Source organism: Anaeroglomus insulsum (genome assembly GCF_050689095.1).
GTDB lineage: Bacteria > Planctomycetota > Phycisphaerae > Sedimentisphaerales > Anaerohalosphaeraceae > Anaeroglomus > Anaeroglomus insulsum.
The window spans coordinates 57,672-115,342 of the sequence record NZ_JBOGCL010000010.1 but is presented as its reverse complement, the minus strand read 5'-3'; the positions used below and the strand labels follow the sequence as shown (position 1 = coordinate 115,342).

The window sequence follows — 57,671 nt, the reverse complement described above, 5'->3', positions numbered from 1 at the left end:
CTTGATGGGCTTAGTCTTATGAGGGGTCGTGGAGGTGTCCCGCCGGGCGTTGATGCCGTTGACCAGCATGACCAATTGATCCACCACCTGATTCATCGACTCGGCCTGAGCAGACAGTTCTTCGGAGGCACTGGCCGACTCTTCGGCATTGGCTGCATTCTGCTGAGTGACTTTGTCCATCTGCGACACGGCGGTATTAATCTGATCCACCCCCTGGGCCTGTTCCTTGCTGGCGGCGGCGATTTCACCGACCAAGTCGGTCGTTTTTGCAATCCCGGCGACGATTTCATCGAGGGCTGCCTTGACCTCGCCGCAAATCTGGACGCCATTGCGGCTGTTATTGACGGCCTGTTCAATCAGATTGGAGGTGTTTTTGGCGGCTTCTGCCGACCGCATGGCCAGATTCCGGACCTCTTCGGCTACGACGGCAAATCCCTTGCCGGCCTCGCCGGCCCGTGCGGCTTCGACGGCGGCATTGAGGGCCAGCAGGTTGGTCTGAAAGGCGATTTCATCAATGACCTTGATGATCTTGGCGGTTTCGTCGGAGGACTTCTGGATATCCTTAATGGCCTCATCCATCCGGGTCATGGCCTCTGAGCCGTTGGTAGCTGCTTTCTTGGCCTCCGATGCCAGGGTATTGGCCTGGACGGCATTGTCGGCGTTCTGTTTGGTCATGCTGGACATTTCTTCCAGGCTGGAGGAGGTCTCTTCCAGACCGGCGGCCTGCTCAGTGGCCCCCTGGGCCAGCGACTGCGAGGCCGCTGATACCTGTCCGGCCGCAGCGGCTACCTGTTCCGCTCCTGCGGTCAGGCCTTCAATAATCTGATTGATCGGCTTAACAATACTGCGTGTGATGACCAGGGCCAACACTACACCAAGAATGATGCCCCCCGCTACCAGCGATAATAAAAGCCCGGTCGTCCTTGCAGAAACTGTATTCAGATGATTTTGTATCGACTGGCTGAGTTCATTAATGTTTTTGACTATGCTGGAGGCATATCGGGCCATATTGGCATCTTCGGTTCGTTTGGCCTGAATCCCGGCATAAAATTGCTGGCCGGCTTTTTGATAGGACTCCAGATACCCTTTAATCTCCTCGGCAGCTTTTCGCAGCTCAGCTACTGAACCCGCCGTCTCTGTCCATTCAAGCAGGCCTTTATTGGTCACCTGAAGCTGTGCTTGGTATTTTTCCCAGTCGCTGTCGCTCAGTGTCCGAATCAAAACGTTTGCTACAACTCTTTGCAGCAGAAAGTTTTGGATGACTTTTTCATTCAGCTCCTTTTCATATGTTGCCCAGGCCGCAAGCTCATTGGTGTTATTATTTTTGATGGCGGCTTCTTTGGCGGGCGCAATGATGCTCGTGATGGCATCACCGATTTTGGTACCAATCTGAGTACCCAGTTTGGCCCATTCTGTCGAGGCTGCCTCGCGTGACCGAGCGGCCGCAATAATTCCATCAAAGGCGGTTTTGTAGGGCTGCATGTCTTTGATTACAGCTTGGACAAGGCTTCTTTCATTGGATTGCAAACCGTCTGCCTTCTCCAGCTCCTGGAGATGGGCAGTTAATTCACTGTGTGCGTCATACCATTTGTCGGCGTTGTTTTTCGTTTGGCCAGCTGCCACCTCAAAGCCGGAAATACCAAAATCACGCCGGATAAGGGCACATTGGTTTAAACCTTCCAGGCAGGCGTTGCCTTTTTCGTTCAAGTTGGTCAGCTCAGTGACGGTTTTCAGTCCCTGCCAGGCAAAGAGCCCCATGATCAGGGAAATCGCCAGCAGGGTAGAAAAGCCCAGCGTGATTTTCATGGACAGTTTCAGATTCTTGAACATCAGTTGTCTCCTTTCACAATAAGATTTACAGAATGGTTTGCGAAATTGTCTTTACATTTGTGTTTCCAGCCTAAAACGATTGTTTGCATATAGATTATTCTAATACGTGATTTAGCAGTAACACTCTGCTGTCATATCGACGGCAGGCCGACCCCCATAAAGGAAGGATACCTGATTTCTATGGGAAGGAAAACCTTCACATTCACTCAGGAAAAATTCATCTTTAGCCAGATGACAAAAAGACCGAAAAATATAAGACCCGATAATACTTTCGCTGCATTGAAGTTTCGAAAGGAATCGACACAAATACAAGATGTGATATGTCTTGATATGGGAGCTTTTGTGGTTGAAAATCCAGCAGAATAAGTTATGATTAGGCGAAGTGAATAAGAAGTGGCTGCGTAGTATGTGCATAAGGCTGTATCATTCTTTCCATGTGGGGTCGCAAGCGAACTGAGATGGTGCTGTATTGAACGGTGTTGTTTAAGGTGTCTATAAGGCTTCCGGATAACCAGAGAGTGATGTGCGATTAAAATGTTAAAAAGTGGTAATAGCAAGGTGCTGGACTGCAAACGAAACAGGGATGGTTCGAAATGTGGCTTATACCATCTTCTTTTTGAGAATGCGCCAATTTCATTGTGGTCTATGGATTTTTCCCGGCTAAAACAATATTTGAATGAATTGGAGCACAATGGGATTCAGGATATCCGTGCCAGTCTGGAAGGTAATTCTTCTCTGCTCAGGGAGTGTCTGTCAAAAATAGTTGTAAACGATGTCAATCTGCAGACGCTTATTTTGTTTGAAGCTGCGTCCAAGGACCAGATTGTCCGTTATTTTACGGATATTGTTGGACGCCAGGAGTCCATGTTGTCGAATTGCGATTCGATTGCGGCCATTGCTGAAAATAAAACAAACTATCAGGCTTATTCAGTCAACTGGACGTTGCATGGTAAAAAGCTCGATATTTTATACAACTGGTGGGTGCTGCCCGGAGCGGAACTGGAATACAATAAAGTGCTGCTGGCGGTAATCGATATTACCTCGATTCGAGAGCAGGAACTTGCGACGCGATTAAAGGATCACGCCGTGCAGTCCGCCATACATGGAATAGTATTTACCGATGTCAATGATCGAATTGCCTATGCCAATCCTGCCTTTCTCAAATTGTGGGGCTATGCCGAAGATGATAACCCGGTGGGGCAATCCATCCTCTCATATTGGATGGAACCGGAAAAAGCAGACCAGGCGTTGCGGCTGGTTCGGCAAACAGGGCGTGGTTTAGGCGAGTTTACTGCCAGACGCAAAGACGGCTCCAGTTTTGATGTTCAGTATTCCGCCTGTGCGATTGCAGACAAACAGGGACGTACCATCTCCATCCAAATGTCCTTTATGGATATCTCGGACCGCAAAAAAGCCGAGCGCCAGTTGATTCAGAATGAAAAACAATATCGTACCCTCGTGGAAAGCATGCTGGATGCGGTCCTGATTCTGGTGGATGATAAAATTGTGTATGCCAATCCCGCTGCATCAAAACTGCTGGATGCCGGGGATGGAAAGGGGCTTTTGGATTCTGTATATACGCAATTTCTGGAATCGGAATTTGTGGACTCCTCCAGAGAACGCTATCGGGCTGTCTGTCAATCCGGAAAGATGCAGCCGTTCAAGGAAGTCCGGGCAGTCCGATCGGATGGTACTCGGATCGACATCGAATCAGCCATGCTGCCGTTTGTCTATAATGATACCCCGGCTGTACTGGCTATTATCCGGGACATTAGCCGCGATAAAGCTATCCAAAAACAGCTCCTCCAGCAGCAGGAGCAGCTGCGCCGTCTGGTTACCCAGTTGATTCGAGCTGAGGAATTGCAGCGGCGACGCATCGCCTCGGAATTGCATGATCACATCGGACAGGATCTTATCCTGGCCAAGTTGAAAATCGACCAGATGTCGGCGAACGGTTCTCTCTCTTCCATGTCTCTGCAATCCGTCAGCGATCAGCTTGAATCCATTGTCGAACAGGTGCAAAGCCTGACATTTGATATGGCAAGCCCCTCGCTTCTGTCCAACGGCCTCAGGGACGCTCTGGAGGACTGGCTGGACAATGAAGTGCGTTTCAAGCATGCGATAGCTGTGGATTTTCATTATGACGACCAGGCTGACACCCTGAGCGAGGAACTCCAGACATTTCTCTACCGGGCCGTTAAGGAATTGGTGGTTAATGTAATCAAGCACGCCCAGGCATGCCGGGTTGAAATTACTGTTGTCCTGGGCAACGGTTTCATTTCCGTATCGGCCAAAGATGATGGCATAGGAATGGAAGCATCCGACAAAAACCGCTCAAAATCGAAAGGCGGAGGCTATGGATTGCTCAGTTTGCGGCAGCGGATTTCCGATATGGGAGGAACGATGGAGGTTGTCAGTGTTCCCGGACAGGGAACCCGTGTTTCATTCAACATTCCGATAGAATTCAACGCAGGACAGAAACAATGACGATTAAAGCACTAATTGTTGATGATCATGAAATTGTACGTTTTGGGATTCGTTCACTTTTTCAGACCTTTGGTGAATTGCAGGTTCAGGTCGTCGGCGAAGCGGATAATGGAAGAGCCGCTGTCGAAATGACGCGACAGGAAAATCCAGATGTGGTGATTATGGATATTTCGCTGCCGGATATGAATGGCATTGAAGCGACACGGCAGATTCGCAGATCCTGCCCCAAGACAAAAGTGGTGGTCCTGTCAATGCATAACGGCAGACGATATATCAGAGAAATGGTTCAAATGGGGATTTCAGGGTATGTGCTCAAATCCAGTATCTTTGATGATTTGCAGAACGCCATGCTCTCGGCGATGAACGACCAGGTTTATCTGAGTCCCAAAATTGCCCAGTTGATTACCGAAGATTATCTTGCTCTGCTGAACAATCCACAGAAACAAGCATCTCCTTTGTCCGGCAAACAAAGGGAAATTCTCCAGCTGATTGCCGAAGGGAAGTCTTCCAAGGAAATTGCAGCTATTATGCAGATTGGCGTCAAGGCTGTGGAATCCGCCAGGCATCGCATCATGGATAAGCTGCATATCGACAATGTGGCAGACTTGACTAAATATGCCATCCAGGAAGGCCTGACTTCGCTGGATTTTTGACAGCGGGTGTTTCAAATGCCTACAAAAAAGGCCCGGCATATCAGCCGAGCCTTTTTGTATCAGGAATATGCAAAGGAGCAATTATTTCAAGCCCGCGGCCTTGCGTAAGGCAGGGACCATATCCAGCTTCTCCCAGGTAAATGTTGCCTGATTGCGGCCGAAATGCCCGTTGCGGGCGGTTTCTTTAAAGATGGGCCGTTTCAGATTCAGGTGCTGAATCATCTTTTTGGGCGTCAGGGGGAACAGCTTCTTGACGATATCTTCAATCTTGTATTCATCAATCTTGGCCGTACCTTCGGTATCAACCATCACACTGACCGGCTCGGCCACACCGATGGCGTAGCTGAGCTGGACTTCGCAGGCATCTGCCAAGCCGGCGGCAACGATGTTCTTGGCAATATAACGGGCCATATAGCTGGCCGTACGGTCTACCTTGCTGGGGTCCTTGCCGCTGAAGGCACCGCCCCCATGACTGCCGCGACCGCCGTAGGTATCCACGATAATCTTGCGCCCGGTCAGGCCGCAGTCGCCCTTGGGGCCGCCGATGACAAAACGACCGGTTGGGTTGACGTGAATGATCATCTTCTTGTCAACCAGCTTCTTGGGCAATACCGGCAGGATGACCTGCTCAATAATCTGCTTGCGAAGCTTGGTGTAGCTGATGTCTTCGGTATGCTGGGTCGAAATGACGACCGTGTGAATCCGTTCGGGTTTGCCATTTTCACCGTACTGGACTGTAACCTGGCTTTTGCCATCCGGCCGGAGCCATTTGATTTTGCCGCTTTGACGCAGTTTGGCCAGACGGTCGGTCAATTCGTGGGCCAGATAAATCGGCAGCGGCATGTAGGTGGGAGTCTCTTTGCAGGCATAACCAAACATCAGCCCCTGGTCGCCGGCGCCCTGTTCTTTATGAAGGCCCTGGCCTTCCGTAACACCCTGTGAGATATCCGGGCTTTGTTTGCCCAGCGTTACCAGAACTGCACAGTTGTCCGCATCAAAACCAACAGCAGGGTCATTGTATCCAATTTCCCGAATGGTCTGTCTTACAACATCCGGAATATTCACTTGAGCCTTCGTGGTGACTTCGCCGGAGATCATCGCCATGCCGGTTGTCACAAGGGTCTCGCAGGCCACCCGGCTGTTGGGATCCTGGGCCAGCATCGCATCCAATACCGCATCCGAAATCTGGTCGGCCACTTTATCGGGGTGTCCCATCGTTACCGATTCGCTGGTAAACAGGTGCCCGCGGCCGTTAAATCTCGTCCTTGCAGGTTTTGTCATATAAAAGTCCTTTCATCTGATTGGGTATTTATTCAAATAAACATAGCACTATACAACGTTCTGCCGGCCAGGTCAACGGAAAATAGCGGCAAGTCTGGGAACCGATCGAACTGGTAGGGACAGCAATCGTATCGCGAAATAACTTGCTTAAATGCAGGGATTCGTATAGAAGACATCCACGTGGTGCCTTGCGTTTAAAGGCCCGGAACAGATTACGATTATTCTGTGCAAAAAGGATAAACAGGATGGATAATATCACATTTTTCGTGTTGCGAGTTTTGGTATGCGTAACTTTCGTTTTGATAATGATTGGCTGCAGCAAGAAAGAGCCTGCACCGGCTCAGTCTTCTTCATCATCCACACAGGCTGTGCCTGCGGTTCCCGTAAAACCCGTCGAAAAGGCCCCAACCCCGGATGCTGCCCCTGTTACGATTCAAGGCAAAGCTCAGGTGGGTCAGCCGGCCGTCAAGCTGGACGGTTTAACCTGGATCAAAGGGGAACCGGTGGTTTTTCAGACAGGTAAGGTTTATGTTGTCGAATTTTGGGCAACCTGGTGCGGTCCCTGCAAAGCGACAATCCCGCATCTGACCGAAGTCCAGAAAAAATTCAAGGACCAGGGGCTTACGGTGGTCGGTATCTCCAATGAAGCAAAAAGTCTCGACAAGGTCAAAGCATTTGTTGCCGAGCAGGGCGACAATATGGATTACACCGTGGCTGTAGATACCACTGGAACTGTTGAAGCTGGCTATATGAAAGCTTACGAGCAGCGCGGTATTCCAACGGCATTTATTGTGGATGGTCAGGGAAAGGTCGTCTGGTATGGGCATCCGCTGGCCGAGATGGAGGAGGTCCTCACACAGGTCTTCGCAGGAACATTTGATATAGCGGCCTATGCCAACACCAGGGCCCAACGCCAGGCCCAGCAGCGCCAGGTTCAGACGTTGATGAAGGAATATATTACCAGCCTCACAGGCGGCAAGCCGGTTGAACAGACCCGTCCCGTAGCCGATAAGCTCATCGAGGCTGCTTCTGCCGACATTCTCAACCAGATCGCATGGTTTATGCTGACAGAACTTGACGAAGCCAGCCGGGATTATCCAACAGCCTTGAAACTGGCCGAAAAGGCCAATAGTCTAACCGAAGGCAAAGAAGCCGTTGTGTTGGATACGTATGCACTGGCGCTTTTTAAAAACGGTAAGGTTGCAGAAGCGATTGACGCCCAGACCCAAGCGGTCCAGCTGGCAGACAACAACAAGCAGCTGCAGGCCGAGCTCCAGACTCGCCTCAACGAGTTTAATGCCGCACGGAGTCCATCATTCTGATCACGTGCGGACAAAAAGCGGATGCAGATAAAAAGCCAATAAACAACACCCCTGATCGGATGTTTTGTTCACAACAAACAAGCCGAATCAGGGGCTGTCCATAAAAAACCCCGTTCTCTTGAATCACAAAAAAACGGGGCAACTGAGTTATGGTCTGCGATCAATCAGACGAATATTCCGGTTGACTCAGATATACTCATTGAGAATATTTTCCAGATATTCCTGGCGGCCGGACTGCAGCTTCGGCTCACCGTTTTCCAGAATATACTTCTCCAGTTTGACGAAGTCCATCTTACCGGATTCAATCTGTTTGCCAAATGGAGTATCCCACCCGGCATATCGTTTCTGGATCGCCTTGTCCAGAACCTTATCTTTGATCAACCTGGCCGCAATCTTCAAGCCGCGAGCAAAGGCATCCATGGCTCCAATATGAGCATAAAACAGGTCCACATTATCGATCGACTGACGACGTACGTGGGCATCAAAATTCAATCCGCCTGTTGTGAAGCCGCCTGCCTTGAGAATAATATACATCGCCAACGCGGTATCATAGATATCGGTCGGGAATTGGTCGGTATCCCAGCCCAGCAGCAGGTCGCCGCGGTTGGCGTCCACCGAACCCAGAATCCCATTGGCTGCCGAGAATGCCAGTTCGTGGTGGAAGGTATGACCTGCCAGGGTGGCATGATTCGCCTCAATATTCATCTTGAAATGCGGCAGGAGATCGTATTTCTGTAAAAAGGCCAGACAGTTGCCTGCATCAAAGTCGTATTGATGCTTGGTGGGTTCTTTGGGCTTGGGTTCAATATACAATTGACCTTTGAATCCAATTTTCTTCTTATACTCCACCGCCAGATGCAGCAGCATGGCCATATGGTCCAGCTCCCGCCCCATATCCGTATTCAGCAGCGTGTCATAGCCTTCACGTCCGCCCCAGAACACATACCCTTCACCGCCAAGTTCCTTGGTGATTTCCATGGCCTTTTTAATCTGGCTGGCCGCATAGGCAAATACGTGCGGATTGGGATTGGTGCCCGCTCCGGCCATAAAACGGGGATGCGAAAACGCATTCGTCGTGCCCCAAAGGCATTTGATACCGGTATCCTTCTGAAGCTTCTTAGCCAGTTTAACAATCTGGTCAAGCCGTTTGTTGGTTTCGGCAAGATTGTCCGCTTCTGGAGCGATATCCCGGTCGTGGAAGCACCAGTAATTGACCCCAAGTTTGCCGAAAAATTCAAATGCCGCATACATCGTCTGCTCAGCCCTCTGCATGGGATCCGAGGCATTATTGTAGCTGCGAACAATGGTATTGGCACCGAACTGGTCTGCCCCCAGCCCTTTAAAGGAATGCCAGTAGCACACCGCAAATCGCAGATGGTCGGCCATGGTCTTGCCAAGCACTTTTTCTTTGGGGTTGTAGTGTTTGAAGGCTAGCGGATTTTTGGATTTGGGGCCTTCGTATTTGATCTTTTTGACCTCCGGGAAGAACTCTGTCATTGTAACCTCCAGAATTTAACTCTTTAATTGATATTTGTTGTTTCACTGAGTCGGCATTATATCCCATAATCCGGATACCGACACATTTAAAACCGTGTACTGGTAAATATTAAACACGATTGCCTGCCAGCACCATCGCCAGCGTTTGTTTCCATCGTCCATAAGCGTCTTTACAGGCCTTGGCTGTCCCTGCATCCGGCTCAATCGTCTCCAGTTTGTTCAGGCTGGCAAAGGCCTCCGAGGGGGTTCGATAAATCCCGGCCCCCAGACCGGCCCCGCGCGCCGCCCCCTGCGAGCCATCCGTGTTATACAGCTCCACCGTTGCGCCCGTCAATGTGGCAAACGTCTTGGCGAAGATGTCCGACAGGAACATATTGGCCTTGCCTGCCCGTACCGTCTCAATCCGCAGGCCCATTGTGTTCATAATCTCCAGACCATAGTTCAGAGCAAACACGATCCCTTCCTGCGATGCCCGCAGCAGATGCCCGAGCTGATGCGTATTCAGTGCCAGATGATGCACCGAAGCCCCGATATTCTTGTTTTCCAGCGTCCGTTCGGCGCCGTTGCCAAACGGCAAAACCACCAGCCCCTCGGAACCGACGGGGATTTTGGCCGCCATCGCATTCATTTCCGGGTAATCCTTACCGCCCATCACCGTATGCTTCAGCCAGCTATTGAGACGTCCGACCCCGTTGACGCAAAGCAGAACGCCGTTGCGAGCCGCGGCAGGGGAGTCATTGACATGTAAAAACGCATTGACACGCGATTGGGGATCATACGCAGCTTTGTCTGAGATGCCATAAACCACGCCGCTGGTTCCTGCAGTCGCGGCAATTTCTCCCGGATTCAGCACATTCAGCGATAGGGCATTGTTCGGCTGGTCACCGGCCCGATAAGTTACGGGTGTTCCCTGCTGGAGTCCCAGTTCGGCCGCTGCCGCTGCAGTCAGTTGCCCCTGCATCCCGAACGTGGGTACCAGGTCCGGCAATAGCGACGGTTCAAATCCATAATACTGCATCAAAATATCCGCCGGCTTGCGATTGACAAAATCCCACAAAATCATTTCCGACAGGCCCGACGCGGTAGTTACCGCCTGCCCGGTCATTTTCATTGCGACCCAATCCCCCGGCAGCATGATTTTAAATATCCGCTTGAAATGTGCCGGCTCGTTATCCTTGACCCATTTGAGCTTCCCGGCCGTAAAATTGCCCGGCAGGTTCAGCATATATTTCAGGCACGTCTGACTGCCGATCCCCTCGGCGGCCTTTTGCCCGATGCCCACCGCACGGCTGTCGCACCAGATAATCGACGGACGAATCACCGCCATCGATCGATCCACACACACCAGTCCGTGCATCTGGTAGCTGATGCCAATCGCCTTGATGTCGGCAGGGCGGACTTTTGACTCACTCAGCACCCGGGCTGTTGCCCCTTTCAGTGCCTCCCACCACATCTGCGGGTCCTGCTCGGCAAACCCCGGCTGGGGACTGCTGATAGGCATTTCCGTCTGAGGCCAGGAACAGGCCGCCACGGGCTTGCCCGTCTGGGCGTCCAGAAGTGTCGCTTTCACCGATGAGGTGCCGCAATCATAACCGAGCAGATACATAATCAGACTCTCCGTTAAACAGGCTTAATCTACCATTACAGATTCCCACAGCCTAAGACCAAAGCCTTAAAAGTCAAGTCTGAAGTTGGCCGGTGGTAAATTTCAAACAATCATCAGCAAGGCCGAAATGCTGCCCGGTGAACACATCGTCTCAGGGGTGGATTTCGGGCTGAAAAACTGGCCATGGCATATTACTTTTTTTCGCGTGTCAATGGAACAAAACGAACCGGCATCATCGAACGCTTGCTTATCTTGCCTTGAGAGTCTTTGGTTGCCAGCATCAGTTGCTGGCCATCCCTCTGTTCGCCAACCGGAATGATCATCTTCCCGCCGGGCTTGAGCTGGGCCAGCAGCGGCTCAGGGATTTTGTCCGGGGCACAGGTAACGATAATCGCGTCAAACGGCGCATGTTCCGGCCACCCCTGATACCCATCGCCAATCTTGACTCGAATGGTGTTGTATTTGTATTTTTTGAAGACCTCAATCGCCCGTTCCCCCAGAGGCTTGATAATTTCAATGCTGAATACATGCGGAGTGAATTCATTCAGTACCGCTGCCTGATATCCCGAACCAGTCCCAATCTCCAGCACCCGGCTGTTGGGATCCAGGGCCAGTACGCTGGTCATAAACGCCACGATAAATGGCTGTGAAATGGTCTGGTCATACCCAATCGGCAGGGGAGAATCGACATAGGCGTTGACCTGCTGCTCGGCTGGCACAAACCAATGCCGCGGCACATGCTGCATCGCCTCCAGAACCTTGGGAGCATTGAGCTTGTAATAGTGGCGAATTTCGCTGACCATTTGTTTTCGTTCCTGCTGACGTTCCTGAGACCGGGGGCGGTTCCAGGCCGGCAATTGATTCGGCTCGGCCTGCTGGACTGACTTCTGGAGTTCAAGGCTCGACTTATCTGAATTGGTTGTGGTGTGATCACCCGCATCCCCCCGGCAGGACAAGAACAGGCATCCTGCAAAACAGATCATCACTCGAAAGGAAATGGTTTTCATAGCTTCACCTGACTTTATTGTAGCGGGTTTATCACCGCCGGTGCAAGCAAAAATAGCGTACCTGCCCATTGCTTATGATGTCGCAAAGCGATACAATAGGAATGTTTCGCATACCAGAGCCGCTTTGTCGAAATATAGGTCGATGTTAAACACCGGAAAGGAAACCGTATGAAGACATCTCTCAAATCAGCAGCCCTCATTCTTGGTACCACCGTAGTGTGTCTGCTTTACGCAGCCCAAACCCAACCCGGCCCCGCGCAAACCAATCAGGGATTCACCTCCTGGCTGGCCGACCTGGAACAGGCCTATCAGAGCAATAATCAGGATAAAATCGGTCAACTGATTCAGCAGGCCAAACAGCGTCCGGAAGCCTTCCAGCCGTCTGCCGGCGGACCACCCCCGCAAAGACAGCGAGGCTCAGGGCGTCAGTTTAGTTCCGCTCAGTCGGATTCAGGATATGAAAAGGCCCCCATCCCCAAAGATGAAAATGAAAAAAACATCCTCACGGTTCTGGATGATATTATCACCAACCAGCGCTATCTGAATGTACCCCAAAACGATGGCCGCCTGCTGCGTTTGCTGGCCGAGTCCACAAATGCCAAACAGGTTGTCGAGCTGGGCACTTCGACGGGCTATTCCGCCATCTGGCTGGGTATGGCCCTCCAGAAGACCGGCGGCAAACTGACCACCTATGAAATCGATGCGGGTCGTGCCGCTGCCGCTCGTGCTAATTTCAAAAAGGCCGGGTTAGCGGATATCATCACCGTCATCGAAGGAGATGCCCACGAAAAGCTCACCCAGTTCAAAGACCCCGTGGACATCGTTTTTCTCGACGCCGACAAAGAAGGTTACATCGATTACCTCAACAAGCTCCTGCCCCAGCTGCGTCCGGGCGGACTGATTATCGCTCACAATATCACCCCCGGCAGTGCCGACCCCCGTTTTATCGAGGCCATTACCACCAATCCCGCCCTCGAGACCATTGTTCGCTCCGGCGTCAGCCTGACCCTCAAGAAGAGATAAACGCCGTATGCAGAATCAATGAAAGAAAGCCATGCAAGCATCGCCCCAAAGAGCGCTGTCGCTGTTTGATTCGACCTGCATCATCGTCGGCATTATCATCGGCGCCGGCGTCTATCAGATGGCCCCGGATATTGCCAAGGGCGCCGGCTCAGCCTGGGGCGTGATGGCCCTCTGGATTCTTGGCGGCCTGCTTTCATTCTGCGGAGCCTTAAGCTATGCCGAACTGGCCTCGGCCTACCCCGAACACACCGGCGGCGACTATGTCTATCTGACCAAAGCCTATGGCCGACCGGCGGGCTTTTTGTTTGGCTGGGCCCAATTGGTCATCGTCCGTCCCGGCGATATCGCCGTCATGGCCTTTGCCTTTGCGACGTATGGCCGACGCATGGTCGATCCGCTGGCCGACTTCCCCCAAATCAGCCAGCGTCTGTTTGCTGCCATCGCCGTCATCGCTCTGACCGCAATCAATATGCTCGGCATCCGGCAGGGCAAAGGCACCCAGAACCTCCTGACAACCGTCAAAGCCCTTGGCCTCCTGGCCATCGTCGCCGTCGCTGTCACCGCACCCGCCAATACCGCCCCGGCCAAGCCCGTCGAGCCGCTGCCGGCAAGTCTGGCCCTCATTTTTGTCCTGTTCGCCTACGGCGGCTGGAACGAAATGGCCTATGTAGCCGCCGAGGTCAAAAATCCCCGTAAAAATATCGTCCGTGCTCTCGTGGCCGGCACTGCAGCCGTGATGCTGTTGTATCTTCTGGTCAACGGGGCCTTTCTTGTTACCCTCGGCTATTCCGGTCTGGCCGCTTCCGAAGCCCCGGCCAGCGACACCCTCGCCGCCGTCTTCCCCGAAGCCGGCTCCCGGCTCATCAGCGCCCTGGTCTGCATCTCCGCTCTCGGAGCGCTCAACGGCCTGATTTTCACCGGTGCACGCATCTCCTATGCCCTCGGCAGCGAATACCGTATGTTCCGCCTGCTGGGCAGCTGGAACCCCCAACGAGGCACACCGGCCCCGGCCCTGGCCGTTCAGGGCCTGATTGCCCTGATCCTGATTCTGGTATTCGGCGGTTATATCGATGCCATCCTCTACACCGCCGCAGCAGTGTATGCCTTCTACCTGGCCACCTCAATATCGGTGATTGTCCTTCGCTTCAAAGACCCCCATCTTGACCGCCCCTACAAAGTCACCGCCTATCCCCTCACGCCGTTGATTTTCAGTGCAGTATGTGCCTTCCTGATCTACAGTTCCATGACTTATGCTCTGGCAATCAAACCCGTCAGCCTCATCGTTCTGCTGACGTCGCTTCTGGCCGGTCTGCTGATATACGGTTTCGCCGAAAAACACCCCCGCCCGGACAGATAAGCTCTTCGGGGATTTACTCTTCTCTGGACAGGACCCCGCTTTTACGGTATAAATGCCCCTGTTGAATCGCTTATTAGGGAGAACCGATGAATCAGCAAAATGAACCTGTTGCGGAGCTGACTCTCAGAGTCGTAATCCTCGGAATCGTGCTGGCCATGATTCTGTCGGCCGCCAATGCGTATCTGGGCCTGTTTGCCGGCATGACCGTCTCGGCCTCCATTCCGGCCGCCGTCGTCTCGATGGGCCTGTTCCGGATGTTGCGTAAGGCCTCTATCCTCGAAAACAACCTCGTCCAGACCGCCGCCTCCGCGGGCGAATCCGTCGCCGCCGGCGCCATTTTTACACTGCCGGCCCTGCTGATTCTCGGATTCTGGACAGAGATGAACTTTCTCTATGTTACCCTCTTATGCGGCCTTGGCGGTCTGCTGGGCGTGCTGTTTACCATTCCGCTTCGCCGCTCGCTGATTATCCAGGAAAAACTCCAGTTCCCCGAAGGCGTCGCCACCGCCGAAGTCCTTGAAGCCGGCCAGAAGGGCGGCAGGGGACTTGCCATCCTGATCAAAACCGCCATCGCAGGGGCGATTTATAAAACCGCAAACCTCGGCGTCGGCCTCTGGCCAGAAGCCATGGAAGGGGCCACCCGCCTTTCCGGCTGGGTTCTTTACGGCGGCATCGGCCTGAGTCCCGCCCTCATCAGCGTCGGCTTTATCGTCGGCCTCAATATCGCGGTTCTGATTTTCGTCGGCGGGGCGATGAACTGGCTGGTTGCCATCCCCCTGTATGCCCTCCTGACGGATTCTTCCGCTGGCCCGGATGTCGTCGAATCCGCCTATGCCATCTGGAAATCACACACCCGCTACATCGGCGTTGGCGCCATGGTCATCGGCGGATTCTGGACCATCTTCCAGATGCGTCGCACCCTCCTGTCGGGTGTTTTCAGCGGCCTGCGTGCCTATACACAGGCCTCTCCCGGCCGGCAGCAGGTTGACCGAACCGAAAAAGATATCCCCATGACGTGGGTACTGGGACTGACGTTGGTGTCTGTTGTTCCATTGTTTGTTTTGTATGAAGTATTCATCAAAAGCACCTCCGTCTCGCTGACTATGGCCGTTTGCATGGTTGGTGCCGCCTTTATTTTCTCCGCAGTAGCCGGCTACATGGCCGGACTGGTGGGCTCCTCCAACAACCCCATTTCCGGCGTCACCATTGCCACCGTCTTGTTCTGCTCGCTGCTGTTGCTGGGTCTGATGGGCAAAGGCTCCCTCAGTGGTCCCGCCGCCGCCATCATCGTTGGCAGTGTGGTATGCAGTGCCGCCGCCATCGCCGGCGATAACATGCAGGACCTCAAAACCGGTCACATCATCGGCTCAACCCCCTGGCGTCAGCAAACTTTGCAGATTATCGGTACCCTGGCTGGAGCTGTTATTGTCGGTCCGGTCATGGCCCTGCTCAATCATGCCTATGGTTTTGCCGGTGCTGTCGGTGCCGGCGAAAAAGCTCTCTCCGCCCCCCAGGCCAACCTCATGGCCTCCATTGCCAAAGGTGTCTTTGCGGGCAACCTGCCCTGGACGATGATTTTCATCGGCATGGTTGTGGCGGCTGGCATTATTGCCTGCGACCTGTGGCTCAAGGCTCGTAATAGTACCTTCCGCTTGCCCATCCTGGCCGTTGCAATCGGCATTTATCTGCCGTTCCAGTTGTCCGTGGCCATTTTCCTCGGCGGCCTGCTGCATTTTGCGGCCGGACGGGTGCGGCGCAACAGGACCCCTAAAACAGAGTTCGAAAAGGAAGGCGGCATGGGTCTGCTGGCTGCCTCCGGCCTGATTACCGGCGAAGCCCTCATCGGCATCCTGCTGGCCATCCCCTATGTCCTGCCCGGTGTCAAAGAAAAAATGCCTCTGATCAAAAACGCAGGCCTGATCGGCCCAATGGCTGGTATCGTCTGTTTACTGGGTATCTGCTGGCTGCTTTATCGGGCCGCGATCAAACCCTCCGAATCATAGGAGTCCAATATGGCAAGGCCCTTTACCCTGCTCATTAAACCCACTGGCCCGGACTGTAATATTGCCTGTCAGTATTGTTTTTATTCAGGCAAGACTGAGTTGCTCGGCACCAATGCACACCGCATGAGCCGACAGGTTCTGGAGCATCTGGTCAAAAGCTATCTCCAGCTGCGTCTGGCCAATAGCTGTTTTGCCTGGCAGGGCGGTGAACCGACGCTGATGGGGCTGGATTTTTTCAAGCAAGTTGTCGGTTTCCAGAAACAATACGCCACCCCCGGCCAGGTCGTCACCAACTCCCTGCAAACCAATGGTATTCTGCTGGATAAAGAGTGGTGTACGTTCCTGTCCGAACATCATTTTCTGGCTGGCATCAGTCTCGATGGCCCGCAGGAATTTCACGACTACTACCGACAGGATCGAGCAGGTCATGGTACCTGGCAGCGCGTCATGGCCGGTATCGATCAGTGCCGCAAAAACGGGGTCGAATTCAATATCCTGGTCCTGCTCAATGACCGCAACGTGAAATGCCCCGACCAGCTCTTTGATTTCTTCACCGGCCTTGGCATTCGCTACCTGCAGTTTATTCAGTGTATCGAAAAAGACCCGGCTGCAGGAAACCCTGCCCCCTATAGCATCACCCCCGAAGAATACGGCGTTTTTATGTGCCGGATCTTTGACCGCTGGCTGGAGTACGGCCCGACCAAACTGAGCATCCGCCTGTTCGACAGCCTGTTATCCTATCTCCTCGGTCGTGGCCACACCGAATGTACCTTCGGCCCCTATTGCAACGATTATATCGTGATCGAGCACAACGGCGACGCCTATTGCTGCGATTTCTATGTCGAAACGCCGTATCGTCTGGGCAATATCATGGAAACCCCCATCGAGCGGCTGGCTGTCAGTTCCGTCAAGCGGGAATTTTCCTACCGCAAAGCCAAACTGAATAACTCCTGTCTCATCTGCCGTTATCTGGACGTCTGTCGCGGCGGCTGTCCCAAAGACCGCAGGATGCTGTCCGACAACATCACTGTGCCTTCGTATTTATGCGCTGGCTATAAGCAGTTTTTTGCCCACGCCATGCCCAGGTTGCGTGAATTGGCCGTCAAACTCCAGCAGGGCAGAAAGATATCATGAACGGCTCTTTAGGAACCAGTCTGCTATTTTGACCCGAAGGGTTCATAAGTTTCATAGCCGGAGGCGTAAGCCTCCGGACAGGCATTCAAAAAAACAGGCTGTGCGAGGTCTCCTCGCACAGCCTTTATATTGTCATCCGTGGGGCTTTGGGTTTCAACCAGCGGAACGGATAGTACCGCAGTAATTACTGACAGGAAGTCGGGTGATTGCACTGGAGCCAGTTGGCCGCCATCATCGCCAAATCGTCCAGATTCACCCGGCAGTCTTTATTGACGTCGCCGGCCATAATCGGGTGGTCCAGATCGCCGCAGCGCGGTTCCGGCGACAGCACACGGACAAAATACTCGCCCAGATCACTTTCAATCCGAATGAAATGTCGCCGAGGCAACAGGTGATACGTATGGGTCACGCTGGTAATCCCACCGACCCAGAAAGCCGCCATTTCATACACATGTCCAGCCTCATCTTCATAATAAATCCGCATCAGCTTCCAGTTGTTCACGGTATTTTCCAGGGTAAACTGATAATCCCCCTCCTGACCCGCAACAAAAGTCATCCAGTCTAGGTCGGAATTGATGGTGGAAGTATAGTTGATGGAACCCGGCACCGGCGTGTTGTCTTTGGGAATTGCAGTGGCTTCCGCCGAGACATTGCCGTGGTCGTCGGGATAAGTCCCGATATCGGTGACCGTTAGTGTATAGTAATTACCAACACGGGCTGTATCGCCATTGACGCGGATTTTATAGTCTTCCCCTTTCCACGAAGTCAGGGTCATATTGGTGGTTTGGCCATAGACGTTGCCGCATTCGGCGCTGTACACCTCAAACCACACATTGCAGTTATTCAGGTAGCCAAGCTGAATCTGGTACTGATGCAGCGGCTGGGTGTGGAATACAAACCAGTCATTATCATAGGGATTCGTATGGTCCAGTGTTCCGATTACACCCTGTCCATCCGCAGCAATCTCAGTCGGAGTGGTGCAGGAGTTGGAATAGGTATCCGGCAGCTCGGTTTCGATATACTGGACATCAAAGCTGTACCGCCCGCCATCTGAGTCAACTTGCAGGTAGCAGGGCCGGGCATATTCAAAGTAATGGGTGTGGAATCCTTCCGACACACCGCCTTGCCACCAGGCATCGATCTCCACCGGGTCGCCGAATGCATTGACCTGATACACCCGAATCAGTTTATAGTTGTTTTCGCCGTTGGCAAAGGTAATATCATATTTCGAATGAGCCTGGGGTGTGAAGGTAAACCAGTCAATATCGCTGTACACCGTGGCATTGTAGTCAATTTTGGCTTCAATTTTGGTGCCGTCGGCAGGAATTGGAGTGCTGACATCCCAGGTATTGCCGTGGTCATCCGGGTAGGTTCCGATATCCGTAACCTCCAGCCAGTACAGATTGCCGGTCCGATTCACATCGCCTTGTACATGAATCTTAACATCCTCCCCATACCATGATGTCATGGTCATATCCGTTGTAGCACCGTAAATCTGCGTGCTGCAGGAATTGTTCATGGCATAAAACCACACCTTGCAGTTATCCAGATACCAAAGGCGGATGTGATACGTATGGAGTGCCTCAGTCGAAAAAACAAACCAGTCATGGTCATCACTGATGGGATTATTGTGATCCAGTGTTCCCAGGGTTGCCGGGGCGTTCACAACAATCGGGGTTGCCGAGCTGCAGTCATTCCCATACGAATCAGCGGGATTAGTCCCCAGCGTTTCGACTTTGACGCTGTAGGAACCGGGGTCGCTTTCAACCCGAAGATAGCAGGGCCGGGCGTATTCAAAGTAATAGGTGCGATATCCTCCCGACACACTGCCTTGCCACCAGGCATCGATCTCCACCGGGTCGCCGAATGCATTGGCCTGAAACACCCGAATCAGTTTATAGTTGTGTTCGCCGTTGGCAAACGTAATTCGGAAACGGGTAATGCCGGGACAGTCGAAAGTAAACCAGTCATACCCTCCGCTTTCCAGTTCCCCATAGGTAACGCTTCCGTCTGCATTGATGGCAAATGCGGAGGTGTAATCATTACCAAAATCGGGATCTTCAGCCAGTACCGCCTGGCCCAAAAACACAAACGCAAACAGACCTGCATACAGAATGCAACTTTTCATCACTATTTACCTCCGGAAATATAAGTTAATAGACTACATTCATAAAGCGACAGCCTTGCATGAAATTGTACCTAGATTAACAGGGGGATTCAAGAGAATTTGTTTTAAACAATTTATGTTCGTTTGTAAGTATATTCCAATCAATATCTTACAAAAAAGTTTAATACAGGAAACATGGGGGATTTAATAAAAAAAGGCGAACGATTTCGTTCGCCTTTTTGGTAGTGGAGTCAATATGTCTAATTTACTGCTGGGCTGCCGGCTGTTCTGTCGTATTCTGGGCTTTTTGGGCGGCAGCTTTCATCTCAGCCAGCTGGCTTTCCAGGGTTTTGATTTGGCTGTCTTTCTGCTTGATGGTTTCACCCTGTTCAGCAATCTTGGCGTTAAGCTCTTTGGTCTTGGCCTCTTGCTTTTCGAGCATGGTACGGATGGAATTTAAAGCCTGGGTCTGGGTTTCCTGGTCTTTTTTCTTCATCTCCGCCAGTTTGGCTTCCATCTGAGCCACCTTGCTTTCGGCCGCAGCAGCATCGGCTTTTGCCTTTTCCGCATCCGCTTTCAACTGAGCATTCTGAGCCTGAGCATCCTTGAGCTGCTTATTTTCGCAGCCGCACAAAACCACCATTCCAACCATCAGTAACACAATCGCTGTTTGCTTCATAGACAATCCTTTCATTAACATAGTAGTGTACTTTCTATTACCATCCATGGCCGGCTATTCTACCGCAGGCAGGGCCTTGTCTGCAAGACTTTGGATCATGGAAATATCCCCTTTGTGGACCGGACACAGACGGAAGCTGTACTGATACGTCTGGTTGGCCTGCAGAGTGTATTGCCGGTGCGGACGAGCACCCCAGCTGTTATCGCCGCCGACACCCGTCTGCCCATAATCCAGATTCAGAGTAATCGTATCCCGATTGAGCAGCTCATACGGATGACGGGCGATTTCCAGGTCCTGCTGCGTATAGCCCCAGGCGCTGGTGTTCATCATCGGCTGACCCACAGCCAGGATACCAAAACCCGTTTCATCCGTCCAGCATGCCCAGCGGACATCGGTATGGTTGCCGTTTTCCTGCGGACGAATGTATTGGTATTGAGGATTGTACACATCTTTATGGTAGAGGCCTACAGCATAGCCGCTCTTGCGGTCGGCATAGTTTTCTTCCGGACCACGCCCGTACCACGTCATCGCCTTGAATGCCCCGGGAATCTGAGCCTGCAGGCCAAATCGCGGCACAAACGGCAGATTCCGGGCAACCTGTAACTGGTTCTGGACCAGGATGTCTCCGCTGCCGTAAACCACATACCGAATCTGCTGAGTACTGCCGGTCGCGGCCAGCTTCACAGAAGTCTCCACGGCAACCGCCTGCGGAGCAAGCTGCTTGGCCGTAACACTGCTGACGCTGCCTTTGACATATGCGTTTTTCCAGATGCCGTTATTCTGGGTCATATTATATCCATCGTCGTTATCGGTCGCGGCTCTCCAGAAATTCGGTGTCAGTGGTGCAGCCAGCATGGATTTGCCTTCAACCGTCCAGCTTTCCAGCAGGCCGGTGGTTTTATTAAATGTTACGACAAAGTTCTTACCCTGGATGGAAATGGCTTTATCCGTGTTTTCCAGAACCACGTTGGCCATCGAATCCACGGCGATTTCGTCGGGACTGGGGATTTCATACGGCATCCCGAACTGGTCCCAGGCGACGACATGGCCTTTGTCTGCCCAGAGGGTCTTTTCTTTGAGCACAAAGGAAATTTTCAACTGATAATCCGCAGCGGCTTTGGGAGCGAACTGTTTGAGCGGGATAGTCACTTCTTTGGTTGTCTGCGGGGCAATATCCAGCGAGCCTAGAGAGCCGCTTTGAATGACTACGCCATTTTCTGTCAATTCCCACAGGGCTTCGGTGAAATCCGTATTGATGAAGAAGTATTTATTCTTGACATTAATCTTGCCTGCAGTCAAATCGACCCCAGTCGCCTTGATGTTCTGATAGACTTTCTTGACTTCCAGAAGATGGGGATTGATGGTACGGTCCGGCTGAATCAGCCCATTGCAGCAGAAGTTCCAGTCGTGCGGCACGTCCCCCCAGTCCCCGCCGTAAGCCATAAACGTCTTGGCGGTTTCGGTACGCTGCACGTCATCGGCCTTCATATCCAATGCCAGCACGCAGGAGCTGTCAGGTGCGGCATTCCATTGGTTCAAACGGTCCGCGGCAAGGGCTTTGTTATAGATGCGAACCGGACCAATCAGACCTTTGAACAGACGAATGGCCCCTTTGGAGTTACGCCACATGTGTTCGTGGTCAGTACCGATCATGGGAATATAGGCATTGTATTGGATGCTGCCGGTATAGGGTCTTGCCCCGGCCTGTTTGCCATCGATAAAGACCTTCAGTTCCTTGCCATCATAGCTGCCGGCGACATGGTGCCAGGTTCCGACCCAGTTGGCCGGCAGGGGAGCCGAAACGGTCTGCCAGGTGGAATCATAGATATAAAATTCCAGGTTCTTGCCGTCGCCGCTGACTTTCAGGGCGTACTGCGAATCGCCTTTGCTGATGATCGGGCCGTGGTCGGTAGCCGGTTCCGGCTTGACCCAGGCTTCCACCGTGATTTCGGTACCGGTGATATTCAGGCTGGGGGTGTCCCCCATGGCCATAAAACCGCTGACCGCCTTGCGACCCTGGGGGCCGTCGGCAAGAGTGCCAAAGACTTTGGCGTCATTGCCATGACCGCTGCGGTCTTTGATCATGATGACCGGGTCGGCTTTCTTGGTCAGACCCTGGTCCACCCAGTCCCAGATGGAGCCGCCCTGAAGATGCTTATGGCTTTCAATGGCGTCCCAGTAATCCTGGAGATTGCCGACGCTGTTGCCCATGGCGTGGGCATACTCGCATTGAATCATCGGACGCGTCTGGGCTTTTGAGGCATAGCGTACCATGTGTTCAATCGAGGCATACATCGGACAAACAATATCGGTATGGGGGCGTTCTCCGGCCTGTTCATAGTGAATCGGACGGGAACCATCCCGCTGCTTGGCCCAGGCACTGGTGGCTTCGAAATTCGGGCCGTCGCCGGCTTCATTACCCAGCGACCAGATGATAACGCAGGGATGATTTTTGTCACGTTCGACCATCCGCTGCATCCGGTCCATGTGGGCATCGGCCCAGTCGGGCTGCTTGGCCAGACTTTCTCTGCCGTAACCCATACCATGGGATTCGATGTTGGCTTCGTCGATGATGTACAAGCCGTATTCATCACACAGGTCGTACCACTCCGGCACATCCGGGTAATGGCAGGTGCGGACCGTGTTGATATTGTGCTGTTTCATCAGTTGAATATCTTTAATCATTAATTCCCGGCTGACATAATGTCCTGTGTCGGGGTCATGTTCGTGGCGATTGACGCCTTTGATATAAATGGGTTGGCCGTTGACTAACAGTTGGCCGTCCTTGATTTCTGATTTGCGGAATCCGACTCGGGTGGACAGGTACTCAAGAGCATTGTTGTTTTTGTCAAACAAGGTGATGACCAGGGTGTACAAATTCGGGCTTTCGGCACTCCACAATTTGGGCTGCGGGATTTTGACAGTGGGGCTATTCAATATATTATGACCCGCAATGACGTCAATAGCTTCGGTCTTGATGGTGGTTGCGGTCTTGCCGTCGCTGGTGAGCAGTTCAATCTGGGCGACAGCGGATTGGGCTGTGTTGCTGAAATTCACCAGTTCCATCTCGACTTTCATTGTTGCATCGCGATAATTCTCGTCGAGGTCGGTGCGGACAAAGAAATCACGGATGTGTACGGATGGAACTGAGTACAGGAAGACATTGCGATAAATCCCGCTGAGGCGGTAGAAGTCCTGGTCTTCCAGATAAGACCCGTCAGAAAACTGATAGACTTCCGCGGCGAGGGTGTTTTCCCCATTCTTGAGATATTGGGTAATGTCGAATTCTGCGGGGGTGCGACTATCCTGGCTGTAGCCGACTTTCTGGCCGTTGATCCACAGATAGAAGGCCGAGTCCACACCGTCAAAGCAGATAAACACCTGCCGGCCTTTCCAGTCGGACGGAACGGTAAAGGTGGTCCGATAGGAGCCAACCTGGTTGCGCCATTTATAAGAGGTATAATCCACAGGGGGCTGGTCTGTTACCCTGGGAGGATTCTTGGCAAATGGATAGGTCACATTGGTATAATTCGGGATGCCGTAGCCGTGGAGCTGCCAGTTGCTCGGTACGGGCAGTTCCTTCCAGCTTGAAACATCATAGTCGGGTTTGTAGAAGTCTGCGGGACGGCTTTCAGGATTCGGGGCCCAGTTAAACTTCCAGTTGCCGTTAAGGCTTTTACGGTAGGGGCTTGCGGTTCGGTCGCACTGGGCGGCCATCGCTTTGTCGGCGTAAGGCATCAGGGTTGCATGGGGCTTTTGCTTGTTGATGCCGAAAACAGCCTGATTTTCCCAGTCCGGGGCGGCCTGAGAGAGGATGCTTAAGGTCATGATCAGTCCTGCCAATACGCTTGTGATTCCTTTGCTGTTCATTGTCGTCTTCCTTAAACCAGTTTTGTTGCTGTCGGGAAAAATACTGACACCATTATTTCTGATCACCACAAAAACTCGCATTATATCGGTCTTTTGGGTAAAAACAAGAGTTCATCTGTTTGAGAGGAGGAAGAGGAATAATTGGGTTCGTTTCGTAGAGAAGGAAAAAGGGAAACGGAAAAAGGCAAAAAGGAAAAGGGTAAAATTGGGTTCGTTTGGTTTTTTCTGTCATTTGCTCCTCCTTTCAACGTTCATTGTTCATCGTTCGGAGTTCATAGTAAACACTATGAACTCGGTCGGGAATTGCTTCCCGCGGGCCTCCCTCTGCCCAACTTATAGATATGTCGGATATGAAGGAAAATTGCAAAAATAAATAAAAAAATTAGTGAATAGCAAACAAAAAAGTTTTTATAACAATTATGTTGTAAAAATAGATAAATTGTTGGATTTAGACAGATGAATAAGGTAAAATTCAGCGTAAAATTATCTAAAATTAGGGCTATTAAGGATGTTTTTGCTCTAAAATACGAAATGAGGAATTTTTGTTCCGGAGGGTTTATGTTTAACCGAGGTCTTGGCTCAATATTGCTGGCGCTGTATCTGTTTTTATTCTGTCCGGTTTATGGGGGATGTCCGACGAGTGATTTGACGGGTGACTGCGAAGTGGATCTGGAGGATCTGGGCGTATTGGCCGATCAGTGGCTGACGGTTTACGATTCTTATGATTTTGCTGTGATGTCCACAGAATGGCTGCTGAAAGGGGGGGCTATTCCGGATATCACCTGGGTTTCCATAGCCGAGACGGGATTTGCCGGGCAGATGAGTCGGTATGAAACAACCAACATCCAGTACTGTCAATTCCTCAATGCCGCGATGGCTTCCGGCGATATCATGGTTAACGGCAGCAAGGTTTATGGCGCCAATGGGTCCAACGGCGGAATCGATTATGCAGGTTCTGCCTATTATAATCTGGCCGGGACTTATTCCAGTCTGGCAGCCAGAATCCATTACACCGACGGTGTATTTACCGTGGATAGCGGTTTTGAAAGTCACCCGGTTAATTTTGTCAGCCGGTATGGAGCGAGCGCATTTTGCGGCTATTATGGCTGGCGTTTGCCGAGTTTGGCCGAATGGCAGGCCGTGGCCGATTTTGACGGCAGCTATATCTATGGATGCGGAACGACCATCAACAGCACCATGGCCAACTATAACAGTTCCGTCGGCACTACGTCAGCCGTGGGTGTTTTTGGGGTGTATGGCTATGGCATGTGCGATATGGCGGGCAATGTCTGGGAGTGGACATGCACCGATTATCTCAATAATTCCTATATTTGCGGCGGCAGTTGGAATATGGCGGCCAGCTCCTGTAAGATTTCATATCTGCTGTATTTGGCACGCGATGCGATGGCTCATAATACGGGCTTCCGGGTGTGCCGATGAGTGTGTTGAGGGTTGGAAGGCGGAGATATAAATTGGGTTTGGAGTTCATAGTTCGAAGTTTGGAGTTCATAGAGAAACTGGATTCCCGCCTCCGCGGGAATAAAAAATTATCCACTGAAGACAGATAAGGGACAAGGTGATGAAAAGTCTGGTGATGTATTTGAGCATTGTGTTTGTTCTGACAGCGGGCATGGCGGTGGCGGAGTCCTATTTGGACGGGGCGGGGTCGGAGCAGGAGCCTTATTTGATTCGTTCGATCAGTGAGTTTATGGTGTTTGCGGACAGAGCTAACGCAGTACCGTATTGGGCATCAGGCGTTTATATTCGGCTTGAGACGAATCTGGATTTGGAGGGTATTGATTTTGAGCCGATTGGGGGGACTTATGATGATGGCGAAGGGAATTCTATCGACCTTTCTTTTGATGGGATGTTTGACGGGAATGGACATACGATTGCCAATGCATCGATTGAACGGATGGGGCAGGATTATGTCGGATTGTTTGGCCGGATTGGCACTGAGGGGGCGGTTTATCGGTTGGGTGTTGTCAATGGCCGTTTTGGGGGACAAAATTATGTTGGGGGGCTGGCGGGATATAATGGGGGAACGATCGAAGCATGTTATACGAGCGGTCAGGCTGCCGGGTCGTATGCGGGCGGAGTGGCCGGATACTGCGCGAACAGGATTACTTCGTGCTATTCCGAAAGTACGGTCAAAGGGGGAGTATTTGTCGGTGGGCTGGCGGGGTATTGTCTGTTTGGGACGATCCAGAGCAGCTATTCGGCCGGACTAGTTGGCGGTGAGTCGTTTGCCGGCGGGCTTGTGGGGTGGGCTTTTTCCAGCACGGTTTTATCCTGCTATTGGGATGTGGATACTTCGCAGCAGCAAAACAGTGCCGTGGGAACAGGCAAGTCCCAGGCGGAGATGAAGATGCAATCGACCTATTCTGGCTGGGATTTTGGAGGGACGTGGTGGATGCCGGCGGATGGGTATCCGCGGCTGCTGAGTGCGTCCCGGTATGCGGGGGCGGGGACGGAGGCGGAGCCATACCAGATACGCAGTGCGGAGGATTGGCGGACTCTGATGCGGGTGGCGGGGGACTGGGATAAGCATTTTATTGTGACGGCGGACCTGGATTTTTCGGGGATGGTGCTGACGCCTGTGGCGCCGGATATGGTGGCATCGATGGATTATCAGTTTGAGGGGACGCCGTTTACGGGTGTTGTGGATGGGCAGGGGCATACGCTGCGATATATCGTGATGAGTCAGCCGAACGAAGATTTTGTGGGGTTGTTCGGGGCGATTGGTGCGGGCGGCCGGGTGGAGAACCTCCGACTTGAGGCGATTTTGGTGCAAGGGCGGTTGTCTGTGGGGGCGCTGGCCGGGCTGAATCAGGGGACGATTGCCGGGTGTCGGTCGGAGGGGGTGGTTGAGGGCGAGTATTACCATTGCGGCGGGCTGGTGGGGGATAACAATGGCGGAACCATTTCGATGAGTCAGACCAAAGGGACAGTGCTTGGCGATTTGTGGGTTGGCGGGCTGGCGGGGTACCATCACAACGGCGGGACGATTCAATCCTGTTATGCGGGTGCAGAGGTTCGTGGCAGGTCGTATCTTGGGGGGCTGGCGGGATTCATGGAAGACTGGACTTCGACGATCGTGGATTGCTATGCGACCGGCGACGTGACGGGGACAACGACAATTGCGGGAGGCTTGGTGGGGTATCTGCGGTTCGGTTTTGTTCGGCAGTGCTATTCAATGGGTGATGTGGTTTGTCCTGCCAATGCGGGCGGAGTGCTGGGATATAATATTTCCGGTTCAGGGTGGTTGTCTGATTTGTTCTGGGATACGCAGACCTGTCATCTGACAGTGGGTGTCGGCGGCGGAGATGCCGGCGGCGTGGCCGGCAAGACGACAGCACAGATGAAAAGTGCCTCGACGTATCCGTGGGACTTTACGGAGACCTGGGCGATGTGCGATGGGATCAATTATCCGCGGCTGCAATGGCAGCGGCTGGCGGGTGATTTTGCGTGTCCGGATGGGGTGGCGATTGAGGATTTGCAGTATCTGGCGGGACAATGGCTGGCTTCGGATTGCGGCCTGTTGAATCATTGCGACGGTGCGGATATGGATCTATCCGGGTCGGTGGATATGGCGGATTTTGTGCTGTTTGCAGGGCAGTGGATGGAAGACATTTAAGGGTTCTTCTAATCATTCATTTTGGCGGACAATGTCATCCAGGATCGGTATAAAATGGGCGGACACACAGGTCCGCCCATATACGAGGTTTCAAAGGCTATTTACATGGTTTTGTAGCGAGGGCCGCCGGCGCCTTCGGGGACTGTCCAGCGGATGTTGTCGAAGGGACACTTGCGCTGGCAGGTCTTGCAATGGAGGCAGTTGGAGGGGTTGGCTGCTTTGACCTGATTGTGGACGGTTTCATAAACGCCGGCCGGACAGAAAGTAATACAGGGGGCACCGAACTTCGGCCAGCACTGGTTGATGCAGATCGTTTCGTCCTGAATGAGCAGGTGGCAAGGCTCCTGTTCGCGATGATGAGTGGCAGCCATGGCGGTGAAGGTGTCTTTGTCAAACTTGACAGAGGGTTTGAGCCGATAACGTGCGGTGGTCATTTCCTGATAATCCGGCTCAATATGGAATTTGGGCAGCAACCCACCCAGTACCGACAGCGGCATTCCCTGGAGTGGGCCAAAGCGAGCGACTGTCTGTCGGAAGTTTTTGGCAGCGTCCATTTCTTTGAGGACGGAGGTCTGTTCCAGCAGACGGGTGTATGTTCCGGCCAGCATCTGCGGGGTGTCGAGGGTTTCGGCAACCGCCTGGGCGGCGGCCATGCCGGAGTAGATGGCGTTATGCAGGCCTTTGATTTTGAGCATGTTTACAAATCCGGCACTATCCCCCAGGAGAGCCACATTGGATCGTCCGATAGCCTGGGTTGCCGGATCGCGCGGCAGGGCATACAGGCCGCCTTCGGGAATCATCTTGGCGCCGGCTTCGGTGACGGTGCCGCCCTCGATGAACTGCTTGACAAATTTGTGTTCCTTAAAGAGGGTCAGGGCATCCTGCGGATTGAAATCGCAATATTTATAGTCCAGCCCGACAATCATTCCGACGGCGATATGGTTGCCGCCCATGGGGTACATGATGCCGCCGCCGAACATCGCAGGGCCAATCAGCGGTGTCCAGAGGGGATAACCCATGGCGTGCACGACGCGGCCCGGGCCAAATTTCTGGTATTGAGCATCGCTGACTTTGATAAGCTCTTTGACACCGATGGAATAAAGCTGATTGCCCTGCCGTTTGAGGCCGGCTTTTTTAATGAAGGTTTCACTGAGCAGGCCGTCACAGCCTTCGGCCAGCAGAATATGTTTAGCGTGGATAATTTCACCAGGCAGATAGTTTCGCTGTTTTCGGCCTTCTTTATCGAGGCCCTGATCGACGAGCTTGACACCGGTGGCGATATGCGAGGTACTATCCCAGAGGATATCCTGGGCGGCAAAGCCGTGCAGGACTTCCACGCCGAGTTTCTGGGCGATGGAGCAAAGCCAGGCAGTCAGTTTGCTGACCGAGCAGATATAATCATTGTGATGGGACATCTGGCCGAAGCCGAGCTTAAGTTTTTTGGCCATCCTGATGGCACATTCGATGCCGAAGGCTCTGTTTTTGCCCAGCAGGAACAGGACATCATCTTTATCCACCCGGGACAGCAATACGTCCCTGGCGGCATCCGTTTGGGCCCATTGCGAATCAATCGGGTCGAGGAGCTTGGCGATTGCAGCCGGTTCGAGCACAGCGCCGGACAGGTTGTGGTTGCCGGGGGCCTGAGCTTTGTCGATGACAACAACATCCAGTTGGGGTTTAGCCTTTTTGAGGGTCATGGCGGCGGACAGCCCGGCCGGACCTGCGCCGACAATTAAAACCGATACTTTGTTATATGAATTTTCCTTTTCCACGATTTATCCTTTGATTGCCTGTACCAGTTCCGGAATGACTTGTTCAGCGCCGCCGATGATGTAATAATCGCACTGTTTGAAAATGGGCGCGTGCGGGTCGGTGTTGACGGCGATAATGGTTTCGGTATTGGCGACGCCGATCATGTGCTGGATGGCGCCGGAGATTCCGATGGCGATATAGACTTTGGGGCCGACGGCAGTGCCGGTCTGTCCGACCTGGCGAATGCGTTCGGCGAAGCCCTGCTCGACGGCGGTGCGGGTTGCGCCTTTTTCGACAGTGACCTTGAAGGTGTCTTTGATGCAGTCGCACAGGCTGTTCAGCAGGCTGTCGTAGTTATCACGGTTCTGCATGCCTTTGCCGCCGCTGATAATCATGTCGCTTTCGAAATTGACTTTGCCATGGCCCAGTTCGGTGCGGATGATGTCAAGGCTTAGGTCTTTTTCGGTCAGGATGACGGGATGGTCGATGATTTTGCCGGTGCGTTTGGGATCGGCTGGAAGCCGCTGCATGACGCCGGGGCGAGCGGTGGCCATCTGGCAGGTGGAGTCTTTGGTGCAGATGGTGGCCATCACGTTGCCTCCGAGAGCCGGGCGGGTTTGCATCAGGACGGCGATTTGTCCCTTGCGGGAACTGTCACGGATGTCCAGGCCGGTGCAATCGGCGGTCAGGCCGCAACCGACACGATATGAAACCATGGGGGCCAGAACCCGGCCGGCAGGGGTTGCCCCATACAGGACGATCTGGGGTTTGTATTTCTGAATGACGTCCGCAACGGCTTTGCGATAGCTGAAGGGGTCAAACTCGGCCAGCAGCGGGTTGTCAATCAGATAGACATCATCGGCGCCGGCAGCGATGAGTTCCTGGGCCATGGGTTTGACCTGATAGCCTGCCAGGATGACGCCGCAGCGGACATTGAGGCTGTCGGCCAGTTCACGGGCCTTGCCGGTCAATTCGAAGGTGGCCGGGTGAATCTGGCCGTGTTCGAGTTCGGCCATGACCCAGACGTCGCCGGAGTAAGTGGTCTGGGTGTGTTTATAGCCTTCGAGCATGTCGTCGAGGGTTTTTCTGTGGAAATGGACATTTTTGCTGTCCAGGATTTTCTCTTTCATGGCCTCGTCAATCTGGGATAATTCCTGGATGCCCAGTTCTTTGAGGCGGTTGGCCAGAGCAATATAGTCTTCGCTTTCTTTTTCCGTTGCTTCAAAGGAGCGGTCGAATTTATAGGAACGCAGCTCGGGCAGGATATAGGTGCTGGCTTTGCTGGTGCCGGACTTTTGGCCGGTGTCTGCGGAGCTGAGTTTTTCTTTGAGAATCGCTGCCAGTTCGGCTACGGTATTGACCTGCTGGCATTTGCGGGAGGTCTTGCCGGGAGGGAAGACGCGGATTACACGGGTCTTTGAGCCAGCGACGCCCATCGCCGTAGCCTTGACATCCTCGGCCCCCCATTGAATGAGCTTGAATTGGTTGGCTCGACGGGTTCCGGCGAAGGTGGCAAACAGAGGGTATTCGTATTTGGCGACGGTGATGATACAGGGCTTGCTGCGGGTTCGAAGGACCTGGCTGCCGCCGCTGATAATACGAGTGAAAATAAACTGGCCATTTTTGAATTCAGCCTCAGTGGCATACGGAATGCAGGGGATGTTCATTTCTTCGGCCATCTGGGCAGGGACCTGAGCGGTATCGCCATCGACTGATTGCATGCCGGCGACGATGAAATAATCATCCGATCCATCGAGCATTTCACGGACGATTTTCCGGGCGGCAAAAGCCAGCGGATTGGCTGTGGCCCAGGTGTCGGCTCCCCCTAAAGCTCTGTCGGTCAGCAGGACTGCCGAATCGCAGCAGCGGCTCAGGCCGTATCGCAGTACTTCGGCAGCCATCGGAGGCCCCATCGTCAAGGCGATGATTTTGGCCCGGTCGTCGCCGGCGATATGTTTCATGTGGTTGGCGAACGCCAGTGCCTGGGCATCCAGCTCGTTGATGACGCTGGGCAGTTTGGTGCGGATGAGGTTGCCCGTTTTCGGGTCGAACGCATTATCCGTAATCTGTGATACATCGGGCACCTGTTTGACAAGTACAATATAATGACTCATCGCTTATCCTAAGTATTGAAGTAGCGTTACCGATTTATAATTCCGTATGTCCGACAGAGGGTTAAACATAGTCTCACCAGGGGCTGTCGTCAACAACAAATCCTCTGTCTGGACAAAATTGAACATCACCTGGTTTTCATCTGTACACCTTGGGGAATCCCGGTAGACTTGTGCGGGCTACGGGATTCCAATTCAGATTGATTGACGCAAGATACTGTCATAAAATTACCAGAAAATTGCCATATTCTGCTAATCTTGGAGGAAAATGCCCTGATTTGGATGTAAGGTCTTGAAATTTCGATACTTCCATAGTACAAAAAGGACGGAAATAGCGTGTTTGGGCCGGATGCGGTGCATCCGGGTCGAAGATTGTATGTACCAGAGTTGACTTGAAACGAGGAACAAAGTATGGCAGATCTTAAAGCGTTGAGCGAAGCAATCATCAAGGGGGACCAGAAAACCGCCGTGGAGATGACGCGGCAGGCCCTGAGCGAAGGCGTGCCGCCGGCTTCCATTTTGAACGAGGGGCTGATCGCGGGCATGAATGTTATCGGCGTACGATTCAAGGCCAACCAGGTTTACATTCCGGAAGTTCTGATTTCAGCCCGGGCGATGAAGATGGCGATGGAAGTCCTGGAACCCAAACTGGTCGAAGCCGGGGTCAAGCCGCTGGGTAAAGCCCTGGTGGGTACTGTTCAGGGCGACTTGCACGATATTGGCAAAAATCTGGTGGCGATGATGCTCAAGGGGGCGGGATTTGAAGTGATTGATCTGGGGGTCGATTCGTCGCCGGAGAAATTTGTTGCCAAGGCCAAAGAGAGCAATCCGCAGATCATCGGACTCAGTGCGCTGCTGACGACCACCATGCCGGCGATGGAAAAAACGATTCGTGCGATTAAGGAGGCGGGGCTTACGGCCAAGACGATGATTGGGGGAGCTCCCGTCACGCAGGCCTATGCTGATAAAATCGGCGCTGACGGGTATGCACCGGATGCGGCCAGTGCGGTGGACCTTGCCAAAAGCCTGCTGAATTAACTTCAGGGTTCCTCTAATCGTTCATTTTGGCGGACAAAGAAATCTTTAGGGGGCGGTTTTGCCTTCCTTGCCCATGTGCAAGGAACGTCTCTTTGCCGCTCAAAAGTAATTAGAGCCACCCTTTATTTTTCGCAAGAGCGTTTTCGTTGCAGATATCCTTGTTTGTTCCGTTGGTCGGCAGGGTGAAGGTATTGTGTTCTCTGTGGGGGCAAGCTTGACAAGGCCTGCCATACCCTTTATTGTGCCGGGACATTGAAAGGGAGTATTATGACACATGTGACCCAAGCAAAAAAGACCATACTTGGCTTGCTGATGACTCTGTTATGCGTATGCCAGGGGTGCCTGCAAAGTCCTCGTCCCATGCCCATTCGGGCGGATATCGTTGCCCCTTCGCTGGACCAGGAAGCGCTGAAAAACGAGTTGGATCGTTTTGAAGATATGTTTATCCAGATTATCAAGCAAGCCACGGCGCAAATCGAGCAGGAGTATCCGGATTTAGACACCAAACGGACGAATTTGCTTGTCAATACCCGGTTATCGAGTGCGATACGAACCTTTGCCGATGCCGCTTCACCGGTGGTTGGCCTGGTTGAAAACTGGGAATTGTGTGTACGTTTATGCTCTTATTTCGATGAAGGTCAGGGCCAGTCCCTTTACCGGCAGACTCAGCCGGCATTGCGCAGAGCAGTGCAGCAGGCCCGCGATGAGATTGAACGAGTTGCAGGTGTTTACTTACCGCCGGATTTATTCGAGGAAACCCGCCGTCACGTCTATCAATTTGCCAAAGACAATCCCATTGAGGGGACGATGGGAAATCTGGTGGTGTATGCGACCAGCTCAGAAACCGAGACATTCAATCCATTCAAGAAGGTTTTGAGTATCCCTATGGCCCCGATACGGGCGATGGAAGGCGTGGATAAGACCGCGGTTGCCATCGACCGGTTTACCGATTCAGCCAATCGTTTTAATGATATTCTCAACGCCATGCCGGAGTCGGTGCGATGGGAGATGCTGTTGTTTTTATATGACTTACAGAGCAGTGAGATGATCCGGTCGCTGCTGCAACATATGGAAGCGTTCAATGCAAACAGCCGTCAGCTCGTGGATCTGGCCGAAAAACTGCCTGAGGATGTCCGTAATGAGTTGAGTATTCTAATTGACCAGGTGGAACAGAAACAAAAATCGATACAGGACACCTTACGTCTGGTCGAGGCGGCATCCAATTCTTTGAATACCACCGCCGCCAGCCTGCAGCAGGCCGCATCAAGCTGGCAGCTTGCGGCGGATTCCACCACCCAAACCCTTCGCGTCTGGCAGGCGATTTCTGAGCAATCGTCATCCACCCCATCGACTTCAGAGCCGATTCGGCCGGAGGATATTCAAAAGGCTGCCACAGAAATACAGAACGCGACGCGGGAGCTGCGTTTGCTGATGTCGGATTTGCAAGCCTTAACTCAATCCGAGGGTGTCAACCAGATTCAGGATGCTGTTCATCGGAATATTCTTGCCGGCCAGGCCTCTGCTCAGGCGGTGGTGGATCACCTGGCCTGGCGTCAGATTCAGATTTTGTGCGGGGTGTTTGTGGTGTGGCTTGCAGTCAGGCTGATTGGGCGAAGATCAAACAAGAAATTATCCGCCCAGTGAGTCGGTAATGCGGGCGAGATCTTTGCGGCGATAATAGCCAAAGAGAAATCCGAAGCGATGGACTTTGAGGGAATCCAGGTCAATGATGACCGGCCCGTTGGCCGTAATAATGATATTGGCTCGTTTGAGATCGCCGTGGGTGATACGGTATAATTCCATCTGCTGGAGAATCTTGTCCACCTGCCCCATCATCTGGATTTGCTGCTCTTCGGGAATGGAGACGTCATTCAGGTAGTGATCCAGCTTCTGGCCTTCGACGAATTCATTGATGATATAGGAACAATACAGAAGCGGGCCTTTTCGTTTTTCGATAAATGCCAGCGGGGCTGCGGTGGGGATATTGAGCCAGTTGAGGCGATGGCCGTGCAGCCAGCAGCGTTTGGCCCGGCTGCCCCGGAGAGTCTGACGGAGCGAATGCCAAAATCCTTTGTGGTTATAGCGTTTGACAACCACGGTCTTGCCGTTGAGTTCGATGCTGACCACAAAACAGGTATTGCCGCGTTTGAGTATTTTACCGCGGCTCATCCATAAATCAATCTGAGACGGAAGCTCGGCGGCATGGCGGCTGTCGAACAGGTCTTTGACAAACACCCCGCGACATGCTGCGGTTTTGAGGGCCAGGTAGCGTTTGCTGGCTCGCAGTGTTTTTTTGAGGGAGCGGGCAATCACGTGTTTTCGCTGGGCTCGAATCTTCCACAGGATATTTTCGATTAGCCAGGGTCGTGTGGTCAGTCCGCGAACAGCACAATATTTGCGAATGAAGACCTCCATCTGCGGTTCATCATCGGCCGGCCAGTTCACGCAGAGCATAGCCAGTTGTGCAAAGCCTTTTTTGATGGTGACGGGCTGATCATAAAATTTGATTTGAGCGGGATCCAGCATATAGATGCGGTTGTCCGCCCAGAGAAAATTGCCCAGATGCATATCTTTTTGAAGAATGCCATGGATGTGCAGATGCGCCAATTGGCTGATAACCGACAGCAGGAGTTGTTCCTTTTTGCTGCGATCGGTGGATGTCTGGAACAGGGTAAAGACATCGGCGGCATGGGGGATATATTCTGTAGCCAGGGCCCAGTCCCCCTGGTCGGTTTTGCCGTAAAAGAGGGGTTCTGGACGAAGAATTTGCAGATTCCGTAATTTCTGGAGGGCGTTCCATTCCCGTATGACATGGCGATAGGCGCTGAATCGGCGACTGAACACTTTGAGAATCACCGGCTGCTCCTGCCAGAGGGCGGAGAATATCCGCCGCGTGCCAGGCACCTCGCGAATCAGGCGGCATTCCCGGCAAATGAAGCCGCCGGTGCGCTGACCGGCGGGATACACCGTGATTTGTGGCAGGTTTTCGGCTGTCTGCATGAAACATCCTGTATAGGGGTTGTCCGCTCGTATCTGGGGGCGGCAACATTGTGCGTTTTTTAACACAGACGGTCTGTTAAGTCAAGGCCGGATATGCTGAAGGCCAGACAATCGGCAGAAGAATATTAGTGGAAAACGGGAACAATTTGATTATAATCACTGGTTTCAAATGGGTTATTTAGGACGTGTATGAGTGATCTTTTTTTCGTAATCGCATGTATTTTACTGGCTGGACAGTTGCTGATTACTCTCCAGGTATTCAGCAATGCCCGATACGCGCAGAAAAAAACCAAAAAAATCCGTGACTGGTATCGTCCGTCAGCGGTTATTATTGTGCCGTGCAAGGGGCTGGATGCGGCATTTGAACAGAATATTTTGTCCTTTTTTCATCAGGACTATCAGCCTTACCGGCTGTGGTTTGTGGTGTCGGACACGTCGGACCCGGCTTACCATCGCCTGAATCAAATCCTGGATAGCAATCGTTGCCAGTCGTCCGCTCAGGAAATCCGGGTGTTTGTGGCCGGCAAAACCAGCGGCTGCAGCCAGAAGCTGCACAATATGCTGTATTGCTATCGCCAGATACCGGAGGATGTCGAGATTCTGGTCTTTGCCGATTCAGATGCCTGTGCTGACAACGACTGGCTGAGTCATATTGTCTATCCGTTCCATTCCGGCAAAAAAGGTGCAGCCAGCGGATATCGGTGGTTCGTGCCGAAGGCCAACAACACGGCAACACTTGCATTATCCTGTATTAATGCTGTGGTGGGACAGGTTCTGGGCAATACGCGGTTTAACCATGCCTGGGGCGGTTCCATGGCCATTCCGGTATCCACATTCCGAGAACTGGATCTGGAACGCATCTGGTCCCGGTCCATCAGTGATGACCTGACGCTGAGCTGTGCGGTTCGTCGGGCCGGCCAAAAAATGATTTATGTGCCGTCCTGTATGGTGGCATCCTATGAAATCACAACGTGGCCGAAGTTATTTGAATTTGTTCGTCGGCAATTTCTGATCACCCGTGTGTATGCTCTTCGTACCTGGCTGTTCGGATTATTCAGTATCCTGTTCAGTGTGGGCGGGCTATGGCTGATGATTGGGGTTGCGGCTTTTGCCCGGCATGTTGAGGATAAAAATGCCACGTTCTTCAGTGCGGCTGCAGCGGCCATTCTGCTGGCACAATTTCTTCGAGCCGTCATTCGTCAGCGGATGATTTGTCAATTGCTGGTCAAAGACCAAAAAGCCATGCGAGCGGCGATCTGGGCGGATATACTTTTGTTCTGGGTGTGGGGGATTATTTTTCTAATCGGCATTCTCAGCTCGGCTGTTGGAAACACCATCTGCTGGCGTGGGATACGCTATCGGATAAACGGACCGCTGGATGTGGTCGTTGAACATTAAGACCTTGGAATGACTCAGCGTCCGACGACAGCAATTCCGAGCTGGTCGGCCAGTTCAAGGGTTTTCTGTTTATCAATGATAATGGTTTTGTGTTTTTCCACCACAACACAGCAGGCCTTGTTTTGGGCCAGGCTTTGGATGGTATCGGGGCCGATGCAGGGGACATCAAATCGCATATCCTGTTTGGGTTTGGCAGACTTCAGCAAGGTCCAGGCGCCTTTTTTGCAGAGCTGTCCGGCCCGTAGAATCATTTCAGCGGTCCCCTCGATGGCCTCCACGGCGATGATTTCGCGTTCTTTGACAGCAATAGCCTGACCAATGTCAAGCCTGCCCACTTCCAGAACGATGGGCCAGCCGAATTCAATATCCGCCAAAACCGAAGCCGGCGGGCGGGTTCGCGTCATCACGCCTTCGTCGGCCATGGACTCTTTGCAATATAAAGTCGAATCTACCAAAATAATTCCTCCGCTAGCCAGTTCATCAGCAATGGCATTAAGCAGTGAATCGTTGCGTTTATCCTGTTTTCGCAGTCTCCAGTACCATATCCGCAGGGCACGCCAATCCGGCAGATATTTTACGATCCGCCATGGTGTATAGATTTTGGTTTTTGCGACACGGCCTACCATAATGGTATCCCGGACACCATAGCGCCGGAGTTTTCGCATCCATCCGCCGGGACGAGCGATGGGCGCTTTAAAAAACACATCGACATACTGAGCCAGTTCCGGCTCGACACTGTCAGCCAGGCCGGCACAGATCACTTTCAGGCCGGCTTTTTTGGCTCCCTGAGCCACCAGAAACGGCAGACGGCCCTGGCCGGCAATCAAACCTAAAATGTGCTGCGATGACTCAGTCACCTGACTGGCTCAGCTTTTCGAGTTTACGTTCCAGTTCCTTGATTTTCTTTTTCATCTCGGGCAGATATTCAATCAGGCTATAGGCCCTGCGTGCGATACCGGCATCAATGGCAGGGGTTCCGACAATCGTTGCGCCATCCGGGACATCGTTGACAACGCCGGCTTTGGCACCCACCTTGACAAGATTGCCTACCTTGATATGACCGACCACGCCGACCTGGCCGCCAAGCACTACGTGGTGGCCGAGTGTGGCCGACCCTGCGACACCGACCTGGGGCACAAGCAGACAATATGGACCGATTTTGGTGCCGTGGCCAATGGCGACGGAGTCCCCAATTTTGCTGCCTTTGCCGATAACGGTATCATCAAGAGTCCCTCGCTCAATGGCACAACCGGAGCCAATTTCCACATCATCTTCCAGAATAACCCTGCCAATTTGCGGGATTTTATGATGGATCCCCTTATGGGTGGCAAACCCGAAGCCATCCTGCCCGATTGAGGCATTGGATTGAATAATGACGCGGTGGCCAATGATGGTACCGTCATAAATTACGGTATTCGGATAGAGAATACAATCATCTCCGATTTTTACGTTGGGGCCGATGAATACACCGGAATAAAGCTGACAGTTTTTACCAATAATGACATTTTCGCTGATGGAAACAAAGGGATGCACGTTGCATCCTGCTCCTAACTGGGCGGTTTTGTCGATGGATGCCTGGCTGCTGATGCCAGTGACAGGATGTTTGCGATGGCCATACAGTAAGACCACAATCTGCATAAAGGCATAGTAAGGGTCTTCAGTAACCAGCAGGGCAGCTGGAGATTCTATTGGTTCCGAAGCGATCACTACCGAAGCCCTGGTTGACTTCACCTGCGGCAAATATTTTTTATTGCTGTAAAAGGTAATTTGGCCGGGGCCAGCCTTATCGAGTGTCGATGCACCATGGATGGTTATGGTGCCGTCGCCAATCACTTTACCGCCGACGAGGGCGGCTAATTCCTGTAATGTTTTACTCTGCATTCAGTTGTATCCTGTTTATTATTCGAAATTTATGGAGATTATAGCGGTTTTGGCAGGAGCGTCAATGATTTTGCGACGGTTTTGGGGTCAAAAGTCTATCGATTGCATCGACAACCTCTTGCTGGGCTTGTGAGGAGGCTGCCTGGAAGCTTTCGGAAGGGCATACGATAGCAGTAGATTCAGGACCTATTGGACTATAAACAGCGGGATCTGTAGGGCCAAAAATGGCCACATTCTTTTTGCCCATCGCGCCGGCCAGATGGGCAATACCGCTGTCATTACCGAGAAAAACATCCACACAGAACAGGACTTTGAGTACCTGCTCAAGTCTAATATTTGAAATGACAGGCCCTGTGTGACGTAATTTGTGCAAATCATCTTCGCTGAAGCGCTCCTGTTCGGCCGGGCCGAGAAGAAAAGCGGGTTGAATTTGTTTGGTGCGCAGGTACCGGGCAACGGCAAGGAAATTGTCGAGATACCAGCATTTGTGTCTGCCGCCGCTGCCGGGGTGAATCAGACAGACACGGCACTCCGGAACTCCGAATTCCTCAAGCAGATCATTGCCTTCCTGCAGGTCTTCGGGAAGTGGGCGAATCAGGATCTCAGTCGGGTGTTGGGGAAGTGGATGCTCGAGGGCATTCGATTCCACAAACCGACGGATGTAAAATGAAGCAGCATGTTCAGGGCTGGTGGGGGCCATCGGCAGCATCGTGACTTCGCCGGCGTGACTGCAATGGATGGTAAACAGGAGATTTTGTTCGAAATGATCATGGCCATCACCAAGAAAGCTGATGACGTGTTCATAATCAGCAAAGGCCATGATGAGACGATCTTTTTGTTCGACAGTAAATTCATCAACGGACTCGAACAGTCTATGGAATTGGATTTGTTCCATCGAGCGTACACGGTCGATGCAGGTTCTGCGGGGATAGAATGAGATATAATCGGTTCGCCCAATCAGATGGACCTGTGAATAGCCAAGCGTGTTCTTCAGAAACGATGCCAGCGGCAAAATAAGAACGCAATCGCCAATGGCTCCGGGATGGATAATTGCTGCCTGACGAACGGTTTGTTGTGAGTCATAGTCTCGAGGCATGATGTTATTCCCTGAAGGCGTTGTTGATCCAGGCTCCTCCGGCAACCTGCATACCCAATTCAGTGGGGATATAAATGACTGCAGCCTGGCCCGGCGTTACCGCAGAGACAGGGTGGTCAAACACAATCCGCACGGAGTCCGTTTCGGGATACACGGTCGCGGGGCTTCCCTGATGGTTGTAACGGATTTTCACCATGGCTTTGAAAGGGTTTAGCGGGATATCTATCAGCCAGTTCATAGGTGCGGCGGTCAAGCCGGTGCTGAGTAACTCTTCTCGAGGTCCCAAAATGACGGTGTTGGTCTGACTGTCCAGTCCGACGACATAGACAGGTTCGCCCATGGCGATTCGCAGGCCCCGCCGCTGGCCAATGGTGTACTGAAAAATGCCTTCATGGCGGCCAAGGAGCGTACCATTTTTATCGACGACGTCGCCGGGGCGTTGGATGTCGGGGCAGAGTCGTCGCAGCAGGCCCGCATAGTCGTTGTCCGGGATAAAGCATATCTCCTGAGAGTCGGCCTTGCTGTGAATGTGCAGGCCGAACTGAGCAGCCAACTGGCGGGTTTTATCTTTGGTTAACTCTGCCATCGGCAGCAGGATGTGGTTCAGGGTATCGCGGCGGATCATTGACAAGACGTAGGACTGGTCTTTGCCGGCATCCTGTGCCTGATAGAGACCAGGCATGCCGTTTATACGGCGAATTTGAGCGTAGTGGCCGGTGGCGATAAAATCCGCCCCATGGGAGGCTGCAAATTGCCAAAGCCTGCCGAATTTCATCAGGCGATTACACAAGACGCAGGGATTGGGCGTACGGGCCTGACGATATTCGCTGGTGAAATAATCGATAATTTCATCAAATTCACGACGGAAATCAAGGACATGCAATTCGATGCCGAGGGTGCGGCACACTTGTTCAGCGTCGGCCTGAGCAGTCTGTCCGCCGTCGTGGGTGATCATAAATACGCCGCTGCAGTGATAACCCTGCTGGCAAAGCAACGCAGCGGTGGCGGCGCTGTCCACACCTCCGCTGACTGCGACAAAGACCGTTTGTGCTGCTGACATGTTACAGATTCTGCCGGAGAAAATACAGACTTATCTGGCCAAGGCTTAATTTTTTTTCTGTTCGAAGATTCCCTTGAGAGCATCCGTGGCGCCTTTGCCTACATCGCCGGCTCCCTTAAGAAGGTTTTCGCCAGTCTTGCCGACTTCCTCGAGGACTCCTTTGCCAGCTTCGCTGACATTTTCAAGGATTTTTTGACCCTGCTGAGCCAGTCCTTTGCCGATGGAATCAATCATGTCCAGCGGCAGGAGGTCTTTGCCCTGTTCGGCAACGCCGCCGGCGATGGCGGTCAGAACTTTAGCGGTCAGTTCGGCGGTATTGACCGGTTTATCATTGCCGATGTCGTTTAAGATAATGGGATTGACTTTTAAAGTAACGGTGTCGGCTTTGCCGGGAATCGGCAGCAGTTTGGCCTTCACCTGGACCCCATTAATAACCAGTTCCCGAATGACCAGTTTTTTGCCCGAGGATGCGGTGGTGGTATCGGCAGGCTTGTCGGATTGGGGTAAATTGTTAAGGATGGCCTGCAGGTTATTTTCTGAAAGGCCTTTCTGTTCGATGGTCAACTGGATATCATCCAGCTGGATTTTCTGAATCTCGACCGTATCGCTGAGCAGGCTTTTGGTGTTCAATACCACAGCGGCCTTTCCCATGGACATAAAGTCTGAGTGCTGATAGCCTTCGGGATTTTTAATATTTAAACCCGCCAGCTCAACTTTTCCGCCGAGGATAGACAGGCTCGCATCCTGCAGGCTGACCGGCACTTTCAGGGCGGCTGTACCGCCGGTCTCAACACCGAATTTGATCGCTTTGCCTCCAAACAGGGTGAATAAGACAAAGACCAAGACGACCAGAAGGACCAGTATGATACCTGCTGCGATTATTATTTTTTTCATCCCAGATTCCTTTCGTTTTATTTATCCTGAAGTAATTCCTGCTGAACCGTCACCCCGGCCTTCTGGGCGGCTAATGCATGTTTTCTGGCGGAGGCTTTGTCCCCGCTGAGATAATAGCATATCGCAAGCCCATTATGGATGGCTCCATTGTCCGGACTCAGGGACAATGCAGTCCGGTACGATTCAATGGCTTTATTATACGCTTTTTGGTTGGCATACGCAACCGCCAAATTGTGATACAAATCCGCGTTTTCCGGATCGATCTGGATGGCCTTTGCATAGCATTGGGCCGCCTGGTCTGCCTGCTGCAGTTTTAAATAGGCATTTCCCATATTTTGCAGGGCAGCGGACTGGGTCGGGTCGATGAGCAAAACCTGACGGTAGGCCTCGATTTCGTCATTGGTCCGATCCAGATAGTGCATGGCAAGGGCCAGACCGAACCATGCTTCGGCATCATCCTGACGGATAGACAGGGATTGCTGGAACCGGCTGACCGCTCCGGAGAAGTCTTTCTGGTCGAGGGAAAGATTGCCCAGGCCTGTATAGGCGGAAGCCAATTGCGGGTCCAGGTCAAGGGCTTTGGAGAAGGCTGTCTGTGCCTGGGCGATGCGTCCTGCTTTGCGATAGAGCTGTGCCAGATAGAGGAAGTTCTGGGCGTCGGTGGGTTTCAAGACCACCGCAGCCTGCATCTGGGCGAGCGCTTTGTCAAGCTCCCCGAGTCCCTGGTAGGCCTGAGCGAGATTGCGATATACATCCACAAAATCCTTTTTGAGTTTCAGGGCCTTGAGGTACAGTCCTTTGGCACGCTCGTACTGGCTCAGCTGCAGGTAGGCATTGCCCATATTGTTGTAATTGGTGGCATCAGGCCCCAGGATCGAGAGGGCCTGTTCGTATTGGGCAATTGCTTCGTCGGGACGTTTCAGACGCAGCAGGACATTACCGAGATTGGTGTGAGCTTCGGCCAGAGAAGGATTAATCTGAACGGCCTTGACCAGATACTCAAAGGCATAATCAAGCTGTCCCCGATCGGCATAACTATTGCCGAGATTATTGAAGAAACACCCCAGGGTTTGTTTGGGGGTCAGAGTTTTAAAATAGAGCGACTCTCGACCCGAAGGCGGAGGGAATTTTTCCAGATAATGTTTGTCGGCTGCGATGGCTCCGCCGGAGGTGGTTTCAATATTATATTGTTTTTTGCCGTCGTCATATCGGACAAAGAAATGCCCCGGCACAACCACGCCATAGGCCGGCAAGCCGATGCGTTCGGCGATGGCCAGATACAATACCGACAGACTCAGGCAGTAGCCGCGTTTGCGTTCCAGGACGACGTGCAGAAATAAATCGTCCGGGTTGTCTGCGGTTTCCAGCGAAGCGAAACCGAGGTCCTTGAACAGATATTGATTGATGATGTCGATGGCACGATAATCTGCCGGGATGCGTTTTTCCTTCATGCGGGCAAGGATCTCCTCGGCCATATCGTCGATTTTGCTGCGGTACATCGTCGGGGTTTTGTTGGCGCCCCATTCCCGCGACAGCAGCAGGGCCGCGGTGGCCAGATCGATTTCTTCATCCGGCAGCCGCAGCACCCCTTCAATTGAGGACATATACAGCCCGCGTTTGCCATCATTGGCTAAGGTGACAGCCAGGGTAACAGGCGCAGCCAGAAGCACCGCCAGCAAAATCAAAATGGATCGATTTTTTTTCATCGCGTAATCGGTTACTGGTTCTGTGCAATTCCCAATTGCCGTGTTATCTTCTCCGCGGTCATCATTTCAATCCGGATTTGTTTGACGGGACTGGTCTGTCCGGACACAATTGCAATCGCCTGTTTACGAATCCCCAGCTTCGCTGCCAGGAAATCAATCAGGCAATCGTTGGCTTTACCTTTTTCCGGTGCCGCGGCGACCTTGATTTTCAGCATCTGGCCCATCGGTCCTGCAATCTGTGTTCGCGAACTGCCGGGCACGACTTTGACGGTAAACAGCACACCTTCTTTGGTATCAGAGAATATTGGCATAGCCGTGCGGCTCAGACATTTTCCCGCAGATTCTGTCCGATGGAAAACTGGATATAGCGTTCAATCTGAGCGGCCAGTTCACCGACGTTGCCGATCTGAAAATCTTCGTAATGGCCCGGCAGAAATTCTCCATTTAATGCCTTTTTAAAAACCTTGACTCGAACGATGGGGACGGATTTTAAAGTGGCTGAGAAACTGGAATTTTTATATTCCTTCAGCTCGACCCGCCAGTCCTCGCTGATAAATACCAGGCTGTTACCTGTATATACAGACGTCGGAAAATAATCATACAAGATTTTTATAATATCCATATCGGCTATTTCCTGTTTATTATCCAGCCATTGGCTTGTTAAAATATACCAGATAATCAAGCCTATCGCAAGCTGCCGGTCAGTTCAGAAATCCGTTGAATACCATGTTTCTGACAATACAGATATAATCCGTCTATTATTCTTGTTGTGCAGGATGGGTCATTAAATGTTGCGGTTCCCACTGCCACGGCGGTTGCACCGGCAATCATAAATTCGATGGCATCGGACGCCGTGCGTATTCCGCCCAGCCCAAGAATGGGGATTTTATTGGGTTTGCCGACATCCTGATAGACACGGTTGACCAGATACACAGCAATGGGCTTGATGGCAGGGCCGCTCAGACCTCCGGTACGGTTGGATAATACGGGTTTTCGGGTTTCGATATTAATAACCATCGCAGTGAATGTGTTAATCAGGCTCAGCGCATCGGCTCCGCCGGCCACTGCAGCTTTGGCGGTTGCGGTAATATCCGTAACCGCGGGAGTTAATTTGACCATCAGCGGCTTTTTGCCGCAGACAGCTTTGACGGCACGGGTGATTTGTTCAATCAGATGAGGGTCTGTTCCGAAGGTAATGCCGCCCTGTTTGACATTGGGACAACTGATATTCAGTTCGAAACCTGCGATGCAGTCGATCTCGCTGAGACGTTCTGTTACACGGACATAATCTTCGATGGTCTGGCCTGCGATATTGACAAAAACGGCCGTTTTGAGCTTTTGAATGATGGGGATTTTTTCGATCAGAAACCGTTCCAGGCCCAGATTAGCCAGCCCAATAGCATTGAGCATTCCGGAATCGGTTTCAACGACGCGCGGCGTTGGATTGCCTTTACGCGGCAGGACCGAAATGCTTTTGGTGATAAAGCCGCCCAGCGAACCAATGTCTATAAAATCCGACAATTCGTCCGCATAGCCGCAGGTGCCTGATGCGGTAAAGACGGGATTTTTTAACGTCAAGCCTGCAAATTGGATGCTTACATCGACAGTCTGTTCCATCAGCATTATCCTTCCTTGCTGAAAACCACATCACGGGCATCAAATACCGGACCTTCTTTGCAGCATAACTTATATTCGGTCTGCTGCGGCTGGGGAGTTTTGTGTTCAATGGCGCAGCTTTGGCACAATCCTATCCCGCAGGCCATCATTCGCTCCATGCTGACCTGGCAGGGTAGGTTATGTTTGAACGCCAATCTGGCCGTTGCAGCGAGCATTACCTCGGGCCCACAGGCATAAATTGCCGTCTTGGCCGGATCCCATTGGTTTTTGCTAAGCCATTGTTCCACGCATTCGGTGACATAGCCCTTGAAACCAGCAGAACCATCATCGGTAGCAATATGACAATCGACCCCTAATTGCCAAAATTCTTCCAATACAAGACCGGTGATGTTTCCAATACGAATCGTAAACGGCAGGTTGTCACAGCTTTTTGCCCCCGCAAAAACACATATTCTTGTCGGCTGTTTCTTTAAAACTGAGGCCAGATGGAGAAGCGGGGGGGCTCCCATACCGCCTGCAATCAAAATCGATAACTCCTTGTCTGGCAGAATATTAAAGCCATTTCCAAGAGGTCCAAGGACATTGATTTTGTCTCCTTTTGACAGGCTGGTCATGCGAACCGTTGATGGCCCCAGCACGCAATACATGATTTCAAGCTTAACGACAGGGCCGTTTTCCCCCTGGCTGACGGAAACATCTGAAAAACTGAATGGCCGGCGTAAAATAAGCTGTCTTTTCACGGCGTCTTTAAGGTCGTTTGGGATTTTTTCCTGAGCGGGCAGGGCGGTCTGAGTCAAATCCAGCATGACGAACTGGCCGGGAACAACGGATTGAAAAAAGGGTACGGCTTCGCTTCCGAGTTCGATTATCAAACGGTTATAACAGGTCCGAATTTGCTGGTTACTAAGAACCGTTGCCCAAAACATCCCCTTGGCTTGCGATTGCTTATCTGAAAAGCTCATAAGCTCTTTCTAAATAAGAGGTTAATGAATAAAAAAAGCTCCCGGAATATTCATCCACTGACATTCCGGAAGCCCGCCACGGCAAAGAAAGCCGCCAATATTCTGATGACCGTTTATTGTTCTGTTTCCATTTTTTCTGGTTTTCACCTTCTGGATTCCTAATGGGCACTAAGTATAGCAACCCCCCCAGATGATGTCAACAACGGGAGCAAAAAAGAATTTACAAAAAGGATTGCAAAAAATCATATAACTCTCTATCTGGCAATATGATATATCACATTGGATGAGGCCTTTAATCCGCGTGGTGAATTTGAAAAAACAGGCATCCCTCTTGAAGAGCCTCTTTGTCTGTGGTATATGCAAATCCCAAGTCAAAATGGAATGCCGGGGGAGTTTATCCCCAGTAAAGAAAACGGATTGGAATTGAGTAATGATAGTAAGCCACACATATTTTAGATTGAGCATAGGACTATGGCTGTGTTGCTGGTGTGCTTGTCTGGCGGCGGTATCCAAGCCGATTGATGAGGTTCTTCGCGATTCGGCCCAGAAAAAAACCAGATATTCCATTCTTGCTGTAAATGCTGCCGATGGCAAACAGCTCTTTGCGCGGAATCCGGACACCCCGTTTATGCCTGCATCCAATATGAAGTTGGTTTCCACCGCAGCGGCGATTCATTATCTCGGGGCGGATTATGTCTTTAAGACCGAAGTGGGGCTGCTCAATGGCAGTCTTGTGATTGTGGGCGGAGGCGACCCGCTTTTGGGGGATCCAACGCTAGATGCTCGCTACAACCGCAAGGCCGGTTGGGTTATGGATACGATTGCTGAAACGCTGAAAAAGAACCATATCACGTCAATACGGGATATTATTGTGGATGCCAGCTTCTTTGATAATAATCGCGTCCATCCGGCCTGGCCTGCTGATCAGCTCAATCAATGGTATGCCTGTGAGGTCAGCGGTATTAACTATAATAACAACTGCATACGCATTACCGCAGAAAATCAGAACGGCAAGGTTGTTCTGGGAACCGAACCGAGCACGTCCTTTTTGACTTTTATTAACCAGGTCCGGCTTGTCGGCAGCGGCAGCAGTGCTTTGGGGGCTTATCGTAACACCAAACCGAATGTCTTGATAATCAAAGGAAATCTTCGCGGAGCGACCAGTTTTGATGTGGCCATTGAAAAACCGGCGGCTTTTTTTGCATGGCATCTTAAAGAGCGTCTGGTGGCCCAGGGGATCGAAGTGCAAGGCGGTCTTTTGGGACAATATGTAAAACAGGATCCGGGCCTGCAGATTCTGCATACGTTTGAAACCCCGCTGACGGATGTGCTTTATCGCAGTAACAAGGACAGCCTGGGGCTGGCAGCCGAATCACTGATCAAGACCATTTCCGCTGAACAGACCGAAGGCCGAATCAACGGGGAATGGCCTCACGGTCTGACGCTTGCGGGCAATTATTTGTGTTCGCTGGGGGCAGATCCCAATCATTTTGTACTTGACGATGGTTCCGGACTAAGCCGAAATAATCGGCTGACGACACGGATTCTTGTGTCGGTGCTCAGGGACCTGTATGCAGGTCCCCACTGGGCGATATTTGAAAGCAGCCTGTCGGTTGGCGGAGAAGACGGCACGACGTCCAAGTATTTTCAGGAGCCGCAGTATCGCGGACGGATTCTGGGAAAAACAGGTTATATTTCGGGTGTTCGGGCATTCAGCGGAATATGCAAAACCCCCTCAGGGGACATTTTATTCAGCATTTTAACCGAAGACGGAAACGGTCTGACGCGTAATTGGATTAACGAGATTACAAAGTCGATTTTTGACCGGAAGTTTTAGATTGCTCAGAAGCGATTTCGTAGCGGGCCAGTTCACCGGTAAGTTCTTCAACGAGGTCCTTGAGGGTTAATATCCCCAGCGGTTTTTTCTGCTCGGCCAGCAGACCTGCCTGGGATGCCGTGATGACCGCAATCCGATGCGGCCCTTTCCGCATGATGGAAATGGCGTCCAGTACGGAAGTGGACATGTCCATACGGACAAGGGGCTGCACGAACGGTCTGAGGTTTTCGAATTCCACCCCGGCTCCCAGCGTTTGATAGATATCGATAAAACCGAGAATGTGACTGCGATCCTTTTCATAAACCGGAATGCGGCGATGCGGACATCGTGCGACAATAGCCAGTAAGGCACTGCGATTGCTGTTGATTTCTGCCATTTCGACCTTGTTCATCGGCACCATGACGGTTCCGACAGAGACTTCGGGAATGTTCATCAGCCGCTGGATCATGTTTTTCTGGATGGACGTCAGCAGACCTTCGTCACGTGTTTCCTGAAAGATTTGACGAACCTGGCTGCGCTGGGTGATATCGACGGCAGCAGCCGTATCGACGGCAATTCGGAACAGCCGGGAAAAGACCCGGAATAAAAGCCGCATCAATTGAACAGCCCCGCTGAGGGTACAAAGCCGCCATATACCCCATATTGCCGGGGCCAGGGGACGTATCAGGCTGTCGGCTCGATAGAAAAACACGCTCTTAGGTAGTATTTCCCCGAAGATAAACAGGGTGGGGGTCATGATGATGGTGGTGTAGAATTCCGCCAGGTTTTCATCTTTCAGATACGACAGCAGCCACCAGGTCAGCCCGCTTGTCGCCAGATAATTGACGATGTTGTTGCCCAGCAAAAGCGACAAAATCAATCCCTGACCATCGGCAATCGCGGTGGATAGTTGCTTATAAAACGCTCTTCCCTGTTCGACACCCAGGCGAAGACGAAAGCGGCTGAGCCGATAGATGCCCGTTTCCACGCCGGAAAAGAAGGCGCTGCACAGGAACATCACAATCACAAATATAAGCAGGGCGATTTCTGTCATGGTTTTGCGACCAGGGGTTCCAGGGACAAAATCAGGCTTTCAATACGATTGTTTTTGACGGTTTCAATCGTGAATTTCATGTTCTGCCAGGTTACAATATCGCCGTTTTTGGGGATTCGTCCCAGCAGGGCGGTTACCAGACCGCCAATAGTCGTTAAGCGGATCTGTTCGGGATCCACGCCAAAGGCTTCAGCCCAGTCCAAAATGGGAAGACGAGCCGACAGACGATAGGTCATGGGGCCGATCTGCTGGATCGGAACGCTGCATTGCTGCTGTTGTTCATCGGCTCCCAGAAGCTGATCGACAATATCATCCAGTTTTACCAGTCCCGCGATGCCCCCATATTCATCGACAGCGATAGCGATATCAATGGCGTTATGCTGAAAAAAGGTAATCAGCGACTCCACGTTTTTCTGCTCGGGCACAAAGTACACCGGCCTGACCAGCTGTTCGATGGGCTTATTCGGGTTGATCAGCAGGTCCTGAAAGTGAATGACTCCCACAATGGAATCGATGCTGTCTGTATATACCGGAATCTGACGCAGCCGGTGCTGGTACATCATCTCCTGCACCATGGCAGGACTGGAGTGGATTGAACAGGCTTTCATTTCCACCCGGGGCCGCATGACATGACGGACTTTCAGAAGACTAAGCTCCAACACTTCCAGCAGCAGCAGATTTTCATCCTGAGTCAAGAGTCCTTTGCGGGCGGACTGGTCCAGCAGGATGCGAAGCTGATTCAGGGTGACCGGTTCTTTCGTTTGGCCCGCGTGCGTGACTGGAGCGGAGAGTCGAACGGCCGGTTTTATGAGGAGAAAATCAATCACTGCCAGCAGGGGGGTGAGAATTTTGATCAAAAAATAAAAAGGCACAGCCGCGGTCAGGCACATTGCATAGGCATTGGCATACGCAAAAGCCTTGGGCAGCATTTCGCCAAAAATCAGCAGCGAAACAAATACGGTGATCGCCCATATTATTGCCGCCGTGTGGCTGTAAAATTCCTGCAGGCGGACTGTGGTAATTCCGGCAAGGGAAAAAAACAGAATGTTGACCAGCATATTGCAGAACAGCAGGGTGGTTAACAGCCGATTCGGATTTTGGAGAATGTGCCAGGTTAACCACTCCAACCGATTGGACGACTTGGCAAAACCTCCGACCTTACGGGGTGACAAGTGAAAAAAGGCCGTCTCGGCAGCCGAACAAAAACCCGAACAAAACAGCAGCCCCAGCATGACCAGAAAACGCAGTAAATTGTCAACCAGAAAACTCACGACCAGATTGTCCGAGATGTATTGATGAGATTAAACCGCGACTTCTTTTTTGGGCAGACGGATTTTAAAGCAAGTTCCTTTGCCTTCTTCGGATTCGACGCTGATCAGGCCGTTATGTTTTTCAATAATCCGTTTGCAAAAGGATAGTCCAAGTCCATTATTGGGGCCATCGGGACAATTTTTCTTGGTGGAGTAAAAGGGTTCAAATATCTGTCGTAAGGCGGCAGGTGCAATTCCGCGGCCGGTGTCGACGATTTCAATCCAGACGGCATCTTCATTACAAAAGGCTCGGATTCGCAGTTCTCCGGGCTGACCGAGCATGGCTTGACGGGCATTGAGTATCAGATTCATCAATACTTGCCGCAACGAGGGGCCATCCGCCCTAATGAATAAATCGTCCGGCACCTGAATTGAAACATGAATTTTATCTTTTTCAAAATCCCGACCAATGCCACCAAACACGTCTTCAATTAGAGATTTAATCGAGACTTCTTGTATCGAGAATGGTTTCTGGCCTGCCAAAACCATTACTCGCTGGAGCATCTCAGTTGCTTTTTGGCTGAGTATGACGGCTTTGGTCAACGCTTTGCGGGTTAATTCCTCATCTTCAGGATGGCTTAAGGCAAGCTGTGCATAGTTGCCCAGCGGGGTCAGCAGGTTATTGACTTCGTGGGCCGTCATCGCCCAAGCCATACCCACCGCAGCCAGGGTGTGTAATTGATCTGACTGCTGAATCAGATGATTGTACTGTTCTTCACGAAATTGCAGTTGTCGATGCAGGGCCTGTCGTTTTTGCAGCACGCCGTTCATCCATTGCCCCTTTGTTTCAAATCACTGATTTTTTCCAATCTGAGCCTCTTACTATACGATTATTCTAAGTATCGACCTTTTGCCGGTAAATTCTTGAAAGTAATCTTGCTGGACACAAGAAGCCGCAATGCCCAAAAGATATCACTTGCAAACAAAAAAGCTTTGTGTAAGATAACGTAAACGAACCAAATAGGACATAATAACTCTGTTATGACGATGAATACATCCAAAGAAGATACAAAAAAACCTGTTGTTTTGGTGGTTGATGATAACCTTCAGAATCTGGAGCTGATCATGGCTTATCTGGAGGATGTGGATTGTCAGACAGTATCTGTCTCCAGCGGCATGGAAGCCCTGGATATGATTTCCGCCCAAATACCCGACCTGGTATTACTGGACGTGATGATGCCCAAAATCAGCGGTTTTGAAGTCTGCAGGCGAATTAAGAACAACCCTAAAACAGCCCATATCCCTGTAATTATGGTTACGGCGCTCAATGAGCTGGCAGATATTGAAAAGGCCATCAATTCAGGGACAGACGATTTCCTGAGTAAGCCCGTCAACAAATGGGAATTAATTACTCGAGTCAAAACCATGCTCAAGCTCAAACATTTGTCTGATCGCTTGGAAAAGACACTGGCCTATTTGAGTGAAGTGGAAAAAGCTACCAATCCTCGCTGAATTAAACCTATACCGCCTACACCTACACATACACCTCCGCGATCGTGTTTTTGATACCCTTCGCACGTCCTATAACCAGTTTTTTTGTGTTTTTAGTCGTTACAGCCGGTAAACATAGTAAGGTCATGTATGCGCGGAGCTTAAAAAAAAAGTCGGGGATTGAATCGCCTTAATCGAGCCAAATGTTTCGACGATACCCTAAGTACAACTGTTTGTATGGCTTAATCAATGTACTTATTATAGGGTAGGAACAAGAGGATGAGTAAGCTCCTCGAGATCTTTGGCAAAGGTGTTACGATCGACAGCGTCGAACTGGTTTGGAATTGGCTGGCGGCTCAGCAGCCCGCCACTCCGGTTCAGGGAAGCCTCGATGACCAACTCGGCAGGGTGGTTGACCTGCTTTCAGACCGGGATTTTGACCAGGCCGAACAGGCTTTGCGATTTTATTTGTTCGAAAAACCGGATTGTCCTCGCGGACGGATTGCCGCAGCATCCATTTGCATGCAGCGAAATGATTTGCAGGGTGCCATTGAGCAGGCTCGCAGTGTTTATCTGCGTCAGCCGCATAATACCATGGCGCTGTATCTGATGGGCTTTTGCCATGAACGCCTGGCACAGGTTGATCAAGCCATCGAATTTTATCAGGATTGCCTGAAATTCAAGCGTCATCTGCAGTTACCGCGTCAGCGAATGGCTGCGATCTATTTGCGTGATGGCCGAATTGATAAGGCGATTGAAGAGTATATTGTCTTGACGTCCGAACATCCGGAAGATATTGAGTCCATTACGTTGCTGGGATATCTTTATCTTGCCTCCGAACAATATGCCCAGGCTGTAGATGCGTTTAATCTGGCGATTTTATCGCATCCGGATAATTTCAACCAGGACGGCAAGGAAGATGAATTGACGCCGCTGCTGGAACAGGGGCTTTACGAGCAGGCGTTTGAAAATGTCTATTCAATTATGGAGCAAATCGGGGCGATGCCTGAGCTGTATGTGCAGCTGGGCGATATCTGCAGGCATGCCGGCAGGGTGACCGAGGCGATCTCGCACTATGAAGCCGCCCTGCGGATGCAGCCGAATTCACTGGAGGCTACCATCAAACTGGGCAGTCAATATCTGAGGGATGGCCACCCGGGTCTGGCCGCCGAACAATTCAATAAGGCTGCTGAGATTAATGATGAAATTATTGATGCTTATGCGGGCCTTGCCATCGCTCAGTATTTGGCAGGACAATCTTTAGAGTCAGAACAAACGTTATCCTTAGCGGCCAGTATTCATCAAAACAGTATCCTGCTGTTTGCTGAAACGGCAGCATTACATCTGAAATCATCGCTGAATCAGGCACAGATACAGCCTGAGGAATCACTCACTCGGGATGATATCATAGAAACGTTTATCAACGGCTGGCGCAAAAAGATGTCCAGTGCCGGACCGAATGCGGATTTGTATTATAAATATGGCCTTTTACTTATGATTCGCGGGCAGATTAAAGATGCGGTGCATTGGTTCCAAAGGGCCCTATCGGTCAATACTACGCATTATCGGTCCAGAATTAAGCTTTGTCTTGCACTCCGTGAAATCGGCCAGAATGAGGAAGCCTTTGCGATGTTAAGACAAAGCACGGTATTGCCGTCGGCTATGCTGGAGCTGCATTATCAGACTGCGCTGTTATTTTGTGATAAGCCGAGATTTGCCAGGGCTATGCAGCATCTTCAAACCCATAATACATTCCATGGGCTGTCTTCAGAAGACACACGTGACTATATCGAGGTAGTACTCGAAAATCTTGGTATTGTGGACAGGGCACTGTCAAACTGGTCACGTATTGAACAAACGTCTATGCTGGCACTCAGCATTTCGCCACAGGGATAATTCTCAAGCCTAAAATGTGGGCGATGGAATCTTGGGGGGCTGCAGGCCATAATTTTCAATAACTATGATGTATAAGCTAATGGAGTATGGAAATCCGCGAATGCAACATAAGATACATTATAGGACCTAATATATAGCCCACAAAAAAATTGTAAGGCTTTGACATTACAATGTTTATGAAATCGAGCCAGAATGGACTTGAACTCATAACCGTTGGTTCCGTAGACCAATGCTTTATCGATCAGTAGCTAAAGGAGCGCACATTTACAGCATTCATCGGCCCAAAACACCCCGTCTTAGGATTTAGTTAAATTGATTTGGGCAAACCACGGAGTATTTTCATCAGTTACTAAAAAACCTGGAGTATACCCGCCGTTTAACGCTATTTTACGTCTCATACAAAATCTTTTCTTGACTTATTTGACAATTTATGTTATAGTTCCTGTTAATATGGAGAGGATGATGGCATAATCAATCATTTTGGGGTTTTTCTGTCTGGATTATTTCCAGCCGGATAAGATGTAACTTCGTGGCAATAAATTGTCATAGTTCATGATAACGCTGGTTTTTCTGGGGAGTCATAATATGTTAACACTAAAGAGACTGTTAGGGTCATTGTGTGTTCTTGTATTCTCATCTACTCTGTTTGCGGCCCCGAAGGCTTGGGTTTCTACCAGCTACAGGCCTGATTTCTGGTCTTCCGGTTCCTGGTATCGGGCACCTGTGACTGATGGGTATATGGACTTACGGCTGGCAATTGAAAACGCAACCTTCGACCAGGCTGAGTTTTCCATTTCTTATGACAGCAGCATTCTGTATCCTTTGAGTGCCGATAATTTTATGGATATCATGCCCGGATTAAGTGTTTTCAGTGACACCACCATCAACCTTGATGGGACCTGGAAAAAGACCACGTTTACCTTGACCGGGGCTGTTTCCATTGGTTCCATCCAGTATGAATCTGAGGCTGTATTCAGGCTTCGTCTGTATCCCAGGGGTGAGGGTACCGTTCCTATCAGTTTGTGGACCAGCTCCAGTCCTCGTTATCCTGCTTCCTATAAAAGCTGTGATTTAATCCTTCGCAGCGGCGGACAGGTTGTCCCGTATGAGCGCAAGGAATGGAATGACAGTGTCCAGCTTGTCACCTTTACCGATAAGACTTCGGCGTCGGTACTCTATTATTATGATCTTAATCTGGGGACGCCCATATCCAATGGTATTATTCGGATTACTTATGCCGACAGCAGCGTGGAAGAATTTACAGCTTCCAATCACGCCAGAGGCATTACCATTGACAGCGATTACGGCGGATATTTTATCACGGATCAGCCCAATGCTATTGAATATGCAATTGTTTTTCCGGAATACGAAGATACCGTAATGAACAGTATCAGCGGCGGATGGTCAACCACCCATATTCAGCCGGAAAGGATGTTTTTTGTCCGGGAAGCCTCCGAAGGATTTCATGGTCTGCGTGCAACATCCGATGATATCGTGCTGACGGTGGATTTGATGGGTATTGGGGCCGATTTCGGCAGTTCTGTGTATGACGCTGTTCTGATGACCTATGAGCAAGGGATTGTCAGCAAAACCTATGATTTTGACTATGTCAACAATGACACCATCAAGATGACAATTTCCGGCGGCCTTGAAGCCAATCCCACTTATGTATTATATGTATATAAAAACGGCCTGATTGCCGGCCGGACATGGTTTGGCGCATCGACTTTTTATCCTGTTACCTTCACGGTCAAAAATCAGGCGGATATGGTTTTGCCGGGGGCGACTGTAACGATTCCGCTGTGGAGCATGTATGGTCCTGCGAATCTCGAACAGGTTACCGATGCCAACGGCGAAGCAGTCTTTGAGCTGCCGGGTTCGGAATGGGGCAATTATTATAATTACTATGTTGTGCTTGCCGAGCATGAGGATGCGGTTGGAAACTTTCAAGTGTTCGACGCTCCGGTTCCTGTTTCGGTGGTTATGGGGCCTGTCCGCGGACTGGATATGGATGACTTTGCCATCCTTGCCTCACAGTGGAAGATGGAATACTGCCAGTGGAATAACGATTGCAACGGCGCCGACCGCAATCGGGATGGCACTGTGGATATCAAAGACCTTGCGATATTCGTTGATCGCTGGCTGAAAGAAATGAATTAAACCGCGTCCCGGGTTTGACTATTTAACGCCCCTTTCCGCTTGTTCCGGCAAGGGGCGTTTTTATGGCTTATGTAATTCGAATCCTGAGCCGGGATCAAGAGGGTCTTTGCAGACATCCCTGCTCAAGACCGTCGATGCGGCGAATCACATCCCTTTGCCGCCCTGCTGCCGGATGGGGCTGGCGGCTTGCTCTAAAAACTATACCGTACTGCAGTATAGATATTGGTATTATCCTCAAACTGGCCAAAGAACGTATAAGGATAATCGCCGAAAAAGATATTTGCGCCTGCTTCCCAGGACAGAGAATCACTCAGTTTATAATGGATATTCGGACGCAGATAAACATCACGATCCGTCGGCGAGAAATAGGTAAACATCGATAATCGGAGATTCTGATTGAGCAGCAGTTTTGTCAACCGCAAAGTCAGCAACTGACGATAGTGATCTCGATTGGCATAGGGTGTGGTTTTCTTGTAATCGCCGTAATGCATCAATTGCTCAACATAATACTGCAGCCCTGCGGTGAAATCTGGGGCAATTTCCTGTGTGTATCCGGCCAGATACCGCATCTCGGAGTTATTGATATAAGGATTTTGGCCATTCCTGTCGTCGGCAGAATCATAATACCCAACTTCGACATTGCCGATGCCCTTGCCCACCGCTCCCTGCACACTGGCTCCGTAGACATTCAGGTCTGGAAAAAGGGCCTGCCCTGAAACCGTTTGTCCGGCTGGACTTTTCCAGAAGCCCCGATAGCCATACAGGGCAAATTCATAGTTATTGATGTTTTTATAAAGACGGACGGCCACCTCATCATCCCGGAACCACCGGTCGGGCCGATCGGTATGAACGATGGCATCCCGCCCGGCGTGCCGCTGCAGATTGGCATTCCAATACGAGATCGACTCACCATCAATATAACGGTCAGGATCGAATTGCGGCGTATATACCACGTCCAGGTTTACCTCATCACTGAACAGGCTGACTTTGGCCGCATCCGAAGGCGCCTTGAGATAATCGGTATCGCGCCCCATAAAAAACGAATTCCAGTCCTTGGGAAACAGATCATTGATGAAAACCAAATCTCCCGTTCCCCAGGTCAGAATCTGCCTGCCGAGCTTGACATCCATCCAGTCAGCAGGACGAGTAAATACATTGGCTTCACGCAGATCAAAATCGCCCTGTTCGGCAACTCCGTCCCCATAGAAATCGCCCTTTGCCTTAAAATCCGCCCAGTCGGTTGCACTGAATAAATCAACCTGCAGACGGCTTTCCATGATGGACATGTCTTTTTCATAACGGTCATTCTGCGTTCGATATCCCGCACGCATTTCAAAGAAACCATGTGCCTCGATAGGCCATTTGAACCAATCCGCTTCCTGGTCTTCTGCAGCGATTCCGTCTGCCACCACAAACCCAAGAACAAGCAAAAGACCATACCAACTCAGCCCAAAAGGACTACCAGGATATTGGCTCCAACGAAATTGCTTTTCCATGGCCGGAATGCCCTTTCACATTAACAAGAACACCTGGGTTACTATTCTGTTTAGCGCATGGCTTCTTTGGGGGGACGACGCAAATAACGTTCAGTAAAGACATCGTCCAGATTGAGATTGTACTGAACTTCGGAGAATTTCATTTCTGTTGTGCTGCCCGTGTTTAAGTCTTTGACCACCGCTTCGGTCGCTGTAGGATATTGAACCTCTTTATCTCCTTCTTTGGCGGCGATCATTTCGACTTTTTTGGTCTCGATCGTCCGATACAGCTTGCCGTTTTTATCGTAAAACTCCATCTTCATCGGCATGTAATTTTTGCGGTCAATCGATACCAGATAATAGGAAAACTCCACGGATTCCGGCTTAAGCGGTGTGTTTTTGATCACATAATATTGTTCATCCGTCTTGACCAATTCATGGTTGTCCTCAGCGAGATTCCGGCCGGAAACATCCTCATACAGAAAGTCGGAGCCGACAAAACTGGTACGCTTGTCGCCGGC

General features: G+C 51.5%; 43 protein-coding genes (2 of these 43 cut by a window edge). 17 read left to right on the top strand and 26 right to left on the bottom strand.

The window, feature by feature from the left end:
• A protein-coding gene (locus tag ACQ9LF_RS10085) for a methyl-accepting chemotaxis protein (RefSeq protein WP_462489274.1) crosses the window boundary here: on the bottom strand, window positions 1-1,830 show its 5' portion. The gene continues 144 nt to the left of window position 1, outside the view; the window shows 1,830 of its 1,974 coding nt (coding positions 1-1,830); it begins with the start codon at window positions 1,828-1,830; its stop codon lies beyond the left edge, outside the window.
• Between the two features lie 180 nt (window positions 1,831-2,010).
• Between ACQ9LF_RS10085 and ACQ9LF_RS10080 the strand changes: the two genes are divergently transcribed.
• From ACQ9LF_RS10080 to ACQ9LF_RS10070, 3 genes are all read left to right on the top strand, one after another.
• A complete protein-coding gene (locus ACQ9LF_RS10080) occupies window positions 2,011-2,196 on the top strand; it encodes a hypothetical protein (protein ID WP_462489273.1) in 186 nt (61 codons plus the stop codon).
• Between the two features lie 306 nt (window positions 2,197-2,502).
• Window positions 2,503-4,317, top strand: coding sequence for a PAS domain-containing sensor histidine kinase (locus ACQ9LF_RS10075; RefSeq protein WP_462489272.1), 1,815 nt, complete (start codon window positions 2,503-2,505; stop codon window positions 4,315-4,317).
• The gene (locus tag ACQ9LF_RS10070) at window positions 4,314-4,970 is read left to right on the top strand and encodes a response regulator (protein ID WP_462489271.1); all 657 of its coding nucleotides are present in this window, start codon (window positions 4,314-4,316) and stop codon (window positions 4,968-4,970) included. Before ACQ9LF_RS10075 ends, ACQ9LF_RS10070 begins: the two co-directional genes overlap by 4 nt.
• Window positions 4,971-5,051: 81 nt before the next feature.
• On the opposite strand, the gene metK is transcribed toward ACQ9LF_RS10070, so the two are convergent.
• On the bottom strand, window positions 5,052-6,251 hold the full coding sequence (gene metK, locus ACQ9LF_RS10065; RefSeq protein ID WP_462489270.1) for a methionine adenosyltransferase: 1,200 nt from the start codon (window positions 6,249-6,251) through the stop codon (window positions 5,052-5,054).
• Between the two features lie 245 nt (window positions 6,252-6,496).
• Here metK and ACQ9LF_RS10060 point away from each other — a divergent pair, with 245 nt between their 5' ends.
• A complete protein-coding gene (locus ACQ9LF_RS10060) occupies window positions 6,497-7,573 on the top strand; it encodes a redoxin domain-containing protein (protein ID WP_462489269.1) in 1,077 nt (358 codons plus the stop codon).
• Window positions 7,574-7,759: 186 nt separating this feature from the next.
• Here ACQ9LF_RS10060 and xylA read toward each other — a convergent pair whose 3' ends face one another.
• From xylA to ACQ9LF_RS10045, 3 genes are all read right to left on the bottom strand, one after another.
• Window positions 7,760-9,070: a xylose isomerase gene (gene xylA / locus ACQ9LF_RS10055; RefSeq protein ID WP_462489268.1), complete on the bottom strand. Its 1,311-nt coding sequence runs from the start codon at window positions 9,068-9,070 to the stop codon at window positions 7,760-7,762.
• 109 nt (window positions 9,071-9,179) lie between these two features.
• A complete protein-coding gene (locus tag ACQ9LF_RS10050) occupies window positions 9,180-10,676 on the bottom strand; it encodes a xylulokinase (protein ID WP_462489267.1) in 1,497 nt (498 codons plus the stop codon).
• A 191-nt stretch (window positions 10,677-10,867) separates the two neighbouring features.
• Window positions 10,868-11,683: a protein-L-isoaspartate(D-aspartate) O-methyltransferase gene (locus ACQ9LF_RS10045; RefSeq protein ID WP_462489266.1), complete on the bottom strand. Its 816-nt coding sequence runs from the start codon at window positions 11,681-11,683 to the stop codon at window positions 10,868-10,870.
• 168 nt (window positions 11,684-11,851) lie between these two features.
• On the opposite strand from ACQ9LF_RS10045, the gene ACQ9LF_RS10040 reads away from it, so the two are divergent.
• The 4 genes from ACQ9LF_RS10040 (at window position 11,852) to ACQ9LF_RS10025 (ending at window position 17,200) form a co-directional block, all read left to right on the top strand.
• Window positions 11,852-12,706: an O-methyltransferase gene (locus ACQ9LF_RS10040; RefSeq protein ID WP_462489265.1), complete on the top strand. Its 855-nt coding sequence runs from the start codon at window positions 11,852-11,854 to the stop codon at window positions 12,704-12,706.
• 31 nt (window positions 12,707-12,737) lie between these two features.
• Window positions 12,738-14,063: an APC family permease gene (locus ACQ9LF_RS10035; RefSeq protein ID WP_462489264.1), complete on the top strand. Its 1,326-nt coding sequence runs from the start codon at window positions 12,738-12,740 to the stop codon at window positions 14,061-14,063.
• 86 nt (window positions 14,064-14,149) lie between these two features.
• The gene (locus tag ACQ9LF_RS10030; protein WP_462489263.1) at window positions 14,150-16,066 is read left to right on the top strand and encodes an OPT family oligopeptide transporter; all 1,917 of its coding nucleotides are present in this window, start codon (window positions 14,150-14,152) and stop codon (window positions 16,064-16,066) included.
• Window positions 16,067-16,075: 9 nt separating this feature from the next.
• On the top strand, window positions 16,076-17,200 hold the full coding sequence (locus ACQ9LF_RS10025) for an anaerobic sulfatase maturase (RefSeq protein WP_462489262.1): 1,125 nt from the start codon (window positions 16,076-16,078) through the stop codon (window positions 17,198-17,200).
• A gap of 184 nt (window positions 17,201-17,384) precedes the next feature.
• On the opposite strand, the gene ACQ9LF_RS10020 is transcribed toward ACQ9LF_RS10025, so the two are convergent.
• From ACQ9LF_RS10020 to ACQ9LF_RS10010, 3 genes are all read right to left on the bottom strand, one after another.
• Window positions 17,385-19,328 carry a hypothetical protein gene (locus ACQ9LF_RS10020; RefSeq protein WP_462489261.1) on the bottom strand — a complete coding sequence of 648 codons (1,944 nt, stop codon included), beginning with the start codon at window positions 19,326-19,328 and terminating at the stop codon, window positions 17,385-17,387.
• Window positions 19,329-19,572: 244 nt separating this feature from the next.
• Window positions 19,573-19,986: a hypothetical protein gene (locus ACQ9LF_RS10015; RefSeq protein WP_462489260.1), complete on the bottom strand. Its 414-nt coding sequence runs from the start codon at window positions 19,984-19,986 to the stop codon at window positions 19,573-19,575.
• A 54-nt stretch (window positions 19,987-20,040) separates the two neighbouring features.
• Complete coding sequence (locus ACQ9LF_RS10010) at window positions 20,041-23,856, bottom strand: glycoside hydrolase family 2 TIM barrel-domain containing protein (protein ID WP_462489259.1); 3,816 nt, start codon at window positions 23,854-23,856, stop codon at window positions 20,041-20,043.
• 558 nt (window positions 23,857-24,414) lie between these two features.
• On the opposite strand from ACQ9LF_RS10010, the gene ACQ9LF_RS10005 reads away from it, so the two are divergent.
• Both ACQ9LF_RS10005 and ACQ9LF_RS10000 read left to right on the top strand, forming a co-directional pair.
• The gene (locus ACQ9LF_RS10005) at window positions 24,415-25,296 is read left to right on the top strand and encodes a formylglycine-generating enzyme family protein (protein ID WP_462489258.1); all 882 of its coding nucleotides are present in this window, start codon (window positions 24,415-24,417) and stop codon (window positions 25,294-25,296) included.
• Window positions 25,297-25,435: 139 nt separating this feature from the next.
• Window positions 25,436-27,493, top strand: a complete 2,058-nt coding sequence (locus tag ACQ9LF_RS10000; protein ID WP_462489257.1) for a GLUG motif-containing protein — start codon at window positions 25,436-25,438, stop codon at window positions 27,491-27,493.
• A gap of 101 nt (window positions 27,494-27,594) precedes the next feature.
• Here the strand turns inward: ACQ9LF_RS10000 and ACQ9LF_RS09995 are convergent, their stop codons facing one another.
• Together ACQ9LF_RS09995 and ACQ9LF_RS09990 are read right to left on the bottom strand one after the other, a co-directional pair.
• A complete protein-coding gene (locus ACQ9LF_RS09995) occupies window positions 27,595-29,265 on the bottom strand; it encodes an electron transfer flavoprotein-ubiquinone oxidoreductase (RefSeq protein WP_462489256.1) in 1,671 nt (556 codons plus the stop codon).
• A gap of 3 nt (window positions 29,266-29,268) precedes the next feature.
• Window positions 29,269-31,359, bottom strand: coding sequence for an FAD-binding protein (locus ACQ9LF_RS09990; RefSeq protein WP_462489255.1), 2,091 nt, complete (start codon window positions 31,357-31,359; stop codon window positions 29,269-29,271).
• A gap of 408 nt (window positions 31,360-31,767) precedes the next feature.
• On the opposite strand from ACQ9LF_RS09990, the gene ACQ9LF_RS09985 reads away from it, so the two are divergent.
• On the top strand, window positions 31,768-32,394 hold the full coding sequence (locus tag ACQ9LF_RS09985) for a cobalamin B12-binding domain-containing protein (RefSeq protein WP_462489254.1): 627 nt from the start codon (window positions 31,768-31,770) through the stop codon (window positions 32,392-32,394).
• Between the two features lie 267 nt (window positions 32,395-32,661).
• Complete coding sequence (locus ACQ9LF_RS09980; RefSeq protein ID WP_462489253.1) at window positions 32,662-34,038, top strand: hypothetical protein; 1,377 nt, start codon at window positions 32,662-32,664, stop codon at window positions 34,036-34,038.
• On the opposite strand, the gene ACQ9LF_RS09975 is transcribed toward ACQ9LF_RS09980, so the two are convergent.
• Window positions 34,024-35,394 (bottom strand): lipopolysaccharide kinase InaA family protein, encoded by a 1,371-nt coding sequence (locus ACQ9LF_RS09975; protein ID WP_462489252.1) that lies wholly within the window; start codon window positions 35,392-35,394, stop codon window positions 34,024-34,026. The genes ACQ9LF_RS09980 and ACQ9LF_RS09975 overlap by 15 nt on opposite strands.
• 189 nt (window positions 35,395-35,583) lie before the next feature.
• Here ACQ9LF_RS09975 and ACQ9LF_RS09970 point away from each other — a divergent pair, with 189 nt between their 5' ends.
• Window positions 35,584-36,792 carry a glycosyltransferase gene (locus ACQ9LF_RS09970; protein WP_462489251.1) on the top strand — a complete coding sequence of 403 codons (1,209 nt, stop codon included), beginning with the start codon at window positions 35,584-35,586 and terminating at the stop codon, window positions 36,790-36,792.
• 14 nt (window positions 36,793-36,806) lie between these two features.
• On the opposite strand, the gene ACQ9LF_RS09965 is transcribed toward ACQ9LF_RS09970, so the two are convergent.
• The 10 genes from ACQ9LF_RS09965 to ACQ9LF_RS09920 form a co-directional block, all read right to left on the bottom strand.
• Entirely contained in the window at window positions 36,807-37,649 is an 843-nt protein-coding gene (locus ACQ9LF_RS09965; RefSeq protein ID WP_462489250.1) for an LpxI family protein, read from the bottom strand.
• Window positions 37,642-38,673: a UDP-3-O-(3-hydroxymyristoyl)glucosamine N-acyltransferase gene (lpxD, locus tag ACQ9LF_RS09960; RefSeq protein ID WP_462489249.1), complete on the bottom strand. Its 1,032-nt coding sequence runs from the start codon at window positions 38,671-38,673 to the stop codon at window positions 37,642-37,644. The genes ACQ9LF_RS09965 and lpxD overlap by 8 nt, the downstream gene beginning before the upstream one ends.
• A gap of 61 nt (window positions 38,674-38,734) precedes the next feature.
• Window positions 38,735-39,769: a glycosyltransferase family 9 protein gene (locus ACQ9LF_RS09955; protein ID WP_462489248.1), complete on the bottom strand. Its 1,035-nt coding sequence runs from the start codon at window positions 39,767-39,769 to the stop codon at window positions 38,735-38,737.
• A gap of 4 nt (window positions 39,770-39,773) precedes the next feature.
• Window positions 39,774-40,829: a tRNA 2-thiouridine(34) synthase MnmA gene (gene mnmA / locus ACQ9LF_RS09950; protein WP_462489247.1), complete on the bottom strand. Its 1,056-nt coding sequence runs from the start codon at window positions 40,827-40,829 to the stop codon at window positions 39,774-39,776.
• A 45-nt stretch (window positions 40,830-40,874) separates the two neighbouring features.
• On the bottom strand, window positions 40,875-41,723 hold the full coding sequence (locus ACQ9LF_RS09945) for an AsmA family protein (RefSeq protein ID WP_462489246.1): 849 nt from the start codon (window positions 41,721-41,723) through the stop codon (window positions 40,875-40,877).
• 17 nt (window positions 41,724-41,740) lie between these two features.
• A complete protein-coding gene (locus tag ACQ9LF_RS09940; protein ID WP_462489245.1) occupies window positions 41,741-43,429 on the bottom strand; it encodes a tetratricopeptide repeat protein in 1,689 nt (562 codons plus the stop codon).
• An 11-nt stretch (window positions 43,430-43,440) separates the two neighbouring features.
• Window positions 43,441-43,740 carry a DUF167 domain-containing protein gene (locus tag ACQ9LF_RS09935; protein WP_462489244.1) on the bottom strand — a complete coding sequence of 100 codons (300 nt, stop codon included), beginning with the start codon at window positions 43,738-43,740 and terminating at the stop codon, window positions 43,441-43,443.
• Window positions 43,741-43,751: 11 nt separating this feature from the next.
• On the bottom strand, window positions 43,752-44,051 hold the full coding sequence (locus tag ACQ9LF_RS09930) for a hypothetical protein (RefSeq protein WP_462489243.1): 300 nt from the start codon (window positions 44,049-44,051) through the stop codon (window positions 43,752-43,754).
• Window positions 44,052-44,113: 62 nt separating this feature from the next.
• Window positions 44,114-45,046: a dihydroorotate dehydrogenase gene (locus tag ACQ9LF_RS09925; RefSeq protein WP_462489242.1), complete on the bottom strand. Its 933-nt coding sequence runs from the start codon at window positions 45,044-45,046 to the stop codon at window positions 44,114-44,116.
• Between the two features lie 5 nt (window positions 45,047-45,051).
• The gene (locus tag ACQ9LF_RS09920) at window positions 45,052-46,008 is read right to left on the bottom strand and encodes a dihydroorotate dehydrogenase electron transfer subunit (RefSeq protein ID WP_462489241.1); all 957 of its coding nucleotides are present in this window, start codon (window positions 46,006-46,008) and stop codon (window positions 45,052-45,054) included.
• Between the two features lie 430 nt (window positions 46,009-46,438).
• On the opposite strand from ACQ9LF_RS09920, the gene dacB reads away from it, so the two are divergent.
• Window positions 46,439-47,845: a D-alanyl-D-alanine carboxypeptidase/D-alanyl-D-alanine endopeptidase gene (gene dacB, locus ACQ9LF_RS09915; RefSeq protein ID WP_462489240.1), complete on the top strand. Its 1,407-nt coding sequence runs from the start codon at window positions 46,439-46,441 to the stop codon at window positions 47,843-47,845.
• On the opposite strand, the gene ACQ9LF_RS09910 is transcribed toward dacB, so the two are convergent.
• Genes ACQ9LF_RS09910 through ACQ9LF_RS09900 form a run of 3 tightly spaced genes read right to left on the bottom strand, consistent with a single transcriptional unit; the run spans window position 47,814 to window position 50,959 of the window.
• Window positions 47,814-48,878: a CNNM domain-containing protein gene (locus ACQ9LF_RS09910; protein ID WP_462489239.1), complete on the bottom strand. Its 1,065-nt coding sequence runs from the start codon at window positions 48,876-48,878 to the stop codon at window positions 47,814-47,816. The two genes, dacB and ACQ9LF_RS09910, sit on opposite strands and share 32 nt — an antisense overlap.
• Entirely contained in the window at window positions 48,875-50,149 is a 1,275-nt protein-coding gene (locus ACQ9LF_RS09905) for a hemolysin family protein (protein WP_462489238.1), read from the bottom strand. Before ACQ9LF_RS09905 ends, ACQ9LF_RS09910 begins: the two co-directional genes overlap by 4 nt.
• A 30-nt stretch (window positions 50,150-50,179) precedes the next feature.
• Window positions 50,180-50,959, bottom strand: coding sequence for a sensor histidine kinase (locus tag ACQ9LF_RS09900; protein ID WP_462489237.1), 780 nt, complete (start codon window positions 50,957-50,959; stop codon window positions 50,180-50,182).
• A gap of 210 nt (window positions 50,960-51,169) precedes the next feature.
• Between ACQ9LF_RS09900 and ACQ9LF_RS09895 the strand changes: the two genes are divergently transcribed.
• The 3 genes from ACQ9LF_RS09895 to ACQ9LF_RS09885 all read left to right on the top strand — a co-directional run bounded on the left by ACQ9LF_RS09895 (window position 51,170) and on the right by ACQ9LF_RS09885 (window position 55,675).
• Entirely contained in the window at window positions 51,170-51,640 is a 471-nt protein-coding gene (locus tag ACQ9LF_RS09895; RefSeq protein WP_462489236.1) for a response regulator, read from the top strand.
• Between the two features lie 258 nt (window positions 51,641-51,898).
• The gene (locus ACQ9LF_RS09890; RefSeq protein WP_462489235.1) at window positions 51,899-53,515 is read left to right on the top strand and encodes a tetratricopeptide repeat protein; all 1,617 of its coding nucleotides are present in this window, start codon (window positions 51,899-51,901) and stop codon (window positions 53,513-53,515) included.
• 738 nt (window positions 53,516-54,253) lie between these two features.
• The gene (locus ACQ9LF_RS09885) at window positions 54,254-55,675 is read left to right on the top strand and encodes a hypothetical protein (RefSeq protein ID WP_462489234.1); all 1,422 of its coding nucleotides are present in this window, start codon (window positions 54,254-54,256) and stop codon (window positions 55,673-55,675) included.
• Between the two features lie 191 nt (window positions 55,676-55,866).
• Here the strand turns inward: ACQ9LF_RS09885 and ACQ9LF_RS09880 are convergent, their stop codons facing one another.
• Window positions 55,867-57,171, bottom strand: coding sequence for a hypothetical protein (locus tag ACQ9LF_RS09880; protein WP_462489233.1), 1,305 nt, complete (start codon window positions 57,169-57,171; stop codon window positions 55,867-55,869).
• A gap of 50 nt (window positions 57,172-57,221) precedes the next feature.
• Window positions 57,222-57,671, bottom strand: the 3' portion of a protein-coding gene (locus tag ACQ9LF_RS09875; RefSeq protein WP_462489232.1) for an outer membrane lipoprotein-sorting protein. It continues 384 nt past the right edge of the window; only the last 450 of its 834 coding nucleotides appear in the window; the start codon falls outside the window, past its right edge; the stop codon is at window positions 57,222-57,224.

Coding starts and splice junctions, on each gene's coding strand:
- ACQ9LF_RS10080 (WP_462489273.1), top strand. CDS start 2,011: ATGGGAAGGAAAACCTTCACATTCACTCAGGAAAAATTCATCTTTAGC.
- ACQ9LF_RS10070 (WP_462489271.1), top strand. CDS start 4,314: ATGACGATTAAAGCACTAATTGTTGATGATCATGAAATTGTACGTTTT.
- metK (WP_462489270.1), bottom strand. CDS start 6,251: ATGACAAAACCTGCAAGGACGAGATTTAACGGCCGCGGGCACCTGTTT.
- ACQ9LF_RS10060 (WP_462489269.1), top strand. CDS start 6,497: ATGGATAATATCACATTTTTCGTGTTGCGAGTTTTGGTATGCGTAACT.
- xylA (WP_462489268.1), bottom strand. CDS start 9,070: ATGACAGAGTTCTTCCCGGAGGTCAAAAAGATCAAATACGAAGGCCCC.
- ACQ9LF_RS10050 (WP_462489267.1), bottom strand. CDS start 10,676: ATGTATCTGCTCGGTTATGATTGCGGCACCTCATCGGTGAAAGCGACA.
- ACQ9LF_RS10045 (WP_462489266.1), bottom strand. CDS start 11,683: ATGAAAACCATTTCCTTTCGAGTGATGATCTGTTTTGCAGGATGCCTG.
- ACQ9LF_RS10040 (WP_462489265.1), top strand. CDS start 11,852: ATGAAGACATCTCTCAAATCAGCAGCCCTCATTCTTGGTACCACCGTA.
- ACQ9LF_RS10035 (WP_462489264.1), top strand. CDS start 12,738: ATGCAAGCATCGCCCCAAAGAGCGCTGTCGCTGTTTGATTCGACCTGC.
- ACQ9LF_RS10030 (WP_462489263.1), top strand. CDS start 14,150: ATGAATCAGCAAAATGAACCTGTTGCGGAGCTGACTCTCAGAGTCGTA.
- ACQ9LF_RS10025 (WP_462489262.1), top strand. CDS start 16,076: ATGGCAAGGCCCTTTACCCTGCTCATTAAACCCACTGGCCCGGACTGT.
- ACQ9LF_RS10020 (WP_462489261.1), bottom strand. CDS start 19,328: ATGAAAAGTTGCATTCTGTATGCAGGTCTGTTTGCGTTTGTGTTTTTG.
- ACQ9LF_RS10015 (WP_462489260.1), bottom strand. CDS start 19,986: ATGAAGCAAACAGCGATTGTGTTACTGATGGTTGGAATGGTGGTTTTG.
- ACQ9LF_RS10010 (WP_462489259.1), bottom strand. CDS start 23,856: ATGAACAGCAAAGGAATCACAAGCGTATTGGCAGGACTGATCATGACC.
- ACQ9LF_RS10005 (WP_462489258.1), top strand. CDS start 24,415: ATGTTTAACCGAGGTCTTGGCTCAATATTGCTGGCGCTGTATCTGTTT.
- ACQ9LF_RS10000 (WP_462489257.1), top strand. CDS start 25,436: ATGAAAAGTCTGGTGATGTATTTGAGCATTGTGTTTGTTCTGACAGCG.
- ACQ9LF_RS09990 (WP_462489255.1), bottom strand. CDS start 31,359: ATGAGTCATTATATTGTACTTGTCAAACAGGTGCCCGATGTATCACAG.
- ACQ9LF_RS09985 (WP_462489254.1), top strand. CDS start 31,768: ATGGCAGATCTTAAAGCGTTGAGCGAAGCAATCATCAAGGGGGACCAG.
- ACQ9LF_RS09980 (WP_462489253.1), top strand. CDS start 32,662: ATGACACATGTGACCCAAGCAAAAAAGACCATACTTGGCTTGCTGATG.
- ACQ9LF_RS09975 (WP_462489252.1), bottom strand. CDS start 35,394: ATGCAGACAGCCGAAAACCTGCCACAAATCACGGTGTATCCCGCCGGT.
- ACQ9LF_RS09970 (WP_462489251.1), top strand. CDS start 35,584: ATGAGTGATCTTTTTTTCGTAATCGCATGTATTTTACTGGCTGGACAG.
- lpxD (WP_462489249.1), bottom strand. CDS start 38,673: ATGCAGAGTAAAACATTACAGGAATTAGCCGCCCTCGTCGGCGGTAAA.
- ACQ9LF_RS09955 (WP_462489248.1), bottom strand. CDS start 39,769: ATGCCTCGAGACTATGACTCACAACAAACCGTTCGTCAGGCAGCAATT.
- mnmA (WP_462489247.1), bottom strand. CDS start 40,829: ATGTCAGCAGCACAAACGGTCTTTGTCGCAGTCAGCGGAGGTGTGGAC.
- ACQ9LF_RS09945 (WP_462489246.1), bottom strand. CDS start 41,723: ATGAAAAAAATAATAATCGCAGCAGGTATCATACTGGTCCTTCTGGTC.
- ACQ9LF_RS09940 (WP_462489245.1), bottom strand. CDS start 43,429: ATGAAAAAAAATCGATCCATTTTGATTTTGCTGGCGGTGCTTCTGGCT.
- ACQ9LF_RS09935 (WP_462489244.1), bottom strand. CDS start 43,740: ATGCCAATATTCTCTGATACCAAAGAAGGTGTGCTGTTTACCGTCAAA.
- ACQ9LF_RS09930 (WP_462489243.1), bottom strand. CDS start 44,051: ATGGATATTATAAAAATCTTGTATGATTATTTTCCGACGTCTGTATAT.
- ACQ9LF_RS09925 (WP_462489242.1), bottom strand. CDS start 45,046: ATGGAACAGACTGTCGATGTAAGCATCCAATTTGCAGGCTTGACGTTA.
- ACQ9LF_RS09920 (WP_462489241.1), bottom strand. CDS start 46,008: ATGAGCTTTTCAGATAAGCAATCGCAAGCCAAGGGGATGTTTTGGGCA.
- dacB (WP_462489240.1), top strand. CDS start 46,439: ATGATAGTAAGCCACACATATTTTAGATTGAGCATAGGACTATGGCTG.
- ACQ9LF_RS09910 (WP_462489239.1), bottom strand. CDS start 48,878: ATGACAGAAATCGCCCTGCTTATATTTGTGATTGTGATGTTCCTGTGC.
- ACQ9LF_RS09900 (WP_462489237.1), bottom strand. CDS start 50,959: ATGAACGGCGTGCTGCAAAAACGACAGGCCCTGCATCGACAACTGCAA.
- ACQ9LF_RS09895 (WP_462489236.1), top strand. CDS start 51,170: ATGACGATGAATACATCCAAAGAAGATACAAAAAAACCTGTTGTTTTG.
- ACQ9LF_RS09890 (WP_462489235.1), top strand. CDS start 51,899: ATGAGTAAGCTCCTCGAGATCTTTGGCAAAGGTGTTACGATCGACAGC.
- ACQ9LF_RS09885 (WP_462489234.1), top strand. CDS start 54,254: ATGGACTTACGGCTGGCAATTGAAAACGCAACCTTCGACCAGGCTGAG.
- ACQ9LF_RS09880 (WP_462489233.1), bottom strand. CDS start 57,171: ATGGAAAAGCAATTTCGTTGGAGCCAATATCCTGGTAGTCCTTTTGGG.